Origin of the sequence: Pseudofrankia sp. EUN1h (assembly GCF_001854645.1) — a bacterium.
Taxonomy (GTDB): Bacteria; Actinomycetota; Actinomycetes; order Frankiales; family Frankiaceae; genus Pseudofrankia; species Pseudofrankia saprophytica.
Map to the genome: position 1 here is coordinate 1 of NZ_MBLN01000102.1, position 53,999 is coordinate 53,999.

Here is a 53,999-nt window from a genome sequence, read left to right on the forward strand (position 1 = left end):
CTGTCCAACCTCGGCATCGCCCTGCGCACCCGGTTCGAGCGAGGCGGGAACCTGGCGGACCTGAATGCCGAGATCGACGCCCACCAGGCCGCGGTTCGGGTGGTCGGAGCGTCGCCGCGGGTCCGGGTGGGTGCGGCGCGTGGCTGGGCGCGGGCGGCGGCAGACGCAGGCCGGTGGGACGAGGCGGTGACAGGGTTTGCGGCGGCGATCGAGCTGCTGGGGCAGGTGGCGCCGCGTGTCCTGGGTCGAGGCGATCAGGAGTATCTGCTGGCCGAGGTGGGGAGTCTGGGCGCGGACGCGGCGGCCTGCTGCGTACGGGCCGGTCTGGTGGGCCAGGCGGTGGAGCTGTTCGAGCAGGGCCGGGGGGTGATGCTGGGCCAGGCATTGGACACCCGCACCGACCTGACCATCCTCGCCGAGCGGCATCCCGACCTGGCGGCATCGTTCACCGGCCTGCGTGACGCCTTGGACCGGGCCAACGACCCGGCCCGGCCGACTCGGCACCAGCTCAGTGAGGGTGGTGCCGCTGCCACTGCTACCGGTGCCGAACGGCGGGCGACGGCGGTGGCGTTCGACGATCTGATCGCCAGGATCCGTGAGCTGGATGGCTTCGCTGGGTTTCTCCGGCCACCGCCGGTCGGCGAACTGCTGGCGACGGCCGCCGACGGCCCGGTGGTGGTCGTGGCGGTCTCGCGGTTCGGTTCCCACGCGCTGCTCCTGACCGGCGGCGGGGTGGAGGCGGTGCCGCTGGCCGGGCTGACCCCCCAGACGGTCTACGACCAGGTGAACGCCTTCCTCACCGCGCTGGACGACACCACCTCAGCGGCACAGGGGCGGGTGGGTGAGATTCTCGGCTGGCTGTGGGATGTCCTCGCCGGCCCAGTACTCGACCGGCTGGGCATCGTCGGCCCGACGACCGACGGTGGACGCTGGCCGCGGCTGTGGTGGTGCACGTCGGGGCTGCTGTCGTTCCTGCCGGTGCACGCCGCCGGTCATCACCACACCCGGTTCGACCCGGCGCCGGCCACCGTCCTCGACCGGGTGATCCCCTCCTACACTCCCACCATCCGCGCCCTGGCCCACACCCGCCACACCGGCCGCCCACGCGCCGACAGCCGGGTCGCCCTCCGCGAGGACGGCCGGCTGGTCGCGGTGGCGATGCCCCACACCCCCGACGCGCCCGACCTGCCCGGCGCCCTGGCCGAAACCAGTGCCCTGCAGGCCCGGTTCCCTGGCCAGGTCGACGTGCTGACCGGTCCGGAGGCGACCCGGCAGACGGTGCTGGACAGGCTGCCGGCCGGCCGGTGGGCGCACTTCGCCTGCCACGGCGCCGCCGAGCTGGCCGACCCCTCCACCAGCCGTTTGCTGCTGGCCGACCAGCCGCTGACCGTCCTCGACGTCGCCCGGCTACAGCTGCACGACGCGGAACTGGCGTTCCTGTCCGCCTGCTCCACCGCGATGCCAGGCAGCCGGCTGACCGACGAGGCAATCCACCTGGCCTCCGCGTTCCAACTCGCCGGCTACCGACACGTCATTGCCGCCCTGTGGCCGATCGGCGACCAGCATGCCGTCAACATCGCCCACGACATCTACACCACCCTCACCGACAGCGGGGACACCGCCGCCGCCGTCCACACAGCCGCCCGCGGATCCCGCAGCCTGTGGGCGCGCATGCCGGCGGTGTGGGCATCCCACATCCACGTCGGCGCCTGACAACCACACCTTGCACAGACCCCGCCAGACCTCGACACCACCTGGGATGACACCGACATGCAGACCGACGACACCAGCCCGGCCGTCGGCGACGACGGCGTGGCGGAGGCGGCGCGGGCGATCCGCCCCTACCTGGACGAGCTGATCGGCCCGCGGGCCGCCGCCGGACTGGACCGTCAGCTCGCCGACACCCTGCTCGGCCCGGCCGATCCAGCCGAGCGCACCCGCCGACTACGCGACCTGCTCGACACCAACCCCACCACCAGCCGGTTCCTCATGGAGGTCCTCACCGACCCCCCACACTTCCGACCGCCCTACCAGCAACCCCACTACCACCACCGCACCGCAGGCAGCGGCAGCCCGCTGGGGGACCCCAGCCCCGCCACCGCTGACCGCTACACCTGCCCACACGGCGACTACGTCTGGTACCGACCCGACGTCGGAACCCCCGTGCCGACCTGCAAAACCCACCAGACTCAGCTAACGCGGTCCTGACACATGCTTGGCACCTTCTGGGAGGCGGTCGGCGGCAAACTCGCCGACCGAGCCGCCGCCATCTCCATCCCCGCCCTCATTTTCTGGCTGGGCGGGCTGGCCGCCTGGACCTACCACCACGGCGGACTGCACAGCCTGACCACACACACCAACTGGCTCGACCGGCAGACGACCCTCGTCCAGGCCACGGCCGTCCTCACCGTCCTGCTCGCCGTCGCCGCCTCCGCCGTCCTCATCCACCAGGCCGCCACCCCGCTGCTGCGGCTGCTGGAAGGCTACTGGCCGGCCTGGGCCGACCCCCTACGCCACCGCCTCGCCCACTGGCTGGCCACCCGTGCCGCCCACGACCAGAAAGCCTGGCAGACCGCCTACGCCCAGATCCATCCGCCTGCGACACCCACCGTCGACCAGCTCGCCGCCTACACCCGGCTCGAACGCCGCCGCCGACGGCGCCCCTCGCCCGCCACCCCCGGCTACTTCCTGCCCACCCCAATCGGCAACATCCTGCGCGCCGCCGAACGCCGCCCCCTCGACAAATACGGCCTCGACACAGTCATCTGCTGGCCCCGACTCTGGCCCGCCCTCCCCGACAACGTCCGCGCCGACCTGCAAGCCGCCCGCACCGCCCTCGACACCGCCGCCACCACCACGCTGTGGGGACTGCTGTTCTGTGCCTTCGCCCCCCTCACCCTCCTGGCCATCCCCATCGGCCTGGCCGTCGCCGCCCTCACCATCACCCTCGTGATCCCCGCCCGGGCGGGGATCTTCGGTGACCTGATCGAAGCCGCCTACGACACCCACCGCACCACCCTCTACACCCAGCTACGCTGGCCCCCACCCACCAACCCCCACCAAGAACACGAGCACGGACGGAAGCTCACCACCTACCTGTGGCGCGGCTCCGACGACACCACCCCCACCTTCACCCCACCCTCCTAACCGCCATCCATGGCGAGAAAACAGCAGTCAGATAAATATGATCTTGAGCGGACGGATGGGCCACACAACGATCGACCATTGACCGCCGCAGGGATGGTCGCGCTGTCCGATGGCATCCTCACCGCCGTCAAACGGCACCGCCCGGCCGGGACAGCGCTCAACCGCGCCGCGACCGGCCGCCGCGATGCGCGATCTCGCTATCCGGCCCCGGAACTTTGACGGGCCACAGCACCTGGCCGCCGGACACAGAGCAGACCCCGAGGCTTACCCACGTTTGAGTACAACCATCGGCGTAGCGCGACGCCAGCAATCGGCGATACTGTGCCCGCTCCTCCGCCATCCCTGCGCCTCGTAGTCCGGAGAATKGCCTATTGGATCGGCATATTCGACACGGCCGCGCACGCCGGCCGGACGCCGAACGTGCCAGGTACGGCGCGTAGTTCCGTCCCGGACCTCCTGGAGATGATCGTGGACGTCGCGGTCGAGGACATGCTGCGCCTGGTGACCCTGGCAGGTGCCAGCCCTTTCGCCCGGCTGCGCGCCCGGGGCGCCAGCGGCCTGGTCCTCGCCGGCGGCGTGGCTGGCGCGGGACCGGACGCGCTCGTGGCCGACACCCTGCTGACCTTCCGCACGACGACCGACCTGACCGCGCTCACCAACCCGACCGAGGCCCTGCGCTACTGCGCCGACTGGTCGCCGGCCTGCTCACCGACCACGCCGAACCGGAGCCCCGCCATCTGGCCCTGTACCTGACCAGGCAAGGAATCGGCGTCAGCTGGCCGGTCGACCGGCTCCTGCAGATCTGCGCCGGACCGGCACCCCGATACGGCCTGCGGGAACACCGCGCAGCCCTCACAGAAGCCGTCCTCGAACAGACGTTGCCCCGAAGCCCGGAGCCGCCTCGGGCTCCCCGGCAGTAACGGGACCGTCAACCTGAGACGCTTCGGCGCCGGTAGGCGACGGGGGTGCGCCTACCGGCCACCGAAGCGAATGCCCAGGGTAGATCAAGGATCGGGATGCGACCAGCCGTGGCGTACCAGGACACTTCTCGTCCACCGTCATGCCGATTCCCAGGGCTCCTGGCCAGCCCGGCCGTCGATGGTGATCGATGGTGTCGACGCACGGCGCGTGGCCTTCGGCCGCGGGCGGCGTCGCCCTCGTCGAGATCGGCGAATTCACCCGCACCGAATCGATCGCCCTCCTACGCCGCCACCTCCCCGACCTGGCCGTCGACCAGTCCGACGGGCTTGCCGCAGCGGTCGGCGACCTGCCGCTGGCCGTCGACCTGTGGGGTGTGAACAGTCGGCCTGGGCTTGTGACCTGGGCTGATGCGATGGCTGCGCGGTCGGCAGGACGGTCAGTCATGCCCGTGCGCCTGCTCTACCTGATCTTCGCTCGGGTGTGTGGCTGGCTCGTCCTGCTCGGTCGTTCCTCGGCGTCCAAGGACATCGAACTGCTCGTGCTCCGACACGAGGTCGCCGTGCTGCGCCGGAACCAACCCAAACCCCGGTGGGACTGGGCGGACCGGGCGGTACTCGCCGCGCTGATCCGGCTCCTGCCGAGACGGCTACGGATGCACCGGCTGATCACCCCCGGCACCGTCCTGCGCTGGCACCGCCGCCTGGTCACCAGGAAGTGGACCTATCCGCACCGGACCGGACGGCCGCCCGTCAGCCCAGGGATCACCACGCTGATCAGCCAGCTCGCGACCGAGAACAGGACGTGGGGCTACCAGCGGATACAGGGCGAGCTACGCAAGCTCGGCCACCGGGTCAGCGCCTCCACCATCCGCCGCGTCCTCAAGACGCTGCGGATACCGCCGGCACCGACCCGGCAGACCGACACCACCTGGCGGCAGTTCCTGCGCACCCAGGCATCGACCACGCTGGCCGTTGACTTCTTCCACGTCGACTGCGCCGTGACGCTGCGGCGTCTGTACTGCTTCTTCGTCCTGGAGGTCGGAACCCGCTACGTCCACCTCGCCGGCGTCACCGCCCACCCGGACGGGCCATGGACCACCCAGCAGATCCGCAACGTCCTCATGGATCTTGGCGACCGGCGGCCGAGTTCCGGTTCCTGGTCCGCGACCGCGCCGGCCAGTTCACCGCGTCGTTCGACGCGGTCCTCGCCGACGCGGGCATCACGGTGCTCAAGATCCCACCTCGAGCTCCCCGAGCAAACGCCCACGCGGAACGGTTCGTCCGCACAGTCCGCGCGGAGGTCACTGACCGCATGCTCACCTTCGGTGAACGACACCTCCGTACCGTCCTGACCGAATACACGGGCCATTACAACGGACGACGACCCCACCGCAGCCGTGATCTCCGGCCACCGCGGCCCGATCACCTCATCGCCGACCTTGCCAAGGAACGGATCAAGCGCCGGCCCGTCCGCGGCGGCTTGATCGGCGAATACGAACGAGTCGCATAAAAGCCCAGCTCAACACAGGTGGCCGAGTTCTGGAACCCCACAGGTCCGCGGCGGTGGAGCTACCCGCACCGGGTCGGCCGACCGCCGGTGAACGACGAACTGCGAGCACTGGTGATCCGTCTGGCCCTCGACAACCCGACCTGGGGCCACCGCCGCATCCAGGGCGAACGGGCCTGTTGCATTCGGAGGGCCGGGTGCGCGCGGAGGCCCTGGTAGGCGCGAGGATCAGACCGCTGCGGCGAGCTCGGAGAACGCGACCGATAGCCGCAGCCGCGGATCGGCGTCGGTGGCGAGTTCGTTGTGGCCGCGGCGGATATTTTGGATCAAGGCGTGTCCGCTGCTGATCGTCTAGGCGGAGCGCAGCCATTTCAGCCCGCGCATCGGTCGCAGTCTGGCCTTGAGCCGGCTGTGGTCGGACTCGATCCTGTTGTTCTCCCGAGCGGCGTCGACGTGGCAGGCCTCGGACAGCAGCTCGTCGAGGACCCGCGGGTAGAGCAGTGCCTTATCCGTGGTGGCGTTCAGGACGTATCCCACGGTGGCCCGCGAGACCCCGGCCTCGCGAGCGACGTCCACGGCTGTGACACGGCGTCCGATGCTTGCCTCTGGCATGGCCGCCTGTCTCCTGTCTCTCGTCCCGCTGGCGTGGCCGCTGTCCGACTTGCACGTGCAAGTCCATCGATGTTAGCTTGCGTCCCGCGCCACTTGCTCGTGCAAGTGGCCTGGGGCACCCGGGCCGTGGCGGATCCAGGAGCACGCCATCGGCGGCTTCCGAGACGGCTTCGCCGGCGCGGGCGGGGTGTCACCGCCGAATTCCACGTGCAATCAGAGGGGCGTCGGTTGATTCGCACATCGTTCAACGACGGCTGGTTCTTCCGGCCGAAGGCCGAGGCGTTCCTGACGATCCTGGGGCAGGCCGACACCGGCTGGGAGCCGGTCCGACTGCCGCACGACGCGATGGTGCACGGCGAACGCGACGGCACCGACACGACGGCGGACATCACGACTCCCGGCGTCACGGAATCATTCCGGCGTCGGCGCAGCATCATGATGCATCGAGGAGAGCGCACGTGAACGTCAACCCGATTCTTCCCGGTTTCTATCCGGACCCGTCGATCTGCCGAGTCGGCAGTGACTACTACCTGGCGACCTCCAGTTTTGAGTATTTCCCCGGGGTGCCGATCTTCCACAGTACGGACCTCCTGCACTGGGAGCAGATTGGCAACGTGCTCGACCGCCCCACCCAGCTGAACGTGGCCCCTGGCCTCGCCTTTGCCAGCGCCGGGATCTTCGCCCCTACACTGCGCCACCGTGACGGCCGGTTCTGGCTCGTCACGACGAACTTCACGGATGTCAGGAAGGGCCATCTCCTGGTCCACACCGACGACCCGGCCGGGGCATGGACCGACCCCGTCTACACTCAGGGGGCATTGGGCATCGACCCCGACCTGGCCTGGGACGACGACGGCACCTGCTATCTAAGCTGGTCATACCCCGGAACGATCATGCAGGCCGCCGTCGACCCCGAGTCCGGCAAGCTCCTCTCCGAACCACAGGCGCTGTGGAGCGGGACAGGACTCGCCTTTCCCGAGGCACCCCACCTGTACCGCCACGGCGGCTGGTGGTACCTCGTCATCGCCGAAGGCGGCACCGAGCGCGGCCACACCGTGACCGTCGCCCGCTCCCGTTCGATCACCGGCCCCTTCGACGCGAACCCAGCCAATCCAATCCTCACCCGCAGCGGCACCGAACACCCGGTCCAGAACACCGGCCACGCCGACCTCGTGGAACTCCCCAACGGAGACTGGGCCATGGTCCACCTTGGGGTACGCCCCCGCGGCAGCTCTCCCAAGTTCCACGTCAACGGCCGCGAAACGTTCCTCGCCGGCGTCGAATGGGCCAGTGACTGGCCCACGGTCGTCGAGGACCGATATACCGTGCCGGTACGGCCCACCGCCTTCACCGACGACTTCTCCGCTCCGGCCCTACACCACCGGTGGATCTCACCCGGGACGAACCCGCAGACGTTCGCCGATCTCCGAGCCGGAGGCGGCGTCGTGCTGGCCGCCGGTCGGGCACCGGACGCACGCGAGGCCCGCCACCTACTCGCGGTACGCACCCAGGACATGCAGTGGCAGGCCACCGCGACGATCCCCGCCGGCGACGCCTGCCTGACCGTCCGTCTTGACGACGACCACTGGGCCGCCGTCGAACGGCGCGGCGACACACTGACCGCGCGGATGGTGCTCGGCCCCCTCGACCAGGCCCTCGCCACCGTCGCGGGGATCGGGCCACAGCATCCGCTCGCTGTCCGCGCCGTCGCGCATCCCGACGCGCATACCTTCCGCAGCGGACCCGACCAACTCGAACTGGGCTACCTCCGCGACGGCCAATTCCAGCCGCTCGCCGCCGCCGACGGCCGCTACCTCTCCACCGAAGTTGCCGGTGGATTCACCGGTCGCGTCGTCGGCGTCGAAGCCATCGGAACCGACGCCACGCTGGCGAACTTCGAGTACCAGGGTTTGGATGCCTCCACAGCAGCGGTGCAGGAAACCCGGAAATAGGGGAGCTGGAGGAATTCCGTGTCACTACGGCGACCGCCAGGAGTGACACGGGCTGGCGTGCCGCGACCGGCGCGATCCTCGTGGACGGCGTCTGCGACGGCGAGACCCACGACGCCCGGCCGGATCTCACGGATTGGAGCACAGCGGGCTACGACGGCGGCGGGTCTGCGGTCGAGGTCGTCGACCGCGGACCTCGACACCCTCGTCGCGCGAACGCACCGCCGATCAGGCGGGTAGCCGGCGGCGTAGTCGCGGGGTGAACTCATCAACCCACCGGCCCCGCGATGGTCGTCCATGAAGTTGGTGTCGATTTCGATGTCGCCGAACGGGACGAGGGACATGAAGTCGGCGTACGGGTCGCCCCGGAAGGCACGTCCGCCGACGATGACGCCTCCAAGGTGCACGGTTTCGTTACGCTCGCCGAGCGCGTTGCCGTCTCAGAGTCGAAGGGCGCCAGCACGGCACGCGCACGTCGTGAAGCAGTTCCGGGTTGGCCCGGCCACGTCACGGATCTCGTCGGCGGAAAGCATGAGGTCGGCGCCGTAGCTGGCGGCGTCGGCAGGTGCGGCTTCGCTTCGACCATGCCGCCGCGCGATTCAGCGGCCGTCGGTGGCGGCCGGATCGAGAATTTTGAACACCCGCTCGCGGAGCTCGGCGATCGCGCGGCCGGCGTCGGTGGCCGGCTCACGCGCGGGGAGCGAGAAGCTCGTGTACAGCACGCGGCGCTCCGACACGAGTGGCGGGGTCGACTCGTGGAGCGTGCAGCTCAGATGCACGGTCACGTCGCCCGCCTCGGTGGGGACGGCGACCACCGGCAGGTAGGGCCGAATCTTGGCGATCTCGACCGGCATCAGGGCACGGTGCGAACCGGCGACGACCCGCAGCTGCCCGTTCTCCTCGCCGCTCGCGGTGACAGCGATGCCGACGATCGGTTTTGAACACCCATAGGCGTGCCGACCGAGGTGACAGTCTCGGTGGAAGCTGACATCCGACGGGCCGGCCCTCACCTCGCGCGGCTTGACGAGCGCCTCCAGAACGCGCCCCGTCACCGGGGCTGACACGAGGACGTCGTCGCCGGCCAGGGCGCGACGCAGATGGTCCCAGCGGTCACCACGGAGGATGGCCGCGATGGTCGGAGACCGATCTACGAACTCCTGAAGCCGGACACAGCGGCGGGAGCCGTCCGCCACGGTCGCCCACCACGACCGACCGTCGCCTTCGTAGTAGTCGGGCAGCGCACGATCGACATCAGCCGACACCTCCCGCATGTCCGCCGGGTCGACCCAGCCGCGCAGGTGCAGAAACCCGGCCTCCCGCAGGAAATGGGCGACGTCCGTCGGGTCGTCGTCGGGAGTGAAGATCCGGCCGAGTTCGAGCCGTTCGCCGTCGCGGTCACGGAAGTCGACGTCGTCGGGCGTGACCGGCCACCCTTCCAGGAGGGTCAGCCAGAGCGAGTCCCAGATGGAGACGTCCCGCTCGGTGCCGCCGCGGTACCGAAGCTCGCGCGCGACGAGCATGGCGTTGAACGAACGCTGGTTCTGCACCCAGTCGGAAAAGTCGCCGGTGCTGAACGTTACAATGAGGGCGCCTTCGGCCACACCGCTGGCGGCCGTCAGTGTCCTCCCGTCGCTGGAGAAGGTCCACGCAGCACCACCCATCTCGATCGCGAGGGGCGGAGCGCCGAGGAAGTCGATTCCCTGCGCCACGAGATGGCCGTGACGCGCGGCAAGGTCCGGAAACTCGTTCGCGAGGAAATCCTCTATGTCGACGTGGCGCAGGTCGGCGTCCCAGCGGGTACGACGGTCCAGGGTTACAGGCACAACTACCCCTCCGGGGGAAACTATTCTTGGTCGACGGCGAAATCTTCAACGGCTCACGGGCACCCTCTCTGCATTCCCCGTCGCGCCGGTGGTCGCAGGTCGACGAACGGAGATCACCGGCTCAGCTCCATCATGTGGGCCAGGGTTTCGTTCTGGAGCGCACGGCCGCCGAGATTCAAAAGCTGGCGGATGGGCATACTGGAGATCATTTCGAGCACCTCGGGGTTCCGGGCGAGTGACTCCTGCGCCTCTCCGGTCATTCCCTCGTCGAGTGACTGCCGGAACATCTCGCCGACGACGGGGTGGTCGAGCCATTCACCGATCGGGGAGTCGAGAGTGAGCGGCCTGTGGTCGGCGTCGCCGGTGAGGGTTATGGTCTGCTCGGCGACGATGTGCGCGGCGTTCTCGCCGATCTGGATCGTGTAGTCGCCGGGGGCGACGGCCCACCGGCCCAGTTCGACGTCGTAGTAGGCGAAGGCGCGCCGGTCGAGGTCCAGAGCGACCGAGTAGGTCTCGCCGGGCCGCAAGGCGATCTTCGTGAAGGCGCGGAGCTCGCGGGTGGGACGGCGGGCGGGTCCCGCGGTGGTGGCGACGTACAGCTGTACGACGTGTTTGCCCGCCCGGTCACCGGTATTGGTCACGGTGACATGGACCGTGGCGGTGTCGGCTCCGGTCACGGTGGTCCCGAGGCCGTCGGTGGCGAAGGTGGTGTAACCCAGCCCGTGGCCGAAGGGGTAGCGGACCGCGCGGTCGACGGTCTGGTAGTGGCGGTAGCCGACCATGACACCTTCGCCGTAGCGGACGTGGCCGGCCTCGCCTGGGAAGGTCAGGTAGCTGGGGGTGTCCTGCAGGCGCAGAGGAATGGTCTCGGCGAGGTGTCCGGAGGGGTTGGTGACGCCGAAGAGGATGTCGGCGATCGCGCCGCCCGCCGCCTGGCCAAGCAGCCAGCCCTCGAGGATCGCGTCGACCTCGTCGTGCCAGCCTTCGAGGGACACGACACCGCCGTTGGAGAGCACGACGACGGTACGCGGGGCAGCCGCGGCGACCGCGCGGATGAGGTCCACCTGGTTGGCGGGCAGGTCGATGTGGGCACGGTCGACGCCTTCGGTCTCCTCGTCCGGCCCGACGAACACGACCGTCACGTCGGCATTCCTGGCGATCTCTACGGCCTGCGCACGCAGTTCCGACTGATCGTCCGCGCCGTCGGCCGCGTATCCCTGCGCGTACGTCACGGCCGTGCCGAGGGCGCGGATGCAGTCGAGGGGGATGTCGGTCTGGGTGGGGATGATGCGGGAGCTGCCGCCGCCCTGGAACCGGGGACCGGTGGCAAGGTCACCGATGACCGCGATGCGCGACCGGCGGTCCAGGGGCAGGACGTTCCCGTCGTTCTTGAGGAGCACGGCGCAGTCAGCGGCCAGCTCTCTGGCCAGGGCATGATGCTCGGCGACTGGCAGGTCGCCCTCCGCCTCGGCGGCCAGGGTGGCCAGGGTGGCTATACGGCGTGCGCTCGCATCAACCAGGGACTCGTCAAGGGTCCCGCCGCGGACGGCCCGCACGATCTGCAGGTCGTTGCCGCCGTTCGTGCCCGGCATCTGCAGGTCCAGCCCGGCGGCCAGGGCGGYGACGCGGTCATAGACGCCGCCCCAGTCGGAGACGACGACACCCTGAAATCCCCATTCGGTGCGAAGGACGTCCGTGAGCAGCCAGCGGTTCTGGGAGGCGGGCGTGYCGTTGACGCGGTTGTAGGACGACATCACCGTCGCCGGCCGCGCCTCGGTGACGATCCGCTCGAAGGCGGCGAGATAAATCTCCCGCAGGGTCCGCTCGTCGACGTCGGCGCTGACCCGCATCCGGTCGGTCTCCTGGTTGTTGGCCGCGAAGTGCTTCACCRACGCGCCCACGCCCTGGGACTGCAGGCCCCGCACGTGCGCGGCGCCCAGCACRCCAGCCAGCAGGGGGTCCTCCGAGTAGTACTCGAAGTTCCGCCCGCACAACGGCGAACGCTTGATGTTGACTCCCGGGCCGAGGACCACCGTGACGCCGAGCGCGCGGGCCTCGCGGCCGACCGCCACGCCCAACCGTTCGGCCACCTCGACATCCCAGCTCGAGCCCACCGCGACGGCGGGCGGCAGACAGGTAGCGGGCAGACTGTCGTTGATGCCGAGATGATCGGCGTCGCCTCGCTGGAGGCGGATACCGTGCGGACCGTCGGTGAGAACGATCGAGGAGATTCCGGCCTCATCAAGGGGCTTGGTTGTCCAGAAGTCACGGCCCGACAGCAGGGACGCCTTCTTTTCCAGGGGCAGGTCGGCGGGATCGGTCGACGGCATCAGTTGGACCTTTCGCGGAGGTGGTGGCGACACGACGGTTGAACACGTCGGGCGTGTCCGAGGTGACGGATGAAGAGGTGGACCTGGAGCGGCTCTAGGRAGCCTCGAGCACCGCGGCGAGATCCCGTTCGAGCGCCGGAGCCTGGGCGGGGAAGTACTCCAGGAGTGCCTGGAGCGAGGGCAGCGACGGTTCGGTTCCGCTGTCGGTGTTGGCGAACTGCGGCAGGTGTTTCTGGAAGACGGTCCCCAGGGCGGCCCAGACGGCAGCGTCGTAGAAGAGCACCTTCAGCGGCGTGTCGAGGCCGTAGGCGGGCCGGGCGGGCGATGGGGTGTCGTACTCCCAGCGGTGGTCGCCCGCCTCGATGTCCACGGTGAGGTCCTCCGGGTGTCGTGGCAGGACGACCTGGGCGGTGGTGCCGGCCGGGACGGTCACCTCAACGGTCATCCGGCCGTCCGGTCCGTGTCGCCAGCCCATCCGGACCCGGCCGTAGGGGGTGTCGTGGGTGACGGTGGCATGGGTGAGTCCGCCGCCGGGCCCTGGCGCGATGCGCATCCGGCTGTAACCGGGTTGGATGGGTTCGAGGCCGCCGACCACGCGGTGCAGCCAGCCGGCGATGGCGCCGAGGGCGTAGTGGTTGAGGGACGTCATGTCGGTGTCGTTGAGCGTGTCGTCGGGACGGATGGCGTCCCACCGTTCCCAGATCGTGGTCGCGCCCTGCGTGACGGGATAGAGGAAGGAGGGGCAGGCGGTCTGGAGCAGCAGCCTGTAGGCGGTGTCCAGATGACCGGTGCGGGTCAGGGCATGCGTGACGAAGGGCGTACCGGCGAAGCCGGTGGTGATGGTGTGGTCGGCCTTCGCTACGAGAGCGGCCAGCCGGGCGCCGGCGCGCGGCTCCTGGCCCGGGGCGAGGATGTCGAAGCAGATGGCCAGTGCGTAGGCGGTGACGGTGTCGTTCGCGACCAGTCCGGCGGGGGTGACCCACCTGGTCGCGGAACGCCTGGCGGACCCGCTGGTGCAGCGCTGTGTACCTGGCCGCGTCACCGTCGTGGCCCAGCACCTCGGCGGTGCTGGCCAGCTCCCGGGTCGTCCGGCACAGGTAGGCGGTGGCGACCAGGTAGGCGTCCGTCTTCCCGCCGGCGGGGTTGTGGGCGGGCGCATCCGGTCGAGCCAGTCCCCGAGCTGAAACCCTGAGTTCCACAGGCCGTTCTCGTCGAGGCGGCCTGCCACACTGTCGATGAACGCGGTCATGGACAAGTACTGGCGGGCAAGGATGTCCCGGTTCGGCTCCCAGGTCAGCCGGCCGACCGCCCAGCCCTCACCGAGTACGGCACCGAGCGCGTTCCGTCCCGTCCGCAGCATGCTGGTGATGTCATGGCTGCTGACGGCCAGGCGGTGGTCGTAGGACGTCCACCCCGGCGTGAGCACCTCGTTACCCGCCCGACCGCCGTCGACGTGGGCCTCGACGAGCCCGAGCGCGGTGACGTGCAGGCTGGCTCTCACCAGCCCCTCGCCGACGGTGAACTCGCGGCGCAGATACGGCGCCGGCACCGGGATCTCCGCGACGGCGCGGAAGGAAGGGATTATGAAGGAGGCCCGCCAGGAAAGTGACATCGTTTCTCTCACTCCTCGGTAATCCTGTCGGCCCGTTCGTCGGCGGCCGTCACCCGGATATCCGGCCGCGGAGCCGGCCGGTGAAGGCCGCGGACGCCTCCCCGGCCGGACCCATGACGAGCCGGCGCCGACCGCTACCGGACGAGGGCGAAGTTCTTCTTCGCCGGGTCGTACTCGAACCGGCGGTCCGGAATGGCGCCGTGCGGCGTGTTCTGGCTGTAGGTGGCCCTGTCCGTGTAGAAGGGGATCTGGAAGGAGCCGAGAGCGAAGCCCGCCCGTTGGAAGCTCTGGTAGGTGAGATCCCGGCCGGCCTTGTCGGCGATGGCGGTGAACAGGGCGAGATAGCGGCACGCGACCGACACCGACACCCCTGGTGCCGGCTCACCGGGCGGTACGGTATCCGGGTCCACGATCTTGAGGCCGGGTACGGCGGCCTCGACGGTGTGGACGCATTCCTGGTTGGCCGGTTCGGCGAAGTCGGTGCCGAGGCCGAGAGCCACTGCGCCCCGCAGCGTGCTGAAGTCGTGGGCACCGGCGTCGAACGAGTACGCGCGAGCCTGGCTGACGTCGGTGAACAGCAGCCTGGGCCGGTAGTCGGTCTTCTCGAGCTGCGCCGGGAACTGGGTCGAGATACCGCCGACCACGAGCACCGTGTCCACGCCGGCGGACTGGAACTTCTGGACGAAGACGCCGGTCTGCTGGGCGACCGCGGCCGGGTCGGTCAGCGGCGCGTCCAGCACCCCGCTCTGGACCGGGGTGACACCCATGCTCCGCAGCCCTGGCAGCACGGTGTCGTCCAGCACGGCCTTGTCACCGACGTAGGTCACGACCGCGACCTTCCTGCCAACCAGGTCGCCACGGAACAGCTTCAGGCCGTCGCCCACCTCGTCGCCGCCTCGCAGGTCCGAGAACCAGGGCGCCTGAGCCTTGGCGTAGCTCTCCGTCGTGAGCGAGCCGCCGACGAGGGCGGTCTTGTGGGTCTGGACGTAGCACATCGGCTCGTTGGTGTTGAGGTTGCCGACGACCGCGAAGACCTTTTCGTCCTCGATCAGGTGGACGCAGGTGTCCTGGGCGCCGGTCGGCGAGAGGACGTCGACCGCGCCGTACACGGGCACAATCTTGCGGCCGTTGATACCGCCACCCTTGTTGATCTTGTCAACCAGGGCCTGGAAGGCGGCCTTGTAGTCACCATGGTCGATGTGGACGAACTGCTTGACCTTGGACAGGTCGGGATAGACGAGTCCGAGCTTGATGGTGTCGGCGGTGACGCCGGGCGAGATCGCCGGGGCGAGCGGCGCCGGCAGCAAACTCGGCGAAGAGGACGGTGTGGCGGCGTCGCCGCCCGACTCGACACTGCAGCCGGCCACGGCGAGCGCGGTGACCGCAGCGAGTAGTAATCCCAGACGGCGTCGGCGATGGTGGTGCGGCCTCATCCAAGGGCTCCGATTTCATACGGCGGGTGGTGGGGAAAGAAGCGGACCGGCGGCGGTCGCCGCGTGGCGGCGTCGCGGGCCGGCGAGCGGCGAGCCGTCGCTCAGGTCGACGCGTTCGCCGCGGCGGGCGCGTGGTCGTCATCCGGTGTGCCGGGCGCCCGTCCGCTACGGGTGATGGCGCGTTCGTCGGTGCCGAGGTAGCTGGCAATGACCTTTGGGTCGGCGCGGACCACGTCGGGCACGCCCTCGGCGATGACACGGCCGGTCTCGAGGCAGTAGACCCGGTCGCTGATGCTCATGATCAATGGCATGTCGTGCTCGATGACGAGCATCGCGGCGTCGAGTTCGCGGCGGATCTCCTGGATGAGCGGTCCGAACGCCTCGGTCTCGCGTTGCGCTATCCCCGCGGTGGGCTCGTCCAGGCACAGCACCCGGGCGTCCAACGCGAGCAGCCCGGCGAGCTCGACGATCCGGCGGGTGCCAGTGGACAGGTCGGCGATGAGCGCTTCGGCGTAGCGGCCCAGGCCGAGGAAGCCGATCAGGTCGTCGGCCTCGGACTTCTTCGCGCGTTCGTTGCGGAAGGTGTGCGGCAGGTGCAGGGCCGTGGCCAGCAGCCCAGTGCGGCCGCGCGCCTCCAGGGCGACCTGCAGGGTCTGGCGGACGGTGAGTTCGGGGAAGAGGGTGGCGGCTTGGAAGGTGCGGCCGAGCCCGGCGCGGGCGCGGGCGGCCGGGTTCGCTGCGGTGATGTCCCGGCCGAGCAGCTCGACGGTGCCCGTCGCCGGGACGAATCCGCCGATCGCGTTCATCAGGGTGGACTTGCCGGCCCCGTTAGTGCCGATCAGTCCGACGATCTCGCCGGGCCCGACCTGGAGAGACACCCCGTCGACGGCGGTCAGGCCGCCGAACGCCACCCGAGCCTGGCTGGTCGTCAGCACGGGCCGGTCCGCGGGCCACGGCTCGCGGGCGGCGGCGCGGACCAGCGCCGCCGGGGCGCCACTGGCGATCTTGGTCGGGGGCGGGGCGCCGATCCGGCGTTCGGCGAGCCTCAGGACGGCGTCGCGGGCGGCGTAGCCGATCTGGACCAGCCCGCCGGGGAAGTACAGCAGCAGGACGAGCAGGCCAAGGCTGGAGGTCAGCAGGGGCACGACGTCGTTGTCGGGGAAGATCGCGGGCAGGCCGACGACCCACAGGGCGCCGAGCACCGGTCCGTATACCGATCCAAGGCCGCCGATGACCACGATGGACACCAGGGTGAGCGAGTCGCCGGTGAGGAAGAACTTGTCGGCGTACGGGACGTTCTGGACGGCGCCCGCGAGCAGGCTGCCGCCGAGGCCGGCGATGCCGCCGGCGAGCGCGAACGCGCGCAGCTTCACCCGGGTGGCGGGCACGGTGTAGGCGGCAGCCGTCGCCGGGTTGTCGCGGACGCCGACCGTCGTGCGGCCGACGCCCGACCGGCGTAGCCGGGCGACCACGGCCATCACGACCGCCAGAACGATCAGGACCAGGTAGTAATACGCGCGCTGGCTGGTGATGTCGATACCGAAAACCGTGCTCCGCGGGAACGACGCGACGCTCGAACCCTCGTCGTGGAACAGGCCGAGGCGGTAGAGGTACTGCTCGGCAGCGATCCCGAACGCGAAGGTGCTGACCGCGAGCAGCAGCCCGCGTACCCGCAGCGCGCCGGCACCGACCAGCGCGGCGAGCGCGGCCGTGAGCAGGCAGGCGACCAGGACGGCCGCGGGGAACGGCAGGGCGTCCAGCGTGACGGTCATGTCCCCGAAGGAGATCCGCAGGCCGCGGTTCAGGGCGGCGGCGGTGAGAGCGCCGAGGCCGGCGAAGGCCATCTGGCCGAGGGAGAGCTGGCCGGCCCAGCCGGTGAGGATCGTGACCGAGGCCGCGCAGATCGCCCAGCAGAGGATCACGGTGTAGAGCAGGTGCCGCGACGGCTGGGTGACCAGCAACGGCAGCACCACGGCGATCAGCCCGAGCAGGAGCAGCGGGGCCCGTTCGAGGTGGCGGACCCACCACACGCCGCGCAGCCGGTCGGGAACCGGCCTGGTCTTCGGGGCGAAGGCAAAGGACGACGCATCGGTGTCACGCCCGCGGCTGACCAGGAACACCGCCGCCAGGACCAGCACGAGGATGACGAGGTCGGTCAGGCCCGGCTGGTCGAGCCAGTTGAACTGGATGAACGACTGGAGCAGGCCGAGCACGACRCCGGCGACCAGGGCGATCCGGAACGACGTCATCCGGGCGATGACCGCCGCGGCCAGCGCCCGCACCAGCGTGGTCGGGCCGAGGGTGGTGATCTGGGTCAGGGACTGGTTCTGCGCGGAGATCAGGATCAGGCAGAGGGTGCCGACCAGCCCGGCCGCCGCCCACACCGCGGTGGAGACCGTCTTCGGGCTGATCCCCTGCAGCCGCGCCAGTTCCGGGTTGTCCGCCGAGGCCAGCACCGTCCTACCGAGCACGGTGCGCCCCAGGAACAAGCCCAGCAGGCTCGCGACGAGCGGAACCATGACCAGGACGCTCAGCTGCGCACCGGTGATCTTCAGACTGTCCACCGGCGACCAGGTGCCGCCCCAGGGCACCGGGTAGCGCTCCGTCGAGTGGTCGTCCAGGTCCGGATATGAGGTGACGACGGTGAGCGCGAGTTGKGCGACACCGATGGTGGCGACCAGCAGGATCACCCGCGGCGCGGAGAACAGCCGGCGGACCACGGCCAGGTCGACGAGCGCGCCGAACACCGTCCCGACCGCCAGGGCGATGGCCAGGGCGATCCAGTACGGCACGTTCCAGCGCACAGCGAGCAGCGCGAAAAGGACGGAGCCGACGAGGCCCATGTTGGCGACGGCAAAGTTGATGACGCGGCTGGCGCGGTGGACGAGCACGATGCTGGTCGCGAGCAGGCCGATGACCAGTCCGGTGACGGCGCCGTCGAAGAGCAGTTGGGTGGTGGGCAGCTGCATGACGGGTCAGCCGCCTTCCCGGCCGAGGAACACGGCACGGGCCAGGTCGTCGCGTTCGGCCAGCTCGCGGGCTGGGCCGGTGAACCGGACCTGGCCCTTCTCCAGGAACACGGCCCGGTCGGCGATCGCCAGCGCGATGTTCAGCGACTGTTCGACGAGGATGATCGTCAGCCCGTCGGCCTTGAGCCGTTCGAGGATGGCGAGCAGGTCCTGCACCACGATGGGCGACAGGCCGAGTGAGAGCTCGTCGATCAGCAGCACCTCGGGGTCGTGCAGCAGCACCATCGCGAGCGCGAGCATCTGCTGCTGCCCACCCGACAGCGACCCGGCACGCTGCGACAGGCGGCCGGCCAGGTCGGGGAAGAGGTCGAGCACGTAGGCGAAACGACGATCGCGGCCGGCGCCGTCCCGGCGCAGCTGGAAGGCGCTCATCTCGAGGTTCTCCTGGACGGTCATCGCGCCGAAGACGCCCTTGCCGCCCGGCATCAGCCGCACGCCGTAGCGCCCGCGCTGTTCCGGGGCGACGTAGGTGATCGTCCGGCCGTTCAGCCGGACGACGCCTCGAGACGGGGTGCCAAGCCCGCAGACGACCTTCAGGATCGTCGACTTCCCGGCGCCGTTGGTGCCGAGCAGGGCCAGCGTCTCGCCGCGCCGGACGTCGAAGGCGACGTCGAACAGCACCTGCACGTTGCCGTAGGAGAAGTCGATGTTGTTGACCTGCAGCACCGGGATGTTCTCCGGGTCGGTCCGCTGCCGGTCGCGTTCGGCCAGCTCCTCCTGGAGATCCGCGACAACCAGCGACAGGTCGTTCTTCACGAAGGACGCGCCGCGGATCAGCATCAGGCCACCGACGAGGGTTGTCGGAACCCCGATCACCAGGACCGCCACCCGCGGGTCGTAGGCGTCGCTGAGCAGGCCGGACAGCAGCGCGCCGCCGGTCGCGCCGACGAAGAACATGTAGACGGCGGACATCGCGATGCCCAGGCCGCGCAGCCGGTAGGGCACCACGGACTGCATCACCGGGCCGACCATCGAGAACGCGACCGAGGCGAACACCGCGCCCGGAATGCTGGCCAGCATGAAGCCGATCCAGTTCGGCATGAACCACTGCACCGGCAGCAGTACCGCGCCCGGCAGCACGCACAGCCCGAGCAGCGCCACCGCCCGCGCGGGATCCCGGTGGTAGAGCCGGTCGTACCGCGGCCCGACGACCGGCAGCGCCAGGAGGAGCGCGGCGCCGCCGAGCGAACCCATCAGGCCCCGCTGGAAGGTCGACATCCCGTAGTGGTCCTCGGCCCACAGGTTCGCGAGGATGCTCGTCGTGAACAGGCTGAAGCCCAGCGCCGAGAAGGCAATGATCGCGGTCTTCACCGTGCGGATGCGCATCAGCCGGGCGAACGCCGCCTCCACCGAGATCGGCATCGGCTCGGCGTCCTCGATCACCTCCCCCAGCACCGACCTCATCTCGTGCTGGCCCCGTGGCGGCTCCGGTAACCGAAAGGCGACAACCGCCACGGCCATCGCGGGTAGGCCGAGGACCAGGAACGGCCAGCGCCAGCCATCGTCCCCGCCCGCCCAGGTCGCAATGGCCGCGACCAGCAGAGGGCTGAGGGCTCCCGCGGCACGGGCCGCACCGTAGGTCGTCGCCGAGATCCGCCCCCGCACCCCGATCGGATACACGTCCGCGAGCAGCGAGCCGTGAACCGAGTTGTTGCTCGACTTCGCCACCCCGACACCGAAGCGGGCCAGGAAGAACAGGAACGCGTTCGCGGCCAGCCCCGACGCGAGCACCATCAGCGAGAACGCGACACCCGCCCAGCCGATCACCCGGCTACGCCGGCACCGGTCCGCCAGCCATCCCATCGGCAGCGCACCCAGCACTAGGAAGGCACCGGCCGCGGCGGAGATGAACACGATCGCGCCGTCACTCAGGCCGAACGCGTCCCGGATGTCCGGCGCCAGCACCGCCAGGGCCGCCGACTCCAGTTCGTCCAACGCGGACAGCACCACCAGCGTCAGGAACGTGAAGGCGCCGCCCACGGCCAGCCCCTGACGCAGCGACAACGACTCACCGCCGACCCCCGGCAGCAGGTCGTCGGCGAAGATCACCTCGCGGCGCGCCTCAGCCTGGCGTTCCCGGCGTTCCGCCTCGGCGTCGATCAGGCCGGCCGCCAGCCCCGCGACCGACCGTGTCGGGCTCGTCTCCTGGGCGGCGGCTGGTGCCTGACTGGCCGGCACGGCGGCCACCCGCGCCGAGCCGGCTCGCGCGCTCACGGCTCGGTCCGATCGCGGCGGACCGCCGTTAATCCCGACTTCCTGTACACCCATGGCCTACTTTCCTGAGCTGGCGGCCGGTTCGACGGACGCTCATGGTCGCTGTTCGCGACGGTGGGAGAAACGTTCCGTCACGGCCGCTGTCTCGCCGGGAACGGGTCCGCGGCGTCGCGTGGTCGGGCCTCGATGCGGACAGTCGAGGGCGTGCATTCCCGCGCGGTGAGGGTGACGGACACCGTTCCCGGGGCCGTCGGGCGAATGACCGCGAGGGCCCGCCCGTCGAAGGTGGTCCGGGTGGTGTCGAAGAAGTTCTCCGTCGGCTTCGGGTCGGCGCTGCCGAATCCCTGGAGCTCCCCGGGTCCGGTCAGCTCGACGGACACCGGGCGGTCGGCGGTGTTGTAGAAGTTGCCGGCCTGGTCGACGAGGGTGATCGAGATGAAGGCGAGGTCGCCGTCATCGGCGCCGATCTCCGCACGGTCGGCCTCGACCCGGAGACGGACCTCGCCGGACGCCGAGCGCAGAACCGTGCGTCCGATTTCCTCGCCGTCGGTGTAGGCGACGGCGAGGATCTCGCCCGGCTCGTAGACGGTCTCGAACTCGGCTCTGAACCGGTTCTTCTCCCCCGCGGAGGCGATTCCCAGCGAGCGGCCGTTGACCAGGAGCTCGACCTCGTCCGCGGCCGAGTAGACGTCGACGTGGATCGGTCGGCCCTCGTGGCCGTCCCAGGTCCAGCTGGAGATCGAGTCGGTCCACGACCACCAGGTCGCCACCCTGACCGGCTGGCCGTGCCGTGCCGGCCGGTGCACGGCCAGGTACGGCTCGGAGCGCAGGCCGAAGACGATCTCACGGTAGTAGGAGGCGGGACGGCGATGCCCGGTGATGTCGAGGTCCCCGCACCACGCCGCGAGCCAGGGATAGGCCGCCTGGTGATCGGTCACGCTGGCGGTCGTGGTTCCCTCGCCCTGGTACTCGATCCGGCCGAGCCCCGGCTCGCCGAGATAGTCCCAGCCGGTCCAGGTGAAGTCGCCRATGACGTGGCTGTTGTCCTGGACGAGCCGCCAGTTCGTGTCGATGTCGGAGGGAAACGTCTCGGTCCCGAGAATGACCCGGTTCGGGAACAGCGCGCGATCCATCGCGTACCGCGATTCCAGGTAGTTGTAGCCGGCCACGTCGAGGTAGGACATGGCTTCCGCCGTCTTCGACGTGATGACGTCGGAGGTCATCAGGACCGGCATGAACTCCCGGAACTGGGTCATGAACGTGTTGACGTCGACATTCTCAGCGCTTTGCGGCTCGGATCCACCGGCGAACGCGGCGAACAACTCCGGACCGCCGGCCAGCAGCCCGTTGACGGCGTTCGTGACCAGCCGCGTGCCATCCAGCGCGCGCACCTTCTCGGCGATCCGCCGCCCCAGCGCCGCACCGGCGGCGCTGCCCGTCTCGGGAATCTCGTTGCCGATCGAGTAGAGGACGACGCTGGGATGGTTGAAGTCCTTGTCCACCATCGCACGCACGTCCGACTCCCACCACGTGGTGAAGTCGAGGGCGTAGTCCTCGCCGGACTTCGACCTTGTCCACGTGTCGAAGAGCTCGTCCACCACGAGCATGCCCAGCCGGTCGCAGGCGTCGAGCAGCGCCTTGCTGATCGGGTTGTGCCCGCTGCGGATCGCGTTGAAGCCGGCCTGTTTCAGGATCTCGACCCGGCGTTCCTCCGCCCGGTCGATCGTGGCCGCGCCGATGACGCCGTTGTCATGGTGGATGCACGCGCCGCGCAGCTTCACCGTTCGCCCGTTGAGCCGGAAGCCACGGTGTGGGTCGACGCCGAGGGTGCGGATGCCGAACCGCGTCAGGTCCTCGTCGAGCAGCTCGTCGCCGGCGCGCACGCTGGTCCGGCAGGTGTAGAGGAAAGGATCATCGACGCTCCACAGGCCTGGCTCCGCGACGGTCAGCCGCTGGCGCACGGTCTCGGTGGTGCCGGGGAAGAGAGTCGCCGGAGCGACGTCCTTGCCGACGACCGCGCCGTCCACGTCCACGATCTCCGTGACGACATCGACGGTTCGGGTGACCGCGGCCTCGTTGCGCACCTCGGTCGACACCGTGACGACGGCGAACTCGTCGTCTACGACCGGAGTCGTGACGCGCACGCCGTCCGGGGCCACATACACCAGGCCACCGAGAAGGATCTTCACGTTGCGGTAGATGCCACCACCGGAGTACCAGCGCGTGTCGTCCTGGCTACGCGCGTCGACCAGGATCTCGTTGTCCTGGCCGTACCGCAGCAGATGATCGGCACGCATCTGGAAGTTCGAGTACCCATTAGCGCACCGCCCCGCCAGGTCACCGTTCAGGTACACCCGGGCGTTTCGGTAGACCCCTTCGAACTCGAAGGTGACCCGGCGGTGCCGGTACTCGTCGGGCACGAAGAACGTCTTCTTGTACTCGTAGGCCCCGGCCGGGAAGTAGCCGCGCTGCGCCGCCGTCGTGTCGGTGCTGTCGCGTTCGCCGTGCACCATCGCGTCGTGCGGCAGTCGGACCGGCTCCCAGCCGGTGTCGGCCTGCCCCAGGATCGTCAGGAACGCCTCGGCCTTCGGCCGGAAGAACCAGCCGTCGTTGAACGATGTGCGAATCAACCGACGCCCCTCTGATTGCACGTGGAATTCGGCGGTGACACCCCGCCCGCGCCGGCGAAGCCGTCTCGGAAGCCGCCGATGGCGTGCTCCTGGATCCGCCACGGCCCGGGTGCCCCAGGCCACTTGCACGAGCAAGTGGCGCGGGACGCAAGCTAACATCGATGGACTTGCACGTGCAAGTCGGACAGCGGCCACGCCAGCGGGACGAGAGACAGGAGACAGGCGGCCATGCCAGAGGCAAGCATCGGACGCCGTGTCACAGCCGTGGACGTCGCTCGCGAGGCCGGGGTCTCGCGGGCCACCGTGGGATACGTCCTGAACGCCACCCCAGGACAGACGATCCCGCAGACCACCCGCCTACGCGTGCTCGACGCCGCGACCCGGCTCGGCTACCGGCCGAACAGCGCCGCGCGCGCCCTGGTCAGCGGCCGAAGCAGGATCATCCTGCTCGTCCTGCCCGACTGGCCTCAGGAGTTCAGGTTCAGACACTTCCTGGACGAGGCATCCCTCGCCCTGGACGAGTCCGGCTACTCACTCGTCACCTACACCCGCCATCCCGGCACCCGCAGCCGACCGCTGTGGGAGTCACTCAACCCCGACCTCGTGATCGGCCTGGTCCCGTTCGACCCCGAGGACGTCGCCTCGATGCGCAGCTGCGGGATCACCAGACTGTTCCCAGACCCCGACAGCGACGACCCGGCCAACATCTCGACTGCGGTCAGCGCCGGACCGGAACTCCAGGTCGACCACCTGATCGACCGAGGCCACAGCCGGCTGGTATACGCCACGTTCAAGGAACCACCCCCATACTCGCTGGTCCTGGCGCGCCACCGCGCCGCAGGCGAACGCGCCCGCTCGCACAACCTGCCCGCACCCGACCTCGTCCAGATCGACCACCGGGACGGGTCCGCCGACAACGCGATCCGCCGGTGGCGCGACACGGGCATCACGGCCGTCATCGCCTTCAACGACCTCGTCGCCGCGGCCGTCGTGGGCGCCGCCGTCACCGCGGGGCTACGGATACCCGAGGACATCGCCGTCATCGGACACGACGACAGCCCACTGGCCGCCCTACTAGTCCCCCCACTGACGACCATACGGTTCGACACCCCCACCCTCGGGCGCGACTTCACCGACTTCGCCCTCCACAAACTAGAAGGCCGACCCCGACAGAACCCAACCCCCTCCCACCGCGCCACCCTCATACACCGCAAAACCACCTAAAACGGAACCCGCAAGGCCACGCCTGCGGATCCACGGGGATTCACTAAATCAACTGATCTTCATTCGCGACCGAAATACGCGAGGACCGACATGCATTTATGTAGGCGACGATTAGTCTTAGGGGCAGCGATCGCGGTCATGGCTGCCGCGGCCACCGACTGCGCCACGCCGAGCAGTGGAGGCGGCGCGAACACGCCCTGCGACTCGCCCGGAGTCACACCGAACCAGGTGACACTGGGATTCGTCTATCCCGCGTCGGGAGGGTCGAGTTCCCCGCTCTCCACGGCCCGTGCCGGTATTGACGCCAGAATCGGCCTCGCCAATGAGCAGGGCGGCGTCCACGGCCGACGGATCGCTTACCAGTGGCGAGACGATGGAGGGACCCCGTCCGTCGCCACGGTCGCGGTCGACGACCTTGTCCAACGCCAGCAGGTCTTCGGGCTCGTGACCGCCAGTGCCACCCTCGGTGATTCCCTCAACCACCTCACGAGCCTGGGAGTGCCCGTCACCGGCATCTCCATCGAACCTGCCTGGGCCGGGCGCAAGAACATGTTCTCTTTCATCTACGCCGCATCACCGGCCGTTGTCGGCCAGTACATCCGGGCTGCTCATGGCACCAGGGTCGCGGTCATCACCGGGAGCGACTCGGCGGCAAGCTCCGACGCCACGACCGCGTATTTGGAGGGCCTACGGGCGGCGGGCGTCAGCACCTTCGAGACGTTTCCTTACACCGGCATCGGCAGTCCCGACCAGGTAGCCAGAAAGATCATGACATTCGGCGCCGACGCCCTGCTGGGGATCGTCGCGCCACACGACTTCGGGCAGGTCGTACAGGCGACGCGAGCCGCGGGCGCGCAACTGGCCGTCAGTGTCGTGCTCACCGGCTACGACCGCAGCATTCTGGCATCCGACGGTCCGGCACTCGCCGGTGTGTCGATACCGATCTTCTTCCGCCCGTTCGAAGCAGGCGGCCCAGCAATGCAGCGTTACCAGAGCGCCATGGCCCGCTACGCCCCGGAGTCCGGCGGCACCGACCAGCAGTTCGCGATGTTCACCTACATCAACACCGATCTGCTCCTACGCGGACTCGACCTCGCTGGCCCCTGCCCCACCCGTGAGGGCTTCATCAGCGCCCTGCGAAGCGTTACCGCCTACGACGCGGACAGCCTCGTCGCACCCGTCGACCTCAGCGACTACACGGGCAAACCACTGTCCTGCCATGCCTTCGTCCAGGTCTCGCCCGACGGTGCCTCGTTCCAGGCCGTCCGTGACCGCGTCTGCGCCGACGGCAGCACCGGCTGAGCGTCGCCCGGATGGGCGCTGCCGCGTCCCGAGAAATCGGGACGCGGCAGCCCTTCGAGATCCTCGCCGCCTGCCACCGCCGAATCGAGCGCTGGCACCATCAGACCGGCCTTCAGCACCAGGGGTCAGCGGAGGTCGTTCCACTGCGGGCACCGACCCCGATAAGGCAGAAGGCCCAGACGGGCTTGACGGTCGCCTCGACCGATTCGGCGGGTCCGAAACCGTCTCGGCGATAGGCCGCCATGACGACCTTACCGATGAGCGTGGCATCACGGTCGACATCCGCCGGAGCAAGGGTCGCGGCTGCCGTCTAGTGGTCGTGGTGCTGTGACCGCACACATCCGCAGACGACTCGACGGTCAACGAGCCCTCCCTCGCCGTGGATCAGCCTGGCAGCGATACCGGACGGCGGTGAGCCGGCCGTAGACGATGCTCCTGCTCGAGCCGCCACGCCTGGCGTGGTCGGGGCCTATTCCTCCACGCCAGGCGCGGACGGCAGCTCATGCATCGGGAAGCCGAACTACATGCCAGTCGTCCGCAACACGGCCAAGCGCACTTCGGCTTTCAGGCGGTGCAGGCGGCCGTCCTGGCGGATACACGAATCAACCGAGTGCCCTGACCGGCGGCAGAATCCCTGCCGCCAGGAGGCAGCAGTTCAGCCTGATCGCCACAGGCAGAAGTCGATGGGCGGGCGCACACCATCTCCAAGCGCGAACCCTATGAATTGCGCGCGCCAACGCCAAAGAGAAGCTATCACCCATCACTAGCGCGCACAAGTCAGATGCGGCCCGGAAGTCATTTGAGGTACGTCAACTGGTCCCRTTGCTGTCGCCGACGGAAGGGTGTCAGTGAATTGGGCGGCCTACAGGCGTGCGTAGGCGCCACCCTCGTCGATGAGCTGGTCGTGGGTGCCCTGCTCGACGACGGCGCCGTCCTCCATGACGACGATGGCGTCGGCGTCTCGGATCTTGGAAAGCCGGCGCGCTATGACGAACGCGGTGCGCCCTTCGAGCAGTGCAGCGGTCGCCTGCTCTATGAGGGCCTCGGTACGGGTGTCGACGGAACTGGTCGCCTCGTCGAGCACGAGGATCGCGGGTTGGGAGAGGAAGGCCCCCGCGATCGGAGCGTGGTACCGGCGATCGAGACAGAGCGCAGCAGCCGGACTGTCGCGACCGGGTTCCGCTGGTTACGATGAACTCGTTGGGGGAAGCGATGGCTGGATTCCGTGGCGTCGGAGCGGTGGGGTCAGGCATCCGGCGCCCGTTCGGTGCCGGCCACGCACCGCCCTTATTCCCTGCTGCCATGGTCGCCTGCGCGCTGCTCATCGGGCTGGATGTCGCATTCGCGGTGCTATTGGACTACCGTGCCGGCCAGATCGCCACCGTCTTCACCTGCGTCGCCGCCGAGATCGCCGCCGCAACGGCCTGCCTGTGGACCGCTCGTCACGCCGGCTCCGGCGACCGGCGATGGCGGGTGCTGATTGGTGTGATGGCGGGCGGTATGACGGCCGGAGGCCTTCTGGCTGCGACGATACTGCTGACGGGTCGACCGCTGGCTGGTGAGACATCGTCGACCCTGGTACTTCTTGTCTTCTATGCACTGGCTTTGACGGGGCTCCTGTGCCTGCCGACCGACCCGCTCGCCGACGAGAGCGCGAGGCGGCGGCACAGCCCGGGACGCTGGCACGCGATCACCATGCTGGACTGTGTCCTGATCGTCGGTTCCGTCGTCCTGCTGGAGTGGGTCACGGTGCTGGGCCCGGTCGTGCGATCGGGTGCACACGACCTGGCGCTGTTCCTCCTTGCCTTGGTGCACGACGTTGCGATGATGATCCTGGCAGCGGCGGTCCTGCTGATCGCGAGCTTCCGCCGGCCGCGTTCCGCCATGACGCTCGCCCTGCTCGCCGCGGGCCTGCTGACCCTGGGGCTCACGCAGAACATCCTCGTTTACCGTGTCGCCTACGGCGCCTACGAGCTCCCGCCATGGAGCCTGGTCCTGTTCGCCGCGGCCCTGCTTCTGATATTCCTCGCCGCGTTGGCGCCGGTCCCCCTCCAGGCGCAGGCGGACGACCTGGCACCGCCTCGTCCGCGGACGATGTGGGCGCACGCCGTCCTGCCATACGCCGTGTTCGGCCTGACGGGTCTGTTGGTCCTCTGCTCGCTGGTGACCGGCGCTCGCGTCGATCGGTTCGAGATGTATGGCACGGTGAGCCTGCTGGTGCTGGTCCTGATCCGGCAGATGATCACTTTGGCTGAGAACACCCGACTGCTCGCCGAGATCCGCGAACGCGAGCACGAGCTGCATCACCAGGCGTTCCACGACCCGCTGACAGGCCTGGCGAACCGGGCGCTGTTCACCCGACGGCTGCAGCACGCAGTCACGTCTGCCGCCAACCCCGCCTCTAGGTGCAACACGCCCGCTGACCAGACGGTCGCAATGTCCGTCCTGTTCGTCGATCTTGATCACTTCAAACAAGTGAACGACGCGTTCGGGCACGCCGCGGGCGACGAACTCCTCAAGATCACCGCACGGCGGCTACGCGCCGAAACTCGCGCCGCTGACACCGTCGCCCGCCTCGGCGGCGATGAGTTCGCCGTCATCCTCGACGGCGCCGGCTCCGACGACCCRCACCGCATCGCCGAGCGGCTCACGACCGCGATACAGGCACCCTGTCAGTTGGCCGGTCGAGACTACGCCCCGCGTGCCAGCCTCGGATTGGTCACCCTCGACGCCGTCAGCCGGCCAACCACCCCCGACATCCTGCTCCACCAAGCCGACCTGGCGATGTACGCCGCCAAACGACAACCAGTCCGGCTCGTGGTCTACCACCCCGACCTGCCCACTCGCTTCGGTCGGGACGGAGCACCCGGTTCGCCAGGCGCGCGGACCAGCACACCACAAAGCTGATCAGCCAGGCACGGCGGGTCTGGTCTCGCTGCCTCGACGATGCGCGACGAGCCCCTGCGACCGCCAGTCTTCGGCCGGTCGCAGTGATCCGCTGCCGCGCCCGTCGCGTCATGGGCCGACGCGGCACCGGGTGGCCACGACAGTTCGTGTCGCAGCGAGGACCGTCGAATTCGACGGCCTCGCGTCGCCGGTGCTGGAGCACCCTCGGCGTGACCGGCCGCCAGGTTGGTCGGCGGTGCCCATGTGGACCTGATACCGCCGACCGACGACGTCCGCCAGTACTCACCGTGCACCGACCGCTGAGGTGCCTACCGCCACCGGGTCGCGGTCCTGCGGGTGCAGGTCGGCCGCCACGGATCGACGTACACCCACGCAGGCTGCCGCCGGCAGACAAGATCGCTTGTCGTCGATCCGTGCTTCTCAATCCGTTTGTCAAGCCGCGAGAGAGCCGACGGATGGTCGTTCCTTGTAGGCGCGCCCGTCGCGGAGCGTCGCCCACAGGACGTTGACCGGCGGCGCGCGAGGACAAGAACGGCCTGGTCGCGCCGTTTGCCCTCCGACGCGTCTGCGGTCGTAGGAGACCTTGACCGATGGCGGCCAGGAACTCGGTGCCGAGCAGGTCGCCAATGCCGTCATGCTCGTGATGACCGCCCCCACCGGCTGGAGCCCAGGCTCCGCCCTCGGTCCGCCCGTCCCGGTGCCACGCGACACCCTCCCGCCACGCCCGTCACGTCCTGCTGTACAAGCGAGCAAAATTCTGCTATACAGATGCGCAACGCCCTGCTGTGCATGCGAGAAAAGGCCTGCTATACGTCTATGCGGTGAGCCTGGTTGTCTTTGCGCGCCCACCTGCCGATCGTCGCGGGGATCGGTGTCGGCGTGCAGAGAGAAAATGAGCGCCAGCGTGGTACGGGAAACGCGTCAGAGGAGAAGGCTATGACAACGATCGACGCTGGCGGAACGAGCGGAAGAGGTCCGGCGGAAAAGTAATTCCTATGACGTTGGGGCACGGAGCCTGGTGGTGGCGGCGGCCAAGGATGTCAGTTTCACTCCGTCGGGCCGGCCCGCTCGTGGAGTTCGTGGCCATGGACCAGGTCGAGCGGATCGGAACCTGGCTTGAGGTACTCCTCTCGGAACGTCTTCAAGGCTGACCCATGCTGGATCGACGTGCCCGGCAGGGACACCGTCCGTCAGAGGCTTGCTGGCGGAACACTCCAAGGTTGCAGATCTGGCCTTCCTCGTTCAAGACGAAGTCGGAAAGCGAGCGGACCGCGTCGAGCGTGCCGTCCTCACGCTGATGTCGATCCAGGATCTCGTAGTACACGGGACCTGGCAGCTCGAATAGTCTCGGCCCCGAGCCGGCGGCCCTCTTGGCCTGAGACCAGGGTACCCCCGCAGTTCGATACGTCTTCACCGACAACCACGGCACCCCGGCGCTGCCGCGGCACGCTTTTAGGCGGTCCTCTCGGCTCGTGCAGACGTCGTCGCTTGGCTGGGTGATCGCTTCCGAATGACGTGCGCGGCATGTCCGATGCGCCCGAGTCGTTGTCGTCGCTGGAGCCGGCAGTACCTTGGGCCGCATCGTGACGGGCAACCTTAAAGCCCGCACCGAATCTTGAAATTGTTTTTTCTCAGCCAAACCGCTGACCACTCTTCGCGAACGGTTCGGCAATCCTTCGTAATCTCCAACATCGGACGACAAGGCAGGAAACGTGTCACACATCCCGAAACAGGCCGCCCAGCGGTCATCTACACCGTCGCTACGGTCCGCTAGAGCCCTGCAGCCGCACACCCGCCCGACCGGGTTACAACTCGCTGGCATCGCCCTCTTGGCCGCGAGTCTTGCCTTCGTCTCGGCCTGTGGCGGCTCCGACGACCAAAGCGGCTCCACCCCCGCGGCCAACGGCCCCGCGAGTCCCGGGGACCTACTCGGCCCGATCGCCAAGGCCACCGGCGCCCCGATCAAGATCGGCGTGATCACCGACGGAGCCAGTCCGATCGCTGACCATCGAAACGACAACAGGGTGGCCGAAGCCACTACCAAATGGCTCAACGAGCACAAGTCCGGCCTCGGCGGCCACCCCATCGAGTTGACGATCTGCGAGACCCTGGGTGACCCGTCCAAGGCCACTGACTGCGGCAATCAGCTGGTCGAGGACGGCGTCGTCGCCGCCCTCATCGGCACGTCGGCTGTCATCGAGAGCGCCTGGAAGCCATTGAACGACGCGCACGTCCCCGTCATGCTCTACGRCTCGGATCATCCCGAGCTGCTCGCCAGCCCGACGACCTTCTCGCTGGGCAACCCGACCTTCGGCGTCATCGACCTGCCGATCCAGGTCGCCAAGGACAAGGGCAACAAGAAGGTCACCGCGATCGTCATCGACGTCCCCGCCGCACTCCACGCCGTCCAAGAGGTCGCGCCACCCCTGTTCCAGAAGGCCGGCATCGGCTACGAGCTCCTCCGGATCGCGCCGGGCACCGCCGACATGACACCCCAAATGCAGCAGATCGCCGGCAACGGCTCCGACCAGGTCTTCATCCTCGGCAACGACTCGTTCTGCATCAGCGCCATGAACGGCCTCAGGGCCGTCGGCTTCACCGGCACCATCAGCGCCATCTCCCAGTGCATCACCGACGCCACTCGCAAGTCGGTTCCTGGCGGCACGCTCAAGGGCATGGTCGTCGCTGCCAGCGCGCCGATCGGCGCGGACGGCCCGTCGATGCGTCTCTACACGCAGGTCGCCAATACATACGGCAAGGACATCGACCTCAGCTCTCAGGACGGCATGATCATGTTCATGATCACCGCCGGTTTTCAGAAGGCCGTGGAGAACATCTCGGGTGACATCACCCCAGCCACCATCGCCTCGACGATCAGGGCGATGAAGGAGGCGGACCTGCCTGGCGCCGGCGGGATCAAATACCGCTGCAGCGGCAAGGCCATCCCGGCGGAGCCGGCCGTCTGCGTCCTCGGCGGCCTGACAACGACCCTGGACAGCAAGGGCCAGCCGGCCGCGTACAAGGTCCTCGGCAACACGCCGATCGCGGGCTGACGGGCCGCAGGGATGGACCTGGCTCGGAGCTAAGCGCGTATCCGGGAGGTTCTGCGCCAAATCGAGCGAGGTCGCCGGAGGGAGGTGGTTGACACCGGCCTCGCCTGGGGTGGATCGAGGTTGCACCGCCCGTCCGTCCCCGGCGAGGTCCTGACCAGGATGCGCCCGCCCGGTGTGTTCGCCAACCGCTCCACCTGCGACCTGGAGAAGCTGCGGGATGATCTGCGGGGTCGGTGGTGGGTGGCGGTGCGGGCGGTGGTGCTGCCGTCGCTGCGCGGGCCGGCCGCGGCCGAGATCGCGGCGTTGACCGAGGCCGTGGCGTAGTCGCCGGGCAGCTGGTCCTCGCCTACCAGCTCGGCGAGCGCAACGGCGGGCCGTACAGGTTCCTGATCAGAGACTGGGATACCAAGTTCGCCCGTGGCTTCGACGACGTCTTCACCGCCGAGAGCATCCGAGTCATCAAGACCCCGTCCAGGCTATCTACCTACGTCGAGCACTACAACACCGCCCGACCCCACCACGGTACTTACCTCGACGCCGCCGACCCGGTGCCACGGCCCGCTGATCCGAGCGGCACGATCAGACGCATCGACCGCTTCTGCGGCCTGCTCCACGAATATCAACATGCTGCCTGACCAGCGAACCCGTCTACCTGCATCCTTCAGGGTGAACACGAACGGCCCGTCCTGAAATTTGATGAGGGGATCATCGGCCGATTCGGGGCCGGCCGCTCGCTCTGCGCTATCGCGAGGCATGGCCGCTGGTCGACGGCGCCGCCGGCCGACTCTGGCCGGTGGCGCCGCGCCCGACAGCTACCACACCACGGGAAGTTTCTCCGGTCGGCCGATCGGAGCTGCAAGTTCGTAGCGCAGGTCCGCGAGCGGCACGGCCAGTCGTAGGGTCGGCATGAGGTCGATCAACGCGCGCAGCACTTCCGCGAGTTCCACCCGGGCCAGGTGTGCGCCGATGCAGTGGTGGGGACCGTGGCCGAAGGCCAGGTTCGCGACCGGCGGTCGGGTGAGGTCGAGGCGGTCAGGGTCGTCGTAGAGAGCCGGGTCGCGGTTGGTGGCGGCGAACGGGGCGATCGCGACCTCGCCTGTCCGGACGACGAAGTCGCCGAGGTCGACGTCTTCGGTGGCGACCCGCGGGAAAGTCATCGACAGCGGGTGGTAGCGCAAGAGCTCTTCGACGGCAGTCGGCATCAGTTCCGGGTCGGCGACGAGGGACGCCCAGTGTGACCGCTCCGCGAGCAGCGTGCCCACGGCGTTGGTAAGGACGCCCGCGGTGGTCTCGAAGCCGCCGATGAGCAGGGTGAGCGCCAGCGAGCGCAGTTCGTCCTCGCTGAGGCGGCCGTCATCGCTGTCGTGGGTAGTGATCAGGACGTCGAACAGCTTCGTCGCGGTTTCGCCGGCGGCGAGCTGCGCCTGGCGCTCACGGACCAGGGTGTCCATGTAGGCATGCAGAGCCTTCTGGCCGGCGGCGGCGGCCTCCCGGTCGACGGAGAAGCGGAACAGCGTCTCGGCCCAGGTGCGCACCTTGTCCTGGTCGATCTCCGGGACGCCGAGGAGGTGGCAGATCACTTCGACCGGGACCGCGGCGGCCACGTGTTTGCGGAAGTCGGCCGGTGCGGGGCCGGCAAGCATGGTCGCCACGTGTCGGCGGGCGGTCTCGGCGATCCAGGGCCGCAGGTGTTCGATGCGGCGATGGGCGAATCCGGTGGACACCAAGCGGCGAATCCGGGTGTGGTCCGGCGGGTCGAGCCACAGCAACGAGGTGCGATCGGGGATCTGCGCTCCCGTCAGCGGGGGGCGGAAGTCCAGCGTCCTGGTTCGGGAGAAGCGGTGGTCGCCGAGCATCGCCCGGGCGGGGGCGTGCCGCACGATGAGCCAGACGGGGAGCTGGCCGGGCCCGAAACGGACGCGGATGGCGGGTGCCCGCCTGGCGATCTCGGCCAGAGTGCCCGATGGCAGGGGGCTGAACGTGTCCGGGAAAGGAAAGAACGGCAGGTCCTGGTCCTGGGTCACGGTCTCAGTAACTGACATGAGAAGGAGTGGAATCCTTTCGCGATCGAGCTCCGTCCGTGCCAGGAAAGGCGTCTCGAGACACGGAGGCGGGCCGGGTCAAGGAACAGCGCGAGCCGGAAGCGAGGCGACGTAGCGACGAGGTCCCGGGACACGCCTGGACACAGGCAACCCCACCACCAGGTCGGGGATGCGCTGGACGCGATCAGCCGACTTGGTATAGACCTCACACCCCCTTGCCAGCCTTCACGCCGAAACAATACTGCCGATCATCGCCCCACCCATGAAACGTGAACATCCTCTCACCATTCATGACCAGCGACAGCCGGTGGATAGTAATCCACCGCCGAATATCAGAGCCAGGCAGGCCAGACGGTCATGACCGCATGATGCGTAGGGCGCGCAAGAAGAAAGATCATTGCCCGATGCGCCGGCGATCTCTGTACCGACGCGAGTGTCCGGCGTCAGGTCCGGCGTCAGGTCCGGCGTCAGGTCCGGCCGAAACGCTCGGTAGACATTGTCGTTCTGCAGCAGCGCGGGTTGCCGTTTGTCGGGTGGATCGCGCCCAGTCGGAAGGAGTGCGGGGCGAGCTGCAGGGCGAGTAGCTCGACGTACCTGGCGGCCAGCTGCTTCGCCGACGAGCAGCCGAGCCCGCCCGGCGCGCCGGGCGCATCCGCCGCCCCCTTGATCATTCCAGCGATCGAGCCGGTAACGATGATCGAGGATCCCTCGCCCCGCAGGGGATTGTCTCGGCGGACCGTCCGCCGCGCGGGGACCCAGTGGCTCCTCCGCCGCGGGCCGGGCGGCGAACCTGTCTTCCGGCTCCCCCGGCTCCTCCCGCTCCCCCGGCTCCGCGGCGGAGGTGTCGGCGAGGCCGCGCCCGTTCGGGCGTCACCAGCGGGCCGTGGGCTCTGTGTCCAGATTCAACGGGCGCGCATAGGAAAGGTCGCTGGTGTCCCAGGTCCCTTTCAGGAATCCCTTGAAGGCGCCGGAATTCAGGAACGACGCGTCAGCGGTGAAGGCCCATTCGACCGTGCAGCGCCGCAAGGTGATCTTCCAGGCGCCGTCGCGGCGCTCCAGCCGGTCCAGGTAGCGACCACCCATGAAAGCGAGGGTCTTGCCGTCCTTCCCGACCATCGCACCGATGACGTAGCTCTCGGCGTGTGCCTCGTCGCCGTCGATCTCGCAGGTGTGTGTCGTGATGTTGTGCAGGTGGTCGGCGAACACCATCGAGTGCCGCGTGTTGGCCCAGGCACCGTAGTCGGGGCCGGGGTTCACGTCTGGGCCGTGCTCGTCGATCCCGTCCGAGGCGTAGACGCTCGTCATCAGGTCGGCGTCGTGCCGGTCGTGGCCGCGGGCTTGCTTGTTGATGCAGTCGAGGATCTCGATCCGGTCCTTCACGTAGCGGATCTCGCGGCGTAGTTCCTCGAGCTCGCTTTCAGTGCTCATGCTGCTCCCTGTTGTCTGGGTTCGTGGTCTGGGTGGCCCAATCGATCTCCCAGTCCGTACCGGCTGCTAGCCATGGTCGTCTTCGTTCCCGAGTGGCAGATCGGAACGTTGCTGAGTCATGGTCATCACCTGAGGTGGTCATCCGGCGGCCCGGTGAGCCATTGGCTCACCGGATCCGGTTGAGGCGTACGTGGTGTTCGCGGGCGGTGATTGGAAGTCCCCGTCAGATGCCGGCGGGGCCAGGGCCGCCGTGGACGTAGAGGGTCTGGCCGGAACAGAAACTGGCGGCGTCAGAGGCGAAGAACAGGACGACGTTGCCGATCTCCTCGGGCTCTCCCAGGCGGCCGGAGCCGTTCATCAGGCCGATCGCTTCCGGGTCGAGGCCGTATCGGGCGGCGTCGTCGGTCAGGGTGGCGGCGCGGACCGCGCCGACGGCGACACAGTTCACCCGGATGCCCTTGCGGGTCCAGGCCGCAGCCATTGACGCAGTCAGGTTGTTCACGCCGGCCTTCATCGCGCCGTAGGGCGCGGCCTGCGGCATGCCGAGCAAGCTGGCACCCGAGGAGATGTTGACGATCGCGCCCCTGCCCTGCGCGAGCATCGGCACGGAGGCCGCGCGGGACAGGAACCAGACGGAGCCGAGGTTGAGCGCTACCACCTGGTGCCACTCATTCTCGGTCCACTTTCTGATCGACTTGGTCTCGGCGCCGCCGGCGCAGTTGACGAGGACGTCGAGCCGGCCGAACTCCGCCAGGGTGGTGTCGACGATCCGCTGACACTCCTCGGGCTTGGTGACATCAGCCGGCAGGGCAAGGGCGCGGCGGCCCAAGGCCTCGATCTCCTTGGCGGTGGACTCCAGCGGCTCCGAGCGTCGCGCCGAGAGCACCACATCGGCGCCGTACTCGGCCAACGCCAACGCCGAACCCCGACCGATCCCAGTCCCGCCCCCGGTGACGACCGCGACGCGACCCTCGAGCGAGAACCTGTCACTCACAGAATGGCTCCTCCGTTTGCGGCGATGACCTGGCCGGTGATGTAGCCCGCCGCGTCCGAGCACAGGAAGGCGCAGGTCGCGGCGATGTCGTCGGGCGTGCCTATCCTGCCGGCGGGGATCATCCGGGCGATGTGCTCGGTCTTCGGAAGATTCCGGCTGCTCTGYTGGCCGCGTAGCGACGGGGTGTCCACCGCGAACGGCGGGATGGTGTTGGCGGTGATGCCCCGGGCCGCGTACTCGAGCGCGACGGCCTTGGTGAGAGCGATCACGCCGCCCTTCGTCGCCGAGTAGTGGCCCTGGCGGGCCGTGCCGGTCTGCCCCGCCGCGGACGAGATCGTCACGACGCGGCCCCAGCCGGCCGCGGCCATGTCCTCGATCGCGGCCTGGACGCAGTGGAACGTGCCGGTCAGGTTCACCGCCAGGTAGCGGTTCCACAGGTCGACGGTGATTTCCTCAAACGGAGTGAACCCAGAGATCGCCGCGCTGGTCACGACGATCTGCACGGGCCCGAGCTCGGCCCGCACCCGGTCGAAAGCCGCGTCGACCGACGCGCGGTCCGAGACGTCGACCTCGACCGCCATCGCCGTCGCTCCGGCGGCGCGCAGGCCTTCCGCGGCGTCCTTAGCGGCAGCCCCGTTCAGGTCGAGAACCGCCACCTGCCGGCCTGCGTCGGCCAGGTGTTGGCAGATCGCCAGACCCAATCCCGACGCGCCACCCGTCACGACAGCTACCCGTGTCATACGAGTCGCTCCTTTCTCCGTCGGCCCAACGCCGACCGGCATGGACACAAAGACCAGTGACCGCCACGCGATCGCCATCACGTGGACTCGTTCGCTCAGCCGAGCTCAGGACGGTGCCTTCCCCGTCAGAAGGTGATGGGCAGCTTTGCGTAGCCGCGGACCGTGCTGGTGTGCAGGCGGACGGCGTTCGCGTCGTCGACGTCCCAGGTCGGGAAGCGGCGCAGGGTTTCCTCGATCGCCACTCGGCTCTCGAGGCGGGCCAAGCCCGCGCCGAGGCAGAAGTGGATCCCGTGACCGAACGACACATGGCTGTCGAATTCACGGTGGATGTCGTAGCGGTCTGGGTCGGGATACTTGCGCTCGTCTCGTCCGGCGGACGCGGTGAGCAGCAGGACCTTCGAGCCGGCCGGGATGGTGGTGCCGTGCAGCTCGACGTTCCGCGTGGTCATCCGTCCCTGGACGGGGGATGGCGCCTCGTAGCGCAGCGTCTCCTCGAGCGCCTTCCTGATCAGCAACGGATTGGCGACGATCTCAGCGCGCGCCTCGGAATGTTCGGCCAGCAGCGCGGCCGCCCAGCCGAGTAGGCGGGCCACCGTCTCCGTGCCGGCGCTCACCAGCAGGCTGGTGAAGTCGGCGGCCTCTGAGGTGGAGAGCCGACGAGTGCCGTTCTCGCCCCGTACCTCGGCCTGGGTGAGGGCGGTCATCATGTCGTCTCGTGGGTTGCGGCGCCGCGCCTCGAGCTGCTCGGAGAAGTACGTGTGCAGTTTGATCTGGGCGGCGAAGGAGATATCGTTGATCATCCCCTTCTCGCCGTCAATGTAGAGCGCCTCGTCGATCGTGCGCCGGATCTCCTCGCGGTCGGCCGGGTCGACGCCGATCAGCTCGGAGATCACCATCGACGGCAGCTGGGCCGCGAAGTCTTGGACGTAGTCGAAACCGCCGGAGCCGACCCGGTCGTCGAGCAGCCCGGCGGCGATCCGGCGGACCGTACCCTCCATCCCCCCGACCCGCCGCGGCGTGAAGGCCCTCGAGACCAGCACCCGCATCGTCGTGTGTGTCGGTGGGTCCATGAAAATCATCTGCCCGACGTTCATCGGCTCAGGCCCCATCAGCTCCAGCACCGTGCCGTGCGCCGAGCTGAACGTCACCGGGTCGAGGTGCGCCGCGTCGACATCCGTATGCCGGGACAACGCGAAGAAGTCGAACCTGTCGTTGCGGTACACCGGCGCGTAGTCGCGCATACGGCGCCACACCGGATACGGGTCGACGTCGATCACCTTGTCGAACGGATCCCAGTAGAGATCCTCCATGGTCTCCGCCTCCTTAAAGTAACGCCCACTCGGCGGCCGACTTGTCGAAATCGGGCACGGACCGGCCGGTCCGGGACTCGGCCGTGACAATGCCGGCCGGAGGCGCGCCGAGAAGTTCAGGCGGAGTGGACAGCGGAGTGGACATTGGTCGCTGGCCGTCTCAGCCGATGGCGGCGGGCATGGAATCCCATCCCCGGACCGTCGAGGTGGGCGCGCGGCGGGCGCCGGCCAGGTCCACCTCCCACGTTGGGAAGCGCTTGAGGACCTCCTCGAGGGCGATGCGCCCCTCGAGGCGCGCGAGGCCGGCACCCAGGCAGAAGTGCGCGCCGTGACCGAACGTCACGAGCTGGCGCAGGTCGCGGTGGATGTCGAACCGCTCCGGGTCGGGGAACTGGCGCTCGTCGTGGTTGGCCGACGACAGCATGAGCAGCAACGCACTGCCAGCCGGAACCATCTGCCCGTGGTACTCGACGTCCTCGCTGACATAGCGCGCCACGTGTGGGCCAGGCGGCTCGAAGCGCAACAACTCCTCGATCGCACGCGGGATGAGCGTCGGATCCGCGACCAGCTCGCGGCGCTGGTCAGGATGCTCGGCCAGCACCTTGCCCATCCAGCCGAACAGCCGGCCGGTGGTCTCGACGCCGGCACCGGCGATCACCCCGACGAAGATCTGGACCTCCTGCCGGGTCAGCCGCCGGACCTCCCCCGACAGGTCGGCGAACTCCAGGGTGAGCAACTCGGTAATGATGTCGTCCGAGGGGTTCTCGGCCCGCCACGTCACATATTCGGTGTAGTTCCCTCCGTCGAAGTACTTCTCCCTGGTGACCGGCAGCGGTTCACCCGGCCGGTTGCGCAGGGCGCGCTGGGCAGTCGACCGCAGCGACGGCTGCTCCGAGTCGGGGATACCGAACAGCATGCCGATGGTGCGCATCGGCAGCTCGGCGCCGAGGTCGAGCACGAAGTCGAACCGACCCTCGCCCACTAGCGGGTCCAGACAGGCCGCACAGAAGGCCCGCACCTTCTCCTCGAGCGCTTTGATCTTTCTCGGCGTGAACATCCGGGACACCAGCACGCGATGGATGGTGTGCAACGGCGGATCCTCGTTGATGAAGATTCCCGGCGGCATGACGGGCGCGGCCTTGACGACCTCGAGGATGTCGCCCTTCGTCGAGGTCAGACGTCTGAGGTCCTTGAGCGCCGCAACGACGTCGTCGTAACGGCTGAGCCCCCAGAAGTCGAGACGCTCGTTGTAGTACAGCGGCGCCTCGTCACGCAGCCGCCGGTACACGGGATACGGATCCGCGTCGATCTCGACGTCGTACGGGTCGTAGTAGAGGTCGCCTGCGCCCACTGCCTGGCCTCCCTGGACATCTTTGCACGAATGTACAGCATCGCTCCATACGCTCGTACAGTCCAGCGTTACGCAGGCCAGACCGGCTCGACGCGCGGCGCGCCCCCGGCTCCACCGACCACTGACGACGCCAGCCGAGCATGGGTACCTAACCAATGGAGAGAAGCAATGACCGCGGCGACGCAGGGCGCACGTGTCCCGGAGGTGACCGAGCACACCGTCGTCGCGTCGGCATCCGCGCTACTGCCGGCTGGGCGTGGAGGTCACCAGGATCGAGCACGTCGAGCGGGGCGACGCGATGCGCGCACTCGGCTCCACGGGCGCGGCGACCATCTCCTCCGAGGTCCATGTGCCGTGCCGCTCGAGCACTTGAACAGAGGCAAGCGCAGCCTGGGCCTCGACCCCGCCTCCTCCAAGATCCTGGATATCCTCACAATCTGGCGGCGCAGTCAGATGTGTTCCTGACCAACAAGCTGCCGAGCGTCCACGCCAAACTGAAGATCGACCCTGACAATGTCCGCCCGCACAACCCGGACATCGTCTGCGTGCGTGGCACCGGTCAGGGCGAACGCGGGTCACATTCCCTGGTACGGGCCGACTCAGAACGTCACCGGCTCGTGGAGGCAAACATCATACCCTATGGCCTGCCGCGGCGCATCGTGACGACCGCGCATTCTCCTGATCGTGCRCCATCTCCTGGGCCGTCTGGTCTGGGACGTTAGCATGTCAGCGTCGGGGATCACGGATGGCCTCAGTCGGACGCCGGACGTGCCGACGAGTGGAACACGGTCCTGAAAGGCTCAATATGACAACACCCCGTCGAGTCGGAGCAGAGACGTCCAAGAAACGCGCGGACTTGTTGGACTGCGCCGAACGGCTGATGCTCAGCGAGGGATACGCCGCGGTCACCTATCGAGGGGTGGCGTCCAAGGCCGGGGTGACACCTGGACTTGTCCAGTACTACTTCCCGATGCAGGACGACCTGTTCCTCGCTCTGGTCCGGCGCCGCACCGAGCAGACCGTCGGGGCGCTGGCCGACGCACTCGAGACCGACCAACCCCTGCGGGCGCTTTGGAACTTCGCCAACAACAGTACCGCCGCGGCCCTCATAGTGGAACTTACCGCGCTGGCGAACCACCGTAAAGCAATCCAAGCAGAGATTGCCGCCGTAGGCGAGAAGGTGCGGAAGATGGTGCTTGCCGCACTATCCAGATCAACAAACGACTATACGATACCCTTGGGTCAGATCTCTCCCGAGGCGCTCGTTTTCCTCGTCACCAATAGCCCGCGAATGATCCACACGGAGAAGGCCGTCGGCATGTCCACTTCCCACGTAGAGACTGTCGACTTTCTCCAGCAGTACCTGGACAGAGTCGAGCCCTGGCCGGCATCGAACAACCCGTCTACACCAGCATCGGTGACGAAGCGGGCCGACCAAGGCCTCATCTCGGACGACGATGACGGATCTCGTCGCTGATCTGAGGTGCTCGTCCTGCTCGGCGACTGACGCACCAAGTCTAATCTGGTTCCTGGTGGAACCTGGCCGCGGATCCAACGGCCCGTCGCCGCTTCATGTCGCGAGGAGCTCGCGCAGAAGGTCGGTAGTTCGGCCTACCGAGGCGGCGCGGGCGTCTCTTGTCTCGCCGACGGGCACGATGTTGGCCCAGACGTCGGTCGCGCCAGCGTCGACGAGGGCCTGCAACTGCGACCGGACCGAGTCCTCGGCGCCGACAATGGCAGCTTCGGCCGGGTGGTCGGCGCCGCCGATGGCAAGGATGCGCTGGTAGTTCGGCATCCCCGCGTAGGCGGCCGCGGTAGCCGCGGTGGCCGTGCGGGCCTCGGTCACGTCGTCGTGCACCGCGACGGGCAGCCCGGCCACGATCCGCGGCGCCGGGCGCCCGGCGGCGGCCGCTGCCGCATGGATGCGGGGCACGACGTGGGTCTCGATCGCGCGCGGCGGGGCCATCCACAACACGGCGCCGTCAGCGACCTCTCCGGCTACCCGCAGCAGACGCGGACCGAGCGCCGCCAGCAGGACGGTCACCGGGTGCGCGACCCTGGCCATCCGACCGCCTTCGCTGCGCGTCGACCAGTCCTCCCCCTTGAAGTCGACGTCCTCGCCACGCAAGAGCGCGGCGAGGATCGTCAGGTACTCCTCGGTATTGCGACCGGGGTGCTCGTACGACAGGCCGTAAACATCGCGGACCAGCGACTCGTGGGACGGGCCGATCCCAAGAGTGAAGCCTGGCCGGCCCATCGCCGCGACGACGGAGGCGGCCCGGTTCGCCTGCAGCAGCGGGTGGCATGGGTATGTCTGGAGGACGGCGGTGCCAAGTTCGATCGTCGAGGTCTCCCGCCCGGCCAACGCCATCGCGACCAGCGGGTCACCGGTGACGATGCTGGCGTACCACAACGCGTGGAAACCGTCAGCCTCTGCCTGCCGGGCCTGCTGGATGATCTTGTCGGGCGTCGACGCGCCGCCCGTCAGACCGATACGCACGGATGCCTCCCAGGGTCGGACACGCGGGGAGCCGCCAGCGGCGCCCACCGATCGAAAACATGACTCTCAGTCTTCATAGTCACCCTCTTATACATGCGTATGGCGGTCGACGCACGCCGTCCGATGCCCTGCCGGCAGGTTTGATCAACGAGCCCGCGCCGGCGCCCAGGCCGGGCTGCCACCACTCGCGGAGAGCAACACATGCCCGATGACGAGCCCGACGACCTCAACCGCAAGTCCAGTGCCCGATGGAGGCGAGGCACGCTCCGGCCGCGGACCCGTTGCACGTCGCGGCCGCCCTCCCCCAGCCGATCCCAGCACCACGAGACACTCTCCCGTCACGCCCGCCGCAGACTGCTGTACAGACGCGCAAACCTCTGCTATACAGATGCGCAACGACCCGTTGTGCGGGTAGGAAGACTTGCCGGACATTTGTGCGGCGAGGCGGTAGACGGTCGTCTGGGCGTGTTCACCCACCGACCGTCGCACGAGTCCCGACGAGGCGCAGGCAGAATGGCCTCGCGCGTTATGGAAATGTATCGGAGGGAAAGACGATGGCAACAATCGACGCTGGCGGTTCGGGCGGTCTGGCGGAAAAAGTGATTTCCTACGACGCCACGGTCCGGAGCGTCGTAGCGATGGCCAAGGATCCCGGATTCACTCCTGAAAACTGGGCCCCGCTCGCGGAGTTCGTGGCGGTGGACGAGTTCGAGCGGGTCGGGACCTGGCTCGAGGTATCAAACTGGCAGGAGTACACCGAGTTCCTGACCAAGTGGGCGACCAGCTCGGCATTCGACACCACTTTGCTGCGGATCTCCGAGCTACCCGGTCTCGTGTACTACGAGGTCGAAGAGCGTCATCAGCGTCAGGACGRCACGCTTGACGTGGTCCGCTCGCTTTCTGTGTTCGTTTTCAACGAGGAAGGCAAGATCTGCAATCTTGAAGTATTCCTCCAGCAGCCCCGCTGACACCGCCTAGACCCCGGCCTTGCCGGTCCAGCATAGGTCAGCCTGAAGACATTCCGAGAGGAGTGGCACGGTGAGCGGTGCCGAAGATGTGGATTTCTTCACGGACTCCGCGCTCGTCGCGAATCCGTATCCCTACTTCGACGAGCTTCGGGCGCAGTGCCCGGTGCACGCCGTGAAGCACCCGAACGTCGTGGCGGTGACCGGCTACGACGAGGCCGTCGAGGTCTATGCCAACAGCGCCGCGTTCTCGTCCTGTAACGCCGTGTCGGGGCCGTTCCCTGGCCTGCCGGTGCGGGCCGAGGGTGACGACATCAGCGAGCTGATCGAGCAATATCGCGATCAGCTGCCGATGAGCGATCTCCTGGTGAACCTGGACGAGCCTGCCCACCATGCGCAGCGCGCTCTTCTCCGGAGCCTGCTGACTCCGAGGCGGTTGAAGAACAACGAGGCCACGATGTGGCGGCTGGCGGACAGCTACATCGACAAGTTCATCGAGGCCGGCACGTTCGAGGTGATGAAAGACTACGCCAAGCCGTTCTCGCTGCTCGTGATCGCCGACCTCCTCGGGGTCCCGGAGGACGATCGCGAGGAGTTCGGTGCCAGGCTGGGAGCCGAGAAGCCTGCGCCCGGAGTCGGCGAGGACACGCAGAAGGTGTCGAACAACCCGTTGGAGTTCCTGCACGAGCGGTTCTCGACTTACATCGAGGAGCGGCGGYGTAAGCCGCGGGTGGACGTGTTGACCGATCTGGCGACTGTCACCTACAAGGGCGGTTCGATACCGGAGATCGAGGTAGTCGTTGGTCTCGCCACGTTTCTGTTCGCGGCCGGCCAGGACACGACGGCCCGGTTGATCACCTCCGCGATGCGGGTCCTGGCGGAGAATCCGGACGTCCAGCGGCGGCTGCGGGAGGACCGTGCGCGGATCCCGGACTTCCTGGAGGAGACGTTGCGGACCGAGAGCCCGACCATGAGCGACTTCAGGCTCACCCGTGTCACGACGACCGTCGGCGGGCAGCGCATTCCCGCCGGCACGACCGTGATGATCCACCCCGGCGCCGCCAACCGCGACCCCCGTAGGTTCACCGATCCCGAGGCCTTCCGGCTGGATCGGGACAACGCAGGGGAGCACATCGCGTTCGGCCGCGGCGCGCACTCCTGCCCGGGAGGGCCGCTGGCGCGCGCCGAGGGCAGGGTGAGCATCGAGCGCTTCCTCGACCGCATGACCGACATCCGGGTCTCGGAGGCTGCGCACGGGCCGGCCGTGTCCCGCAGGTACGAGTACGAGCCGTCCTTCATCCTGCGCGGCCTGCGCGGGCTGCAGCTCGATTTCACTCCGGTGCGCTGAGCGGTCTCGTCGCACGTGAGGACGTCGGAGCAGAGGTCGCCGGGTGGCCGTGGAAGGAGATCAAGGTGAGCAGAGTTGCCGTCGTGACCGGTGGTGCGTCGGGCATTGGCCTGGCGGTCAGTCAACGGCTGGCCGCCCGCGGAGACAAGGTGGCCGTGCTCGACATCCAGGGCGAAGCCGCACAGCAAACCGCGAAGAGCCTGCAAGCACAAGGGTTCGGCGCGCTCGGTCTGGCGGTCGACGTCAGCGACCGCGACGGCGTCGACGCCGGTATGCAGGCGGTCCGGGATGCCTTCGGCCCAATCGAGATTCTGGTCACCAGCGCCGGTGTCACCTCGCTGTGCCCCTTCACCGAGATCTCGCTGGAGAGATGGAACCTCCTGCTGGCCGTCAACATGACAGGGACGTTCAACTGCGCRCAGAACGTCATCCCAGACATGGTCGAAGCCGGCTGGGGCCGGATCGTGACGATCTCCTCGGTTGCCGGGCAGGCCGGCGCCGCGAACCAGGCCGACTACGTCGCGTCGAAGAGCGGGCTCATCGGCCTGACCAAAGCGCTGGCAAAGGAGTTCGCGCCGCACGGCATCACCGTCAACACCATCCCTCCCGCGCTGGTCGACACGCCTATGGCCCGCGCCGCGGAAGCGGCCGGGACCTTGCCGGGGGTCGACATCGTCGGCGCCGCCACACCGCTACGCAGGGTCGGTACGCCAGAGGACATCGCCGCAGCCTGCGCGTTCCTGTGCTCGGATGACGGCAGCTACATCACCGGCCAGCAGATCGGCGTCAACGGCGGAACGTACATGTAGCTGGTGGCGACGGCATGGTTGATGCCTCGTACAGGTCTGGCCGGCCTGATGCGTATAGCCTTGCCTCCCAGCATGCGGACGGTCCGGGAGACAGGGCCAGGGCGTAGCCGTTGTCGGCTCGTGACCGTTCCCGCGGCACGATCGCGAAGGGTGGCGGATGGCATCACCACGTCGGGTCGGCGCGGAGACCTCCAAGACCCGCGCCATGCTGTTGGACCGCACCGAGCAGATCATGCTCCACGAGGGCTACGCGGCGGTGACCTACCGGGGCGTAGCCGCCAGGGCCGGGGTCGCTCCCGGGCTGGTCCAGTACTACTTCCCGACATTTAACGATCTTTTCCTCGCAATCGTCCGGCGCCGCACCGAGCAGAGCCTGGAATGGCTGACAGAGTTGCTCCGGGCAGGTCAACCCCTGCGAGCCCTCTGGACGTATGTCAGTGACAAGACCGGATCGGCCCTGACCGCTGAACTCATGGCGCTCGCCAACCACCACAAGAAGATCCGGGCAGAGATGGCCGAGTCGGGTGAACGGATCCGCGCCCTTGTGCTCGATGCGCTGTCCGAATCGTCGAGTAGCTACGGGGGCCCACAGCAGGTCGTCCCGCCCGACGTGGTCGCGTTCCTCATATCGGGCGCCTTTCGGCTGATCGCCAGTGAGGAGTCGGTCGGCATGTCCACCTCCCATGCAGAGACGGCCAGTTTCATCGAGTGGTACCTGGACCAGTTCGAACCTCGGCACCCGGACGGAAGCCAGGGGGCAACCCCTAGCCCGGCGGCGGTCGTCGAAGCGGATTAGCCGCTCGCCAGACCGGCTATGACGCAGATCACGGGCCAAACACCCGTGACGCGGGATTCGTGGTTCAGTTCGGCGGCTGCTCCCGGTGCATACGCTCACGGTCATCACCCCGAAACTGGCGATAAGCCGGACGGGGCGTCAGAAGGACAGTTGACGTCGTAGGGGCCGGCTGCGCCGAGGGCGTTGAAGGCAGCGTCCAACATTCGCTCCTGCTCCAGACCCACAACCGGCCCGCTAGTCGCCGCGTAAGCCGATGCACGGGCCGGACGGGGTACTTGGTGAGCGCGGACAACAGTTCTACGAGGCCGGCAACCCGCCGACCGAGACAACATGGAAGGATCAAGAGAAATGGCGCGCGTCGAGCCGGTCCCAGTCAACCAGTGGCCCCCCCAGATGCGGGAAGCCCTCGCCGCGATGACACCACCCGAGCCCCGCCATGGCCCCCTCTACCGGAAGGGCCGCCCCAAGGGGCTTAACGCACTCGGGACATACGCCCACCACCCAGCCCTCGCGCGGGCGTACTTCACCTTCAACGGCCATGCGCTGTTGGCGACCACGCTCTCCGAGCGGCAGCGAGAGCTGATCCTGCTACGGGTCGCGGCCCTTCGCGACTGCCGGTACATGTGGGCACAACACACCTTGATCGGCCCCGACACCGGGCTTTCCGAGACCGAGATCGCGCGGATCGCTCTGGGACCGGACGCCCAGGACTGGGACCCTCTCGACGCGGCCATGCTGCGCGCCGTCGACGAACTCATCGCCGACGCCACCGTCAGCGAGACAACATGGGCCGACCTCGCGGCCGTACTCGACACACAGCAACTCATGGACCTCATCGCGAGCGTCGGCGCCTTCGAGACCACCACCTTCCTGATGCGGGCGCTCGCGTTCGACCTGGACGACGACCTGCTGGCAGCACAGATCGGCCCGGCCAAGGACTGACAACCCCGTCGGCGCTGCGCCGGAAGCAGGCCGGTGGCGACGGCGTCTCCGGCCGGCATGCCACCCATCGCGGCGCGGTCCGCCCGGCGCTCGCTCGCGCGGACCGACGATCCAAGTTACCTGGCCGGCGCCACTGCGGCCGGGACGCGAGGCGAACAACGAGGAGTGCCCCATGTCAGCACCGTCCGAATCCGCGGCAGGGCCCGCGGTCGGCACCGTCACCACTGTGTCCCACATCGGCCTGTGCGTGTCCGACTTCGAGCGGTCGTTGCGTTTCTACACCGAAGGACTCGGCTTTGAACTGGCCGAGGGTTTCGACATCGGTGACGCACTCGCCCAGCTGGCCGAGGTGGAGCCCCCGATGAGCTGCCGGTCCCAGATGATCGTCAAKGGGTCGACGAAACTCCAACTACTCGGATGGAAGACACCCGCGGCGGAGGGCGCGGCCCTCGTGACTCGCCGCCAGATCGGTTTCACTCACCTGTCGGCATACGTCGACGACCTCACCGAGGTCGAGGCGCGTCTCGTGGCGCTCGGCGCGACACCGATCGAACATACGAGAACCCACATCCCGATGCGCGGCGGTGCCATGGATGTGCTGTTCCTCGCCGATCCCGACGGCATCCGCATCGAACTGGTCCAGGTGACCGCCAACTGACCGGCGCGACGCACGATGTGGGCCTCGCCGGGATCAGCCCCGCAGCGAGGAGCGCCAGGCACCGACGATCTCCCGCTCGACTACGGAACACGCAGCATCCGGCAGAAACGCCGACCGCCCGTTATGACTGCTGTGGGCGTCAGGCCGACGCAGGCTCCACTCGGCGCGGCCTGTAGGTCGTCGTCGAGGTGGAGCGCGAACGTCCGCATCCGGAAACGGATGACCGGCTGCGGAGCGACTTCGAGCGTTCCAACCGGTCGTCGAGCGCTGCCAAATGCCCGTTCGTGGGCAGGCCGCCGAGTACGTCTTCAAGGAAATAGGGTGCTCGGCGTCTCGCCGCGGCCGACGCCCCTTGGCCGGAGGGCGAGTACTGGGGCCGGGCCGCGACGCGAGCCGTGCGTGCGGTCAGTTCTGCAGCCGGCTGCCGCAGTAGTTGGGGTTGACCACCTCGAGCCCTGTTCCGGCACCATTGACCCTGACGAACGCGTAACAGGTACTGAGAAGCCCGAAGTCTGCGTCCAGGTCGGTGGTGGTGATGAGCCCGTCGGCGTCGTAGTGATGGACCGCGCGGAGGCCGTCGATGAAACTCTGCCTGGTTGGGCACTTCCCCGCTGCCTCCAGACCGCGGACGAGCATGTCGCCGATGACGTACCCGGTGAGGGCCACGGCCTGGTTCGGATCGGCCAGCTCCGGCGCGTACTTCGCGATGGCGCCGCGGTAGGCGTCGAGAGCCGGCGTCTCGATCTGAAACGGGAGGTAGACCGCATAGGATGTCACGCCGGCCAGTGCCGGCCCATACTCGCTCAGCAGATCAGCGCTCACTTCCTGACCAGTCAGCGTCACCTTCAGCGGGACTGATGCCTGCCGAGCGGCCGCGAYGATCTGCGCAAGCGCCTCGGGGCTCATCATCGTGACCAGCGCGTCGACGTGGTCGGTGACCATCCGCTCGGCGAGCTGCTGCGCGTTCGCCGGTCCGGGGGTGTAGGTGACCACCTCGTCGCCGGAGATCTTCACGCCGGCGGCGCGCAGGCTGCGGACGATCTGGTCGGCGGTGTCCTTCGACGCCTTGCCCTCGAGAACGTTGCTGACGACCAGCGCGCGGGTACCGCCCTGCGTCCGGACGAACTTCCCGAACGTGTCTACCGCACCACCACCGCCCGCGAAGGGATAGGCGAACGCGAACATGTTGCGGTACCTGGCCCAGATGTCCTCGATGGCGAGCCCGACGACCGGGATCCGCTGCTCGGCCAGGTAGGCGGCCCCGCCCGATGTCGCCGTGGTCGTCTCGAGGACCGCGAACACGTTCTCCTGTTCGACGAGCTCGCGGGTCACGGTGCCGTTCGTCAGCTTGTCGCCCTGATCGTCGCGCCACTTGTAGACGATCGTGCGGCCGTTCACGCCGCCAGCGGCGTTCGCGACGCCGAGGCGTGCATCGATGCCGGATCGCGCCGCGTTCAGTGGGGCGGCCAGCGGCCCCGACGCCGGATATAACAGTCCCACCTCCACCTGATCGGTGGTCACGCCCGGTGTCTGGCAAGTACCAGCCGCGCCCGCGGAGTTTGCGTCGCCGCATGCTGTCGACATCGCCGCGCATAAGACGACGAGCGCGGCACCGAGCACGGAACCAGTGGATTTCACTACAGCTCCCCAGATCGTTCATCTCACGTGTTGGTTCATAAGCAGGGGCGGCACATGCATGCCGCGCGGCGCCGGCGCGTCCACCTGTCGGTCGGCCTGCCAGCGAATCCATCCGCCAGTGGCAAGCTGGTCGGCCCACCGCAGGACGAGCCTTGACAGCCGGGAGCCCGTGTACAGGGCGGCCGGGTTCAGGTACGGGATGCTCGATCAGGGTTCGGGACGAGCACATAGCGATGTCCACGGGGCCCACCGCACGCGCCGCGCCCCGATGCCGGTCTGATGGCGATCCGGGTGCGACACAACGGGTTGTGCGTCCCCTCGACGCCGGTCTGGACGAGGCCGATGACGGGCATCTGGGCAAAGCGCGGGACTCTCCGGTGAAGCGCACGACGGGCCGGCGCGTTGTCAAACAGACCGCACTCAGGTCGCGTGGGCCGATTCGTGTCGCGACGTCGACAGGTCTGCGTCATCCGCCAAGACCTGTCAGTCGATCAGTGCCTCGGTCGGCAACCGGTGTACCGGCAAACATGCGCGATCGGCGGCGTGAGCCTCCGGCCGCCCACTCGAACCGGGCCAGGGAACACACCCGTTTGCGATGGCCGGCACGCCGTCGCCAGCCGCGTGCACCTCATCGCGATATACCAACACGTCCATCCAGCCCAGCGAGTTCGGCCAAACGGGCGTATCGCACGGCCCGCTGTCGTCATCGCACGTGTGCATAAACGCAGCCCGAGGAAGCACCAATAATCACATCAGGGCAGCCTGATCRCCGCCATGGCTGTCCATGCCGGCTCGATTGAACCAACCCTCCATACGACCGATGGACAGGCTGACTTGGCCCGCGGCCGACTTGGCCCGCCAGTGCACCCAACCGACGAAGTTCGGGTTCCAGATGCCCCGCAGGGACTATCGCCCGGCCGACTACCTACCTCGCCCTGATCAGGTTTCAGACGCCTTCCACTGTAGATGCGACACGCCAAGGACCAGCGGTGTGTGGTCCGCGAAGCATAGCGGACCAATGTCGCTGCCGAGCCATGCCGATACGGACGATCCCATCCGATCCCTGCAGGTCACCCGCAACCCAGGCATCATCTCAGGAGCCGCACCCTGCCTCCGTACGCCTGTATAGCAGATCGGGCTGCTGCTGGCTAGTCTGTCCGAGCCGAGATGTGGCCGACCCGGCGGCAAGCCGGTCCCTCGAAGCGGTTCGTGTGTCGACCACGTGTCGTGTTGACGGGCCGGCGTGACTAAGTGGACGATGCCTGGTGCAGCATGGCGCGGGCTCGGACGCTCAACCGCTCACACATGTCGGCGTCGCTCACGGCCAAGGCGGCCGCCTCCATTGGGAATGCCACCATCACGTCGTCGACCTCGGTGCCTGAGCGGACGAGGCCGCCCGCGCGGCCGCATTCCGGGAGAGGCTCGAAGGCGGCGGCAGTATGGTCGGTGAGCCGGGTGAACCGTACTACGTCGGTGAAGGTGAGCGCGTGGGCGACGCTGCGGTTCTCCATCTGCATGCCTGGTATGAAGTCGAACAGTCTGATAACACCGTCCAGCTGGTCCCGTCGCTCGACGACCCGTTGTTCGATCAGCGCCACATTGTCCTCGAGCAACATCGTGGCAGGCTCCTCGCGGGTGGCGAAGTCGCACTACAGCGTGGTCCGGCTCACCGCGGCGCCACGGGCCACCTCTTCCAGAGGAACCTCGGGACCGTGTTGGCGGACACTTACCGGGCCGCGGCCAGCAGCCGCTCCCGGTTGCGCGCAGCGTCGCGCCGTATGGCCGGCTGACGATCATCCAGTATGCCCAGGAGGCTACTCGCCAGGATGCGTACGTAGATGTACGGTTCGTCTCGACCGACGACGGCCGCCGAGCGGCGTGACCATGGAACGTCGGACGTTCGGCCTGGTGACGGCCCCGCCATGGTGGCTTGTCGGCCCGCCGTCCTGGCCGCGACGGAGCTCTTTGCGTGGTCGGGTTGGTTCTGCCGCCGAGCCGTGGTTGGGCATCCGTGGCGGCTGGCTCTGGTGCCCGGCTGACACCAAGATCGACGGGGTCCGCATCCATCCGGCCAGACACGACCCAACGGCGCCCGGCTGCTCATGAACAACCGTCGGGACTCGGACGTCGGCCGCGGGTCTCGGCAACCTACTCGCAACAGGGAGATGTGCGTGGAAGGGCTAAAGGACAAGGTCATCATCTTTGCCGGCGGCGGAGGGTTGGCCACCGCAGCGGCGAAGTTCCTGGGGGCCGGCGGTGCGACGGTCGTCGTGGGTGACGTCGTCGAAGCCTCGGCCGAACGTGCGGTTCGGGCCGCCAAGGACGCCGGAGGCGATGGCGTCGCGCTGGCGGTCGACATCTCAGACGAATCCCAGGTCAAGCGCCAGGTCGATCTCGCGGTCAGCAAATATGGTCGCGTTGATGGCTTGTTCAACGTGGCGGCCAACGTCCATCCCGACGAGGTCCGCCGTGACACCAACGTGGTCGACATCGACCTGGCCGCCTGGCAGCGCACCATCGACGTCAACCTCACCGGCTATCTGCTGACCCTCAGGCATGCGCTTCCCCACATGATCGCCGGTGGCGGCGGATCCGTGGTCAACACGATGTCCGGGGCCGCATTCGGCGGCATGGCGGACAAGGTTGCCTACTCGGTGACGAAGGCCGGGATCGGCGCCCTCACCAGGCACGTCGCCAGCAAGTACGGCAAGGACGGGGTACGCGCCAACGGAGTGGCGCCGGGCCTGGTCATGACCGAAATGGCGAAACTGACCCTACCGGAGGAGTTCCGGGACGCGCTCCTGGCGACAACGCCCGCGCGGCGCCATGGGGAGCCTGACGACGTCGGAGCGTTCGTCGCGTTCCTGCTCTCGGACATGTCCGAATGGGTCACCGGGCAGACGTTCTCGGTCGACGGTGGAATCACCATGCGCTAGTGCGCTGTCCACGAACGTTGGCGGGTAGTTCAGGCGGCTTGTGATCGTGGGCGTCCCCAGCGTTGTTGGCGTTCGGCGCGGATGCGGGCGCGTTCGCGGCGTTGGGCGGCCAGGACGGTGGGGTGGCGGGCGTTGGCGTTGCGCCAGCGCAGGTAGGACTGCAGGTGGCGGGCGAGCACGGGGTGGATGGCGTGGTTGGAGTTGGCCATGACGAAGGTGCGTAGCGGGCCGAACTGGGCCTCGATCGGGTTCGCCCACGAGGCGTAGGTAGGGGTGAAACACAGTTCGACCTGGTTGGACGCCGCCCATTTTCGGATCTTCGGGGTCTTGTTCGCGGACAGGTTGTCCAGGACCACGTAGACCGGGGCGTCGTCCGGGCGGGCGACGCGGATCGTCCGCAGGGCCGCGAGGGTGTTCTCCCCGCCCTTGCGGCGCCGCGCCACGCCCCACAGCTGGTCGTCGCCGAGGGTGTAGCAGCCGTGGAGGTAGCGGACGCCGTGGGTGCGGGTGTAGGTCGCGGGCAGCCGGTCGGGGTGGCTTTCCCCGGTTCAGCCGGTGCCGTGGGTCGGGCGGATCGAGAGCGGGCCGAACTGGTCGAAGGCGAAGCAGCGGTTCGGGAACGTGCTGGTCACATACTCGATCCGGTCCAGCTTCGCTTCCTTGTCGGGGTCGGTCGACTCCTTCCAGGTCCTAGTCCGTTGGAACGAGATCCCGTTCGCGTGCAGCAGTTGGCGCAGCCGCTCCCGGCCGACCGTGACGTTGCGGTCGGGGTTGTCGGCGAGATAGGCGGCGAGTTTGCGCAGGCTCCAGTGCGTGAACGGCCGCCCGAGTTTCGTCGGGCGGGTGGTGGCCGTCGTGACCAGGAACTGTTCGTCCTGCTCACTGATCAGGCGGGGACGGCCTCCCGCCCACCGAGGGTCCAGGCAGGCCAACCCGATCCGGTTGAGGTTGTGGATCACGTCGCGGACCGTGTCCTCGTCCGCGGCCACCAGCCGGGCGATCGCCGCCACCGGTGTCCCCGCCGCCGACGCCATCACGATCGTCGCCCGCCGGACCCGGACCTAGGAATGCGTGCCCCGCCGGACGATCCCCTGCAGACGGCGGCCTTCCTCGTCGGTCAACCGCCGCGCCCTTACGGGCTCCGCCACCCGCCACCTCCCAGTACCGGACAGACGAGGCCGGTACCGACAGTGCACGCCCACCCAGCCCATCAGCCGCAGCCAGCCCGGCGTGTCCCAAACCGGCGAAAGTTCGTGGACAGCGCACTAGTGTGCCCCGTCAGAAATTAGGCKGGTAAGTACTACTCTGTCGCTATGGTGCGTTCCGGCTCTGCTGCGGTTGAGGTCGTCCTGTCTGAGGACGAGCGTGGCGAGTTGGTCCGGCGGCTGGGCGATGTGGATCRCCGGGTCGTGGAGCGGGCGCGGATCGTGTTGGYGGCKGCGGAGGGCCTGTCGAACCCGGAAGTGKCCGCGTCGGTCGGGGTGTCGTTGCGGACGGCGGGCCGCTGGCGGCGGTCGTTCGCCCGTGGCCGGTTGGCTGGTCTGGAGGATGCTGCTCCGTCGGGTCGGTCGAAGGCCGCGGAGCTTGTGCTGTCCGAGCCCGAGCGGGTCCAGTTGGAACGCTGGGCGCGGCGGGCGAAGACGGCCCAGTTCCTCGCGTTGCGGGCACGGATCGTGCTGCGCGCCGCTGAGGGCGGGACTGATCGGCGGGTCGCCGCCGAGCTCGGCGTCGACGAGTCGACGGTGCTGCGATGGCGGACCCGGTTCACCGAACGTCGCCTCGACGGGCTGTCCGACGAGCCGCGGGTGGGCCGGCCCCCGTCGATTCTGCTCGACCAGGTCGAGGACGGA

The 53,999-nt window shown here is 68.4% G+C and carries 36 protein-coding genes and 9 pseudogenes; 24 read left to right on the top strand and 21 right to left on the bottom strand.

Features of this window, described 5'->3' with window-relative positions; all coding sequences use genetic code 11:
• The 6 genes and pseudogenes from BCD49_RS37380 to BCD49_RS45600 form a co-directional block, all read left to right on the top strand.
• Positions 1 to 1,713: CHAT domain-containing protein (locus BCD49_RS37380; protein ID WP_131803643.1), on the top strand; the 1,713-nt coding region annotated here is incomplete at its 5' end.
• Positions 1,714 to 1,770: 57 nt separating this feature from the next.
• Positions 1,771 to 2,208, top strand: a complete 438-nt coding sequence (locus BCD49_RS37385) for a hypothetical protein (protein WP_007510793.1) — start codon at positions 1,771 to 1,773, stop codon at positions 2,206 to 2,208.
• 3 nt (positions 2,209 to 2,211) lie between these two features.
• Entirely contained in the window at positions 2,212 to 3,147 is a 936-nt protein-coding gene (locus tag BCD49_RS37390) for a hypothetical protein (protein WP_007510791.1), read from the top strand.
• Between the two features lie 468 nt (positions 3,148 to 3,615).
• Positions 3,616 to 3,900, top strand: a complete 285-nt coding sequence (locus BCD49_RS37395) for a hypothetical protein (RefSeq protein WP_071042460.1) — start codon at positions 3,616 to 3,618, stop codon at positions 3,898 to 3,900.
• A gap of 610 nt (positions 3,901 to 4,510) precedes the next feature.
• Positions 4,511 to 5,577 (top strand): annotated as a pseudogene (locus BCD49_RS37400) (integrase core domain-containing protein).
• A gap of 48 nt (positions 5,578 to 5,625) precedes the next feature.
• Positions 5,626 to 5,745: pseudogene (locus BCD49_RS45600) on the top strand (integrase); the annotation flags it as partial.
• 57 nt (positions 5,746 to 5,802) lie between these two features.
• Here the strand turns inward: BCD49_RS45600 and BCD49_RS37405 are convergent.
• Positions 5,803 to 6,099 (bottom strand): annotated as a pseudogene (locus BCD49_RS37405) (DDE-type integrase/transposase/recombinase); the annotation flags it as partial.
• Positions 6,073 to 6,186, bottom strand: a pseudogene (locus BCD49_RS44510) (LacI family DNA-binding transcriptional regulator); the annotation flags it as partial. The pseudogenes BCD49_RS37405 and BCD49_RS44510, both read right to left, overlap by 27 nt.
• A gap of 228 nt (positions 6,187 to 6,414) precedes the next feature.
• Between BCD49_RS44510 and BCD49_RS37410 the strand changes: the two are divergent.
• Genes BCD49_RS37410 through BCD49_RS45605 form a run of 3 tightly spaced genes read left to right on the top strand, consistent with a single transcriptional unit; the run spans position 6,415 to position 8,398 of the window.
• Positions 6,415 to 6,648: a hypothetical protein gene (locus BCD49_RS37410; RefSeq protein ID WP_007510787.1), complete on the top strand. Its 234-nt coding sequence runs from the start codon at positions 6,415 to 6,417 to the stop codon at positions 6,646 to 6,648.
• Positions 6,645 to 8,138, top strand: coding sequence for a glycoside hydrolase family 43 protein (locus tag BCD49_RS37415; protein ID WP_007510786.1), 1,494 nt, complete (start codon positions 6,645 to 6,647; stop codon positions 8,136 to 8,138). The genes BCD49_RS37410 and BCD49_RS37415 overlap by 4 nt, the downstream gene beginning before the upstream one ends.
• A gap of 5 nt (positions 8,139 to 8,143) precedes the next feature.
• Positions 8,144 to 8,398 carry an alpha-L-rhamnosidase N-terminal domain-containing protein gene (locus BCD49_RS45605; protein WP_425343353.1) on the top strand — a complete coding sequence of 85 codons (255 nt, stop codon included), beginning with the start codon at positions 8,144 to 8,146 and terminating at the stop codon, positions 8,396 to 8,398.
• A gap of 336 nt (positions 8,399 to 8,734) precedes the next feature.
• Here the strand turns inward: BCD49_RS45605 and BCD49_RS37420 are convergent, their stop codons facing one another.
• From BCD49_RS37420 to BCD49_RS37450, 7 genes and pseudogenes are all read right to left on the bottom strand, one after another.
• A complete protein-coding gene (locus tag BCD49_RS37420; protein WP_007510785.1) occupies positions 8,735 to 9,958 on the bottom strand; it encodes a phytanoyl-CoA dioxygenase family protein in 1,224 nt (407 codons plus the stop codon).
• A 113-nt stretch (positions 9,959 to 10,071) separates the two neighbouring features.
• The gene (locus tag BCD49_RS37425; RefSeq protein ID WP_071042461.1) at positions 10,072 to 12,288 is read right to left on the bottom strand and encodes a glycoside hydrolase family 3 C-terminal domain-containing protein; all 2,217 of its coding nucleotides are present in this window, start codon (positions 12,286 to 12,288) and stop codon (positions 10,072 to 10,074) included.
• Between the two features lie 94 nt (positions 12,289 to 12,382).
• Positions 12,383 to 13,900 (bottom strand): annotated as a pseudogene (locus tag BCD49_RS46680) (alpha-L-rhamnosidase-related protein).
• 134 nt (positions 13,901 to 14,034) lie between these two features.
• Positions 14,035 to 15,333 (bottom strand): ABC transporter substrate-binding protein, encoded by a 1,299-nt coding sequence (locus tag BCD49_RS37435; protein WP_007510782.1) that lies wholly within the window; start codon positions 15,331 to 15,333, stop codon positions 14,035 to 14,037.
• A gap of 101 nt (positions 15,334 to 15,434) precedes the next feature.
• A complete protein-coding gene (locus BCD49_RS37440; protein ID WP_007510781.1) occupies positions 15,435 to 18,302 on the bottom strand; it encodes an ABC transporter permease subunit in 2,868 nt (955 codons plus the stop codon).
• A 6-nt stretch (positions 18,303 to 18,308) separates the two neighbouring features.
• Positions 18,309 to 20,630 carry an ATP-binding protein gene (locus BCD49_RS37445; protein WP_007510780.1) on the bottom strand — a complete coding sequence of 774 codons (2,322 nt, stop codon included), beginning with the start codon at positions 20,628 to 20,630 and terminating at the stop codon, positions 18,309 to 18,311.
• Between the two features lie 77 nt (positions 20,631 to 20,707).
• Positions 20,708 to 23,206 carry a glycoside hydrolase family 2 TIM barrel-domain containing protein gene (locus BCD49_RS37450; protein WP_007510779.1) on the bottom strand — a complete coding sequence of 833 codons (2,499 nt, stop codon included), beginning with the start codon at positions 23,204 to 23,206 and terminating at the stop codon, positions 20,708 to 20,710.
• A 228-nt stretch (positions 23,207 to 23,434) separates the two neighbouring features.
• Between BCD49_RS37450 and BCD49_RS37455 the strand changes: the two genes are divergently transcribed.
• Complete coding sequence (locus BCD49_RS37455; RefSeq protein ID WP_007510778.1) at positions 23,435 to 24,430, top strand: LacI family DNA-binding transcriptional regulator; 996 nt, start codon at positions 23,435 to 23,437, stop codon at positions 24,428 to 24,430.
• A 90-nt stretch (positions 24,431 to 24,520) separates the two neighbouring features.
• Positions 24,521 to 25,732 carry an ABC transporter substrate-binding protein gene (locus BCD49_RS37460; protein WP_007510776.1) on the top strand — a complete coding sequence of 404 codons (1,212 nt, stop codon included), beginning with the start codon at positions 24,521 to 24,523 and terminating at the stop codon, positions 25,730 to 25,732.
• 862 nt (positions 25,733 to 26,594) lie between these two features.
• On the opposite strand, the pseudogene BCD49_RS37465 reads toward BCD49_RS37460, so the two are convergent.
• A pseudogene (locus BCD49_RS37465) lies at positions 26,595 to 26,852 on the bottom strand (ABC transporter ATP-binding protein); the annotation flags it as partial.
• A gap of 92 nt (positions 26,853 to 26,944) precedes the next feature.
• Here BCD49_RS37465 and BCD49_RS37470 point away from each other — a divergent pair.
• The 3 genes and pseudogenes from BCD49_RS37470 to BCD49_RS46245 form a co-directional block, all read left to right on the top strand.
• A complete protein-coding gene (locus tag BCD49_RS37470) occupies positions 26,945 to 28,639 on the top strand; it encodes a GGDEF domain-containing protein (protein WP_007510770.1) in 1,695 nt (564 codons plus the stop codon).
• 1,712 nt (positions 28,640 to 30,351) lie between these two features.
• Entirely contained in the window at positions 30,352 to 31,692 is a 1,341-nt protein-coding gene (locus BCD49_RS37475; RefSeq protein ID WP_083401936.1) for an ABC transporter substrate-binding protein, read from the top strand.
• Between the two features lie 159 nt (positions 31,693 to 31,851).
• Positions 31,852 to 32,004 (top strand): annotated as a pseudogene (locus BCD49_RS46245) (IS630 family transposase); the annotation flags it as partial.
• Between the two features lie 500 nt (positions 32,005 to 32,504).
• On the opposite strand, the gene BCD49_RS37485 reads toward BCD49_RS46245, so the two are convergent.
• From BCD49_RS37485 to BCD49_RS37515, 7 genes are all read right to left on the bottom strand, one after another.
• A complete protein-coding gene (locus tag BCD49_RS37485; protein ID WP_007510767.1) occupies positions 32,505 to 33,734 on the bottom strand; it encodes a cytochrome P450 in 1,230 nt (409 codons plus the stop codon).
• Positions 33,735 to 34,201: 467 nt separating this feature from the next.
• On the bottom strand, positions 34,202 to 34,405 hold the full coding sequence (locus BCD49_RS37490; RefSeq protein WP_027140896.1) for a hypothetical protein: 204 nt from the start codon (positions 34,403 to 34,405) through the stop codon (positions 34,202 to 34,204).
• Positions 34,406 to 34,604: 199 nt separating this feature from the next.
• Positions 34,605 to 35,162, bottom strand: a complete 558-nt coding sequence (locus BCD49_RS37495) for a nuclear transport factor 2 family protein (protein WP_007510766.1) — start codon at positions 35,160 to 35,162, stop codon at positions 34,605 to 34,607.
• A 223-nt stretch (positions 35,163 to 35,385) separates the two neighbouring features.
• Entirely contained in the window at positions 35,386 to 36,156 is a 771-nt protein-coding gene (locus BCD49_RS37500) for an SDR family NAD(P)-dependent oxidoreductase (protein ID WP_007510765.1), read from the bottom strand.
• On the bottom strand, positions 36,153 to 36,896 hold the full coding sequence (locus BCD49_RS37505; protein WP_007510764.1) for an SDR family NAD(P)-dependent oxidoreductase: 744 nt from the start codon (positions 36,894 to 36,896) through the stop codon (positions 36,153 to 36,155). Before BCD49_RS37505 ends, BCD49_RS37500 begins: the two co-directional genes overlap by 4 nt.
• A gap of 125 nt (positions 36,897 to 37,021) precedes the next feature.
• A complete protein-coding gene (locus BCD49_RS37510) occupies positions 37,022 to 38,206 on the bottom strand; it encodes a cytochrome P450 (RefSeq protein ID WP_007510763.1) in 1,185 nt (394 codons plus the stop codon).
• Between the two features lie 160 nt (positions 38,207 to 38,366).
• Entirely contained in the window at positions 38,367 to 39,557 is a 1,191-nt protein-coding gene (locus tag BCD49_RS37515; RefSeq protein ID WP_007510762.1) for a cytochrome P450, read from the bottom strand.
• Positions 39,558 to 39,725: 168 nt separating this feature from the next.
• Here BCD49_RS37515 and BCD49_RS41595 point away from each other — a divergent pair.
• Together BCD49_RS41595 and BCD49_RS37520 are read left to right on the top strand one after the other, a co-directional pair.
• A pseudogene (locus BCD49_RS41595) lies at positions 39,726 to 40,132 on the top strand (CoA transferase); the annotation flags it as partial.
• A gap of 230 nt (positions 40,133 to 40,362) precedes the next feature.
• Positions 40,363 to 41,034: a TetR/AcrR family transcriptional regulator gene (locus BCD49_RS37520; RefSeq protein WP_007510760.1), complete on the top strand. Its 672-nt coding sequence runs from the start codon at positions 40,363 to 40,365 to the stop codon at positions 41,032 to 41,034.
• Between the two features lie 93 nt (positions 41,035 to 41,127).
• On the opposite strand, the gene BCD49_RS37525 is transcribed toward BCD49_RS37520, so the two are convergent.
• A complete protein-coding gene (locus BCD49_RS37525) occupies positions 41,128 to 42,057 on the bottom strand; it encodes a TIGR03564 family F420-dependent LLM class oxidoreductase (protein ID WP_007510759.1) in 930 nt (309 codons plus the stop codon).
• A 554-nt stretch (positions 42,058 to 42,611) separates the two neighbouring features.
• Between BCD49_RS37525 and BCD49_RS37530 the strand changes: the two genes are divergently transcribed.
• The 6 genes from BCD49_RS37530 to BCD49_RS37555 all read left to right on the top strand — a co-directional run bounded on the left by BCD49_RS37530 (position 42,612) and on the right by BCD49_RS37555 (position 47,575).
• Positions 42,612 to 43,025: a hypothetical protein gene (locus BCD49_RS37530; protein WP_071042462.1), complete on the top strand. Its 414-nt coding sequence runs from the start codon at positions 42,612 to 42,614 to the stop codon at positions 43,023 to 43,025.
• A 70-nt stretch (positions 43,026 to 43,095) separates the two neighbouring features.
• The gene (locus BCD49_RS37535; RefSeq protein ID WP_071042463.1) at positions 43,096 to 44,370 is read left to right on the top strand and encodes a cytochrome P450; all 1,275 of its coding nucleotides are present in this window, start codon (positions 43,096 to 43,098) and stop codon (positions 44,368 to 44,370) included.
• 65 nt (positions 44,371 to 44,435) lie between these two features.
• On the top strand, positions 44,436 to 45,179 hold the full coding sequence (locus tag BCD49_RS37540) for an SDR family NAD(P)-dependent oxidoreductase (RefSeq protein ID WP_007510755.1): 744 nt from the start codon (positions 44,436 to 44,438) through the stop codon (positions 45,177 to 45,179).
• Positions 45,180 to 45,336: 157 nt separating this feature from the next.
• Positions 45,337 to 45,975: a TetR/AcrR family transcriptional regulator gene (locus tag BCD49_RS37545; RefSeq protein WP_007510752.1), complete on the top strand. Its 639-nt coding sequence runs from the start codon at positions 45,337 to 45,339 to the stop codon at positions 45,973 to 45,975.
• 348 nt (positions 45,976 to 46,323) lie between these two features.
• Positions 46,324 to 46,917, top strand: a complete 594-nt coding sequence (locus tag BCD49_RS37550; RefSeq protein ID WP_007510751.1) for a carboxymuconolactone decarboxylase family protein — start codon at positions 46,324 to 46,326, stop codon at positions 46,915 to 46,917.
• Between the two features lie 172 nt (positions 46,918 to 47,089).
• Positions 47,090 to 47,575, top strand: coding sequence for a VOC family protein (locus tag BCD49_RS37555; protein ID WP_071042464.1), 486 nt, complete (start codon positions 47,090 to 47,092; stop codon positions 47,573 to 47,575).
• A gap of 405 nt (positions 47,576 to 47,980) precedes the next feature.
• Here BCD49_RS37555 and BCD49_RS37560 read toward each other — a convergent pair whose 3' ends face one another.
• A complete protein-coding gene (locus BCD49_RS37560) occupies positions 47,981 to 49,096 on the bottom strand; it encodes an ABC transporter substrate-binding protein (protein WP_241832476.1) in 1,116 nt (371 codons plus the stop codon).
• A 1,364-nt stretch (positions 49,097 to 50,460) separates the two neighbouring features.
• The gene (locus BCD49_RS37565) at positions 50,461 to 50,829 is read right to left on the bottom strand and encodes a hypothetical protein (RefSeq protein WP_007510745.1); all 369 of its coding nucleotides are present in this window, start codon (positions 50,827 to 50,829) and stop codon (positions 50,461 to 50,463) included.
• Positions 50,830 to 51,384: 555 nt separating this feature from the next.
• On the opposite strand from BCD49_RS37565, the gene BCD49_RS37570 reads away from it, so the two are divergent.
• Positions 51,385 to 52,149, top strand: coding sequence for an SDR family NAD(P)-dependent oxidoreductase (locus tag BCD49_RS37570; RefSeq protein WP_007510743.1), 765 nt, complete (start codon positions 51,385 to 51,387; stop codon positions 52,147 to 52,149).
• A 29-nt stretch (positions 52,150 to 52,178) separates the two neighbouring features.
• On the opposite strand, the pseudogene BCD49_RS46685 reads toward BCD49_RS37570, so the two are convergent.
• Positions 52,179 to 53,297: pseudogene (locus tag BCD49_RS46685) on the bottom strand (IS630 family transposase).
• A 165-nt stretch (positions 53,298 to 53,462) separates the two neighbouring features.
• On the opposite strand from BCD49_RS46685, the gene BCD49_RS37580 reads away from it, so the two are divergent.
• On the top strand, positions 53,463 to 53,999 hold a 537-nt coding region (locus tag BCD49_RS37580), incomplete at its 3' end, for a helix-turn-helix domain-containing protein (RefSeq protein ID WP_158072988.1).

Bases quoted from the DNA above. Each gene is read 5' to 3' on its own strand.
- BCD49_RS37495 (WP_007510766.1), bottom strand. From the start codon at position 35,162: ATGAGCACTGAAAGCGAGCTCGAGGAACTACGCCGCGAGATCCGCTAC.
- BCD49_RS37390 (WP_007510791.1), top strand. From the start codon at position 2,212: ATGCTTGGCACCTTCTGGGAGGCGGTCGGCGGCAAACTCGCCGACCGA.
- BCD49_RS37460 (WP_007510776.1), top strand. From the start codon at position 24,521: ATGCATTTATGTAGGCGACGATTAGTCTTAGGGGCAGCGATCGCGGTC.
- BCD49_RS37435 (WP_007510782.1), bottom strand. From the start codon at position 15,333: ATGAGGCCGCACCACCATCGCCGACGCCGTCTGGGATTACTACTCGCT.
- BCD49_RS37520 (WP_007510760.1), top strand. From the start codon at position 40,363: ATGACAACACCCCGTCGAGTCGGAGCAGAGACGTCCAAGAAACGCGCG.
- BCD49_RS37455 (WP_007510778.1), top strand. From the start codon at position 23,435: ATGCCAGAGGCAAGCATCGGACGCCGTGTCACAGCCGTGGACGTCGCT.
- BCD49_RS37385 (WP_007510793.1), top strand. From the start codon at position 1,771: ATGCAGACCGACGACACCAGCCCGGCCGTCGGCGACGACGGCGTGGCG.
- BCD49_RS37565 (WP_007510745.1), bottom strand. From the start codon at position 50,829: ATGTTGCTCGAGGACAATGTGGCGCTGATCGAACAACGGGTCGTCGAG.
- BCD49_RS37490 (WP_027140896.1), bottom strand. From the start codon at position 34,405: ATGATCAAGGGGGCGGCGGATGCGCCCGGCGCGCCGGGCGGGCTCGGC.
- BCD49_RS37445 (WP_007510780.1), bottom strand. From the start codon at position 20,630: ATGGGTGTACAGGAAGTCGGGATTAACGGCGGTCCGCCGCGATCGGAC.
- BCD49_RS37545 (WP_007510752.1), top strand. From the start codon at position 45,337: ATGGCATCACCACGTCGGGTCGGCGCGGAGACCTCCAAGACCCGCGCC.
- BCD49_RS37485 (WP_007510767.1), bottom strand. From the start codon at position 33,734: ATGTCAGTTACTGAGACCGTGACCCAGGACCAGGACCTGCCGTTCTTT.
- BCD49_RS37550 (WP_007510751.1), top strand. From the start codon at position 46,324: ATGGCGCGCGTCGAGCCGGTCCCAGTCAACCAGTGGCCCCCCCAGATG.
- BCD49_RS37510 (WP_007510763.1), bottom strand. From the start codon at position 38,206: ATGGAGGATCTCTACTGGGATCCGTTCGACAAGGTGATCGACGTCGAC.